Origin of the sequence: Promicromonospora vindobonensis (assembly GCF_042685865.1) — a bacterium.
In the GTDB taxonomy this organism is placed as follows: domain Bacteria; phylum Actinomycetota; class Actinomycetes; order Actinomycetales; family Cellulomonadaceae; genus Promicromonospora; species Promicromonospora vindobonensis.
In genome coordinates, this window is the sequence record NZ_JBHUOG010000002.1 from 170357 (window position 1) to 228027 (window position 57671).

The 57671-nt window shown below is 69.7% G+C and carries 52 protein-coding genes (1 of these 52 cut by a window edge); 30 read left to right on the top strand and 22 right to left on the bottom strand.

From position 1 onward, the window contains the following. The first annotated feature begins 130 nt into the window (after positions 1-130). Positions 131-607 carry a helix-turn-helix domain-containing protein gene (locus tag ACFS27_RS14015; protein WP_377183974.1) on the top strand — a complete coding sequence of 159 codons (477 nt, stop codon included), beginning with the start codon at positions 131-133 and terminating at the stop codon, positions 605-607. Here ACFS27_RS14015 and ACFS27_RS14020 read toward each other — a convergent pair. Continuing rightward, positions 588-1778 (bottom strand): hypothetical protein, encoded by a 1191-nt coding sequence (locus ACFS27_RS14020; RefSeq protein ID WP_377183976.1) that lies wholly within the window; start codon positions 1776-1778, stop codon positions 588-590. The two genes, ACFS27_RS14015 and ACFS27_RS14020, sit on opposite strands and share 20 nt — an antisense overlap. Before the next feature lie 349 nt (positions 1779-2127). On the opposite strand from ACFS27_RS14020, the gene ACFS27_RS14025 reads away from it, so the two are divergent. Then, the gene (locus tag ACFS27_RS14025) at positions 2128-2589 is read left to right on the top strand and encodes a hypothetical protein (protein ID WP_377183979.1); all 462 of its coding nucleotides are present in this window, start codon (positions 2128-2130) and stop codon (positions 2587-2589) included. A 542-nt stretch (positions 2590-3131) separates the two neighbouring features. On the opposite strand, the gene ACFS27_RS14030 is transcribed toward ACFS27_RS14025, so the two are convergent. After that, positions 3132-5048, bottom strand: a complete 1917-nt coding sequence (locus tag ACFS27_RS14030) for an AAA family ATPase (RefSeq protein ID WP_377183981.1) — start codon at positions 5046-5048, stop codon at positions 3132-3134. Between the two features lie 430 nt (positions 5049-5478). On the opposite strand from ACFS27_RS14030, the gene ACFS27_RS14035 reads away from it, so the two are divergent. After that, entirely contained in the window at positions 5479-6318 is an 840-nt protein-coding gene (locus ACFS27_RS14035; RefSeq protein ID WP_377183983.1) for a hypothetical protein, read from the top strand. A 93-nt stretch (positions 6319-6411) separates the two neighbouring features. Here the strand turns inward: ACFS27_RS14035 and ACFS27_RS14040 are convergent, their stop codons facing one another. The 3 genes from ACFS27_RS14040 to ACFS27_RS14050 all read right to left on the bottom strand — a co-directional run bounded on the left by ACFS27_RS14040 (position 6412) and on the right by ACFS27_RS14050 (position 9347). Beyond that, positions 6412-8016 (bottom strand): recombinase family protein, encoded by a 1605-nt coding sequence (locus tag ACFS27_RS14040; protein ID WP_377183986.1) that lies wholly within the window; start codon positions 8014-8016, stop codon positions 6412-6414. 168 nt (positions 8017-8184) lie between these two features. Continuing rightward, positions 8185-8349, bottom strand: a complete 165-nt coding sequence (locus ACFS27_RS14045) for a hypothetical protein (RefSeq protein ID WP_377183989.1) — start codon at positions 8347-8349, stop codon at positions 8185-8187. A 293-nt stretch (positions 8350-8642) separates the two neighbouring features. Continuing rightward, on the bottom strand, positions 8643-9347 hold the full coding sequence (locus tag ACFS27_RS14050) for a class I SAM-dependent methyltransferase (RefSeq protein ID WP_377183992.1): 705 nt from the start codon (positions 9345-9347) through the stop codon (positions 8643-8645). 620 nt (positions 9348-9967) lie between these two features. On the opposite strand from ACFS27_RS14050, the gene ACFS27_RS14055 reads away from it, so the two are divergent. Both ACFS27_RS14055 and ACFS27_RS14060 read left to right on the top strand, forming a co-directional pair. Continuing rightward, positions 9968-11233: an AAA family ATPase gene (locus tag ACFS27_RS14055; RefSeq protein ID WP_377183994.1), complete on the top strand. Its 1266-nt coding sequence runs from the start codon at positions 9968-9970 to the stop codon at positions 11231-11233. Between the two features lie 7 nt (positions 11234-11240). Further along, positions 11241-11879 (top strand): RloB family protein, encoded by a 639-nt coding sequence (locus ACFS27_RS14060; protein WP_377183997.1) that lies wholly within the window; start codon positions 11241-11243, stop codon positions 11877-11879. 150 nt (positions 11880-12029) lie between these two features. On the opposite strand, the gene ACFS27_RS14065 is transcribed toward ACFS27_RS14060, so the two are convergent. The 3 genes from ACFS27_RS14065 to ACFS27_RS14075 form a co-directional block, all read right to left on the bottom strand. Next, positions 12030-12605 carry an alpha/beta fold hydrolase gene (locus ACFS27_RS14065; protein ID WP_377183999.1) on the bottom strand — a complete coding sequence of 192 codons (576 nt, stop codon included), beginning with the start codon at positions 12603-12605 and terminating at the stop codon, positions 12030-12032. A 299-nt stretch (positions 12606-12904) separates the two neighbouring features. Beyond that, on the bottom strand, positions 12905-13729 hold the full coding sequence (locus tag ACFS27_RS14070; protein ID WP_377184001.1) for an alpha/beta fold hydrolase: 825 nt from the start codon (positions 13727-13729) through the stop codon (positions 12905-12907). 98 nt (positions 13730-13827) lie between these two features. Then, positions 13828-16590, bottom strand: a complete 2763-nt coding sequence (locus ACFS27_RS14075; RefSeq protein WP_377184004.1) for a helix-turn-helix transcriptional regulator — start codon at positions 16588-16590, stop codon at positions 13828-13830. 110 nt (positions 16591-16700) lie between these two features. On the opposite strand from ACFS27_RS14075, the gene ACFS27_RS14080 reads away from it, so the two are divergent. Beyond that, complete coding sequence (locus ACFS27_RS14080) at positions 16701-17543, top strand: alpha/beta fold hydrolase (protein ID WP_377184006.1); 843 nt, start codon at positions 16701-16703, stop codon at positions 17541-17543. 16 nt (positions 17544-17559) lie between these two features. On the opposite strand, the gene ACFS27_RS14085 is transcribed toward ACFS27_RS14080, so the two are convergent. The 4 genes from ACFS27_RS14085 to ACFS27_RS14100 all read right to left on the bottom strand — a co-directional run bounded on the left by ACFS27_RS14085 (position 17560) and on the right by ACFS27_RS14100 (position 22530). Then, on the bottom strand, positions 17560-19059 hold the full coding sequence (locus tag ACFS27_RS14085; protein ID WP_377184008.1) for an SDR family NAD(P)-dependent oxidoreductase: 1500 nt from the start codon (positions 19057-19059) through the stop codon (positions 17560-17562). 166 nt (positions 19060-19225) lie between these two features. Next, a complete protein-coding gene (locus ACFS27_RS14090; RefSeq protein ID WP_377184010.1) occupies positions 19226-20767 on the bottom strand; it encodes an alpha/beta hydrolase in 1542 nt (513 codons plus the stop codon). Between the two features lie 201 nt (positions 20768-20968). Continuing rightward, complete coding sequence (locus ACFS27_RS14095; RefSeq protein ID WP_377184012.1) at positions 20969-21667, bottom strand: hypothetical protein; 699 nt, start codon at positions 21665-21667, stop codon at positions 20969-20971. Next, a complete protein-coding gene (locus ACFS27_RS14100; protein ID WP_377184014.1) occupies positions 21667-22530 on the bottom strand; it encodes a hypothetical protein in 864 nt (287 codons plus the stop codon). Before ACFS27_RS14100 ends, ACFS27_RS14095 begins: the two co-directional genes overlap by 1 nt. Positions 22531-22598: 68 nt before the next feature. Between ACFS27_RS14100 and hrpB the strand changes: the two genes are divergently transcribed. From hrpB to ACFS27_RS14120, 4 genes are all read left to right on the top strand, one after another. Next, positions 22599-25124, top strand: a complete 2526-nt coding sequence (hrpB, locus tag ACFS27_RS14105; RefSeq protein WP_377184017.1) for an ATP-dependent helicase HrpB — start codon at positions 22599-22601, stop codon at positions 25122-25124. Positions 25125-25174: 50 nt separating this feature from the next. Next, a complete protein-coding gene (locus ACFS27_RS14110) occupies positions 25175-25804 on the top strand; it encodes a hypothetical protein (RefSeq protein ID WP_377184019.1) in 630 nt (209 codons plus the stop codon). A 171-nt stretch (positions 25805-25975) separates the two neighbouring features. Further along, complete coding sequence (locus ACFS27_RS14115; RefSeq protein ID WP_377184021.1) at positions 25976-28384, top strand: ABC transporter permease; 2409 nt, start codon at positions 25976-25978, stop codon at positions 28382-28384. 11 nt (positions 28385-28395) lie between these two features. Beyond that, a complete protein-coding gene (locus tag ACFS27_RS14120) occupies positions 28396-29166 on the top strand; it encodes an ABC transporter ATP-binding protein (protein ID WP_377184023.1) in 771 nt (256 codons plus the stop codon). Positions 29167-29190: 24 nt separating this feature from the next. On the opposite strand, the gene ACFS27_RS14125 is transcribed toward ACFS27_RS14120, so the two are convergent. Beyond that, the gene (locus tag ACFS27_RS14125; RefSeq protein ID WP_377184026.1) at positions 29191-30105 is read right to left on the bottom strand and encodes an NADP-dependent oxidoreductase; all 915 of its coding nucleotides are present in this window, start codon (positions 30103-30105) and stop codon (positions 29191-29193) included. Between the two features lie 77 nt (positions 30106-30182). Next, complete coding sequence (locus ACFS27_RS14130; RefSeq protein WP_377184028.1) at positions 30183-31082, bottom strand: sigma-70 family RNA polymerase sigma factor; 900 nt, start codon at positions 31080-31082, stop codon at positions 30183-30185. A 42-nt stretch (positions 31083-31124) separates the two neighbouring features. On the opposite strand from ACFS27_RS14130, the gene ACFS27_RS14135 reads away from it, so the two are divergent. The 15 genes from ACFS27_RS14135 to ACFS27_RS14205 all read left to right on the top strand — a co-directional run bounded on the left by ACFS27_RS14135 (position 31125) and on the right by ACFS27_RS14205 (position 45342). After that, entirely contained in the window at positions 31125-31667 is a 543-nt protein-coding gene (locus ACFS27_RS14135; protein ID WP_377184031.1) for an NUDIX hydrolase, read from the top strand. Between the two features lie 366 nt (positions 31668-32033). Further along, positions 32034-32570 (top strand): alternate-type signal peptide domain-containing protein, encoded by a 537-nt coding sequence (locus ACFS27_RS14140; RefSeq protein WP_377184033.1) that lies wholly within the window; start codon positions 32034-32036, stop codon positions 32568-32570. Between the two features lie 16 nt (positions 32571-32586). After that, positions 32587-33276 carry a signal peptidase I gene (locus ACFS27_RS14145; protein ID WP_377184035.1) on the top strand — a complete coding sequence of 230 codons (690 nt, stop codon included), beginning with the start codon at positions 32587-32589 and terminating at the stop codon, positions 33274-33276. Next, positions 33273-33944: a hypothetical protein gene (locus tag ACFS27_RS14150; RefSeq protein WP_377184037.1), complete on the top strand. Its 672-nt coding sequence runs from the start codon at positions 33273-33275 to the stop codon at positions 33942-33944. Before ACFS27_RS14145 ends, ACFS27_RS14150 begins: the two co-directional genes overlap by 4 nt. Continuing rightward, entirely contained in the window at positions 33937-34446 is a 510-nt protein-coding gene (locus ACFS27_RS14155; RefSeq protein ID WP_377184039.1) for a hypothetical protein, read from the top strand. The genes ACFS27_RS14150 and ACFS27_RS14155 overlap by 8 nt, the downstream gene beginning before the upstream one ends. Positions 34447-34478: 32 nt before the next feature. Further along, positions 34479-35156 carry a pyridoxal 5'-phosphate synthase glutaminase subunit PdxT gene (pdxT, locus tag ACFS27_RS14160; RefSeq protein ID WP_377184041.1) on the top strand — a complete coding sequence of 226 codons (678 nt, stop codon included), beginning with the start codon at positions 34479-34481 and terminating at the stop codon, positions 35154-35156. A 68-nt stretch (positions 35157-35224) separates the two neighbouring features. Continuing rightward, complete coding sequence (locus tag ACFS27_RS14165; RefSeq protein ID WP_377184043.1) at positions 35225-35986, top strand: YebC/PmpR family DNA-binding transcriptional regulator; 762 nt, start codon at positions 35225-35227, stop codon at positions 35984-35986. Positions 35987-36042: 56 nt separating this feature from the next. Further along, positions 36043-36609, top strand: coding sequence for a crossover junction endodeoxyribonuclease RuvC (gene ruvC, locus ACFS27_RS14170; RefSeq protein WP_377184045.1), 567 nt, complete (start codon positions 36043-36045; stop codon positions 36607-36609). 396 nt (positions 36610-37005) lie between these two features. Further along, positions 37006-37635, top strand: coding sequence for a Holliday junction branch migration protein RuvA (gene ruvA / locus ACFS27_RS14175; RefSeq protein ID WP_377184048.1), 630 nt, complete (start codon positions 37006-37008; stop codon positions 37633-37635). Then, positions 37628-38710: a Holliday junction branch migration DNA helicase RuvB gene (gene ruvB, locus ACFS27_RS14180; protein ID WP_377184051.1), complete on the top strand. Its 1083-nt coding sequence runs from the start codon at positions 37628-37630 to the stop codon at positions 38708-38710. The genes ruvA and ruvB overlap by 8 nt, the downstream gene beginning before the upstream one ends. A 140-nt stretch (positions 38711-38850) precedes the next feature. Beyond that, positions 38851-39294 carry a preprotein translocase subunit YajC gene (gene yajC, locus ACFS27_RS14185; protein WP_377184053.1) on the top strand — a complete coding sequence of 148 codons (444 nt, stop codon included), beginning with the start codon at positions 38851-38853 and terminating at the stop codon, positions 39292-39294. 81 nt (positions 39295-39375) lie between these two features. Continuing rightward, on the top strand, positions 39376-41241 hold the full coding sequence (gene secD / locus ACFS27_RS14190) for a protein translocase subunit SecD (protein ID WP_377184056.1): 1866 nt from the start codon (positions 39376-39378) through the stop codon (positions 41239-41241). Continuing rightward, complete coding sequence (secF, locus tag ACFS27_RS14195) at positions 41241-42332, top strand: protein translocase subunit SecF (RefSeq protein ID WP_377184058.1); 1092 nt, start codon at positions 41241-41243, stop codon at positions 42330-42332. Before secD ends, secF begins: the two co-directional genes overlap by 1 nt. 10 nt (positions 42333-42342) lie before the next feature. Further along, on the top strand, positions 42343-42927 hold the full coding sequence (locus ACFS27_RS14200) for an adenine phosphoribosyltransferase (protein WP_377184061.1): 585 nt from the start codon (positions 42343-42345) through the stop codon (positions 42925-42927). A gap of 75 nt (positions 42928-43002) precedes the next feature. After that, a complete protein-coding gene (locus ACFS27_RS14205) occupies positions 43003-45342 on the top strand; it encodes a RelA/SpoT family protein (protein ID WP_377184063.1) in 2340 nt (779 codons plus the stop codon). A 75-nt stretch (positions 45343-45417) separates the two neighbouring features. On the opposite strand, the gene ACFS27_RS14210 is transcribed toward ACFS27_RS14205, so the two are convergent. Beyond that, positions 45418-46575 (bottom strand): ATP-dependent DNA ligase, encoded by a 1158-nt coding sequence (locus tag ACFS27_RS14210; RefSeq protein ID WP_377184065.1) that lies wholly within the window; start codon positions 46573-46575, stop codon positions 45418-45420. A gap of 15 nt (positions 46576-46590) precedes the next feature. Continuing rightward, positions 46591-47154 (bottom strand): dihydrofolate reductase family protein, encoded by a 564-nt coding sequence (locus ACFS27_RS14215; protein WP_377184067.1) that lies wholly within the window; start codon positions 47152-47154, stop codon positions 46591-46593. 109 nt (positions 47155-47263) lie between these two features. Between ACFS27_RS14215 and ACFS27_RS14220 the strand changes: the two genes are divergently transcribed. After that, complete coding sequence (locus tag ACFS27_RS14220; protein WP_377184069.1) at positions 47264-47533, top strand: DUF7218 family protein; 270 nt, start codon at positions 47264-47266, stop codon at positions 47531-47533. 12 nt (positions 47534-47545) lie between these two features. Here ACFS27_RS14220 and ACFS27_RS14225 read toward each other — a convergent pair whose 3' ends face one another. From ACFS27_RS14225 to ACFS27_RS14240, 4 genes are all read right to left on the bottom strand, one after another. After that, positions 47546-48637 (bottom strand): DNA polymerase domain-containing protein, encoded by a 1092-nt coding sequence (locus ACFS27_RS14225; RefSeq protein WP_377184071.1) that lies wholly within the window; start codon positions 48635-48637, stop codon positions 47546-47548. Between the two features lie 9 nt (positions 48638-48646). Further along, positions 48647-49267 (bottom strand): hypothetical protein, encoded by a 621-nt coding sequence (locus ACFS27_RS14230; protein WP_377184073.1) that lies wholly within the window; start codon positions 49265-49267, stop codon positions 48647-48649. 72 nt (positions 49268-49339) lie between these two features. Then, positions 49340-51361, bottom strand: coding sequence for a DUF349 domain-containing protein (locus ACFS27_RS14235; RefSeq protein WP_377184075.1), 2022 nt, complete (start codon positions 51359-51361; stop codon positions 49340-49342). After that, positions 51358-52137, bottom strand: a complete 780-nt coding sequence (locus tag ACFS27_RS14240; RefSeq protein WP_377184077.1) for a peptidylprolyl isomerase — start codon at positions 52135-52137, stop codon at positions 51358-51360. The genes ACFS27_RS14235 and ACFS27_RS14240 overlap by 4 nt, the downstream gene beginning before the upstream one ends. Positions 52138-52341: 204 nt before the next feature. On the opposite strand from ACFS27_RS14240, the gene ACFS27_RS14245 reads away from it, so the two are divergent. From ACFS27_RS14245 to ACFS27_RS14260, 4 genes are all read left to right on the top strand, one after another. Continuing rightward, positions 52342-53004 carry an MBL fold metallo-hydrolase gene (locus ACFS27_RS14245; RefSeq protein WP_377184079.1) on the top strand — a complete coding sequence of 221 codons (663 nt, stop codon included), beginning with the start codon at positions 52342-52344 and terminating at the stop codon, positions 53002-53004. A gap of 77 nt (positions 53005-53081) precedes the next feature. After that, the gene (gene hisS, locus ACFS27_RS14250; protein WP_377184081.1) at positions 53082-54461 is read left to right on the top strand and encodes a histidine--tRNA ligase; all 1380 of its coding nucleotides are present in this window, start codon (positions 53082-53084) and stop codon (positions 54459-54461) included. A gap of 68 nt (positions 54462-54529) precedes the next feature. Beyond that, positions 54530-55651 (top strand): Rv2578c family radical SAM protein, encoded by a 1122-nt coding sequence (locus tag ACFS27_RS14255; protein ID WP_377184083.1) that lies wholly within the window; start codon positions 54530-54532, stop codon positions 55649-55651. An 88-nt stretch (positions 55652-55739) separates the two neighbouring features. Beyond that, positions 55740-56084 (top strand): GNAT family N-acetyltransferase, encoded by a 345-nt coding sequence (locus tag ACFS27_RS14260; RefSeq protein ID WP_377184085.1) that lies wholly within the window; start codon positions 55740-55742, stop codon positions 56082-56084. A gap of 193 nt (positions 56085-56277) precedes the next feature. Here ACFS27_RS14260 and ACFS27_RS14265 read toward each other — a convergent pair whose 3' ends face one another. Together ACFS27_RS14265 and ACFS27_RS14270 are read right to left on the bottom strand one after the other, a co-directional pair. Further along, positions 56278-57492, bottom strand: coding sequence for a pyridoxal phosphate-dependent aminotransferase (locus ACFS27_RS14265; RefSeq protein WP_377184087.1), 1215 nt, complete (start codon positions 57490-57492; stop codon positions 56278-56280). Positions 57493-57535: 43 nt separating this feature from the next. Then, positions 57536-57671, bottom strand: the end of a protein-coding gene (locus tag ACFS27_RS14270) for a PPOX class F420-dependent oxidoreductase (protein ID WP_377184089.1). 332 nt of this gene lie beyond the right edge of the window; only the last 136 of its 468 coding nucleotides appear in the window; the start codon falls outside the window, past its right edge; it ends in the stop codon at positions 57536-57538.

Below are 57671 nucleotides of genomic sequence, written 5' to 3' on the forward strand. Positions count from 1 at the left end.
CGCACAGCGGCCCTGTGGAATCCGCAGGTCGATCTGTGTAATGTGCTGTTCCAGCACTGCTGTGGCAGGGTCTGCTCCGACAGATGCAAGGCCCGCATGTCCGCTCACCTGACCAGGAGCAACGACCCGCATGAACCCACTGCCCGGAGACCTCTTTGCGCGACGCCTGCGACAGGAGCGGGCGCGTCTCGGCATCAGCCAGGCCGAGCTCGCCCGGCGCATGGCGCGGCTGCTCGGTGAGAACGTCGAGTCCACCAGGATCACCCGCATCGAGCAGATGACCCGCGCGGTCCGACTCGACGAGGCGGTCGCCGCGGCCGATTCCCTCGGCGTGCCGCTGATCGTGCTCGTGAGCGACGATGCCGCCCGCGAGAACGAGGCCGAGATCCAGGAGCGCCTCGCCGAGCTCGCAGCGGCCGAGCAGCTGTGGGAGAAGCAGCGTCACGAGGTCGCTCGGATCACCCGGGAGATCCAGCTACTGTCCGCAGAACGGGAGCAGCTTCGCAAGCACGCCAGGGATGCGGATCCAAAGACCCGTGTCGACTACAAGCTAGATCCGGAGCACCAGGCCGCGATCGACGCGCGGGTCACAGACCCAGACGCATGACGCTGTTGCGGGCGGCCGGGTTGAACTCCCGGTCGTAGACGTTCACCGTCTCGGCCTTCTGCCACCGGCCCGCGCGCATGATCTCTTCGGTGCTCGCGCCGTTGCGCCTCGCCTGCGTGACGTGCCCGGCGCGCAGGCTGTGAAAGCCGTACGCCGAGGGATTCATCCCGGCTTCTGTCATACGTCTGCGCAGCATCGTGTGCAGCGCGTCGCCGCTGACGCCGGCCTCGTGGATCCGTGCGTCCTTCCGGTTGCGGTACGTCGCGCGCAGCAGGGGAGCGGACGATGCCAGATCCGTACCGTCGATGAGCTGACCGCCGCCGTCGGCGCCACAGACATGCGTGTCGAGCTGGTAGCCGTACAGCTGGCTCATGAGCGACTGCCGGCGAGTCCGGGGGTCGACAGTCGCCGACTCTCGTAGCAGTGCGACCCACCGGTGCACCGCACACGGCGGGCAAGTCCGTGGCGTACCGCCGAAGGGGAGGACGACGACGTCGGGCTGGGAGTTGTCCTGATCGGCCTTCGACCGGCCCACGTGCACATGGATGCCGTCGCCCGGGTGCAGCTCGAGGCTGTTGAGCCGCAGACCTGCCGCTTCGCTGCGCCTCAGAGCCCCGGCGAAGCCGAGCCACAGCGCGGTCGCGTCCCTCGTGGCCGAGACACCTGCGGGATAGACGTCGTGGGTCATCGAATCGACGATCCGTACCACCTTGTCGAGCACCAAGGGCCTCTTGCGCACGGGCCTCGCGGCGCGCAGCTTCGCCAGGCCGCGGACCAGGTCGCTCACCGCGCGGTGACCGGTCGGGTCGAGGTAACCGTCACGCAGGTGGCGCTCGGCGACGCCCGCGAGATGCTGGCGGATGGTGGCCAGTGCGAACCGGGGCTCGCCCCAGTCGTCGACCTGGGTCGACATCCACGCCACGTACCACCGCACCACCTGCGGGTGAGCGGGCAGCGCCTCGAGGCCCAGGTCGACACAGAAGCCGCCGAACGAGCGCCACGCCTTCTCGTAGGCCCGCCGCGTATTGATCGACAGGGTGTGAGTCTCGAGGTCCCGGGAGACAGCCTCGAGCTCGTGCAGCTCTTCGGCGATGTCAGCGTCGAGGATCACCGGCGGCGCGTCGACCGCCGCGAGGTGCACCCTGCGCTCCAGCGCGTTCACCATCACCATCGCTCCAGTGTCGTTCACGCCCCGCCCGGAATTGGGGGGCAAACGACGTCGAGTTCCTGAAGCGTCGGGCAACGAACAAATCGAGTTTGATGGGTGGCGATAGCGCGCTGCGGGAGTTGCCGACTACGGTCGTCACCATGGCTAGGTACGAAGCGTGTACAGCGCTCGGAGGTGGTGGTCGACTAGGTGCCGGGCGTGCGGACCTCGACGACATAGGCGATCCTCGCGAGATGACGGATGGATCCTCGCGCGCGAATGAGCGGGACTATGAGCGCAGCACGCCGCGCGGTTCAAGGTGGATGCACGAGACGGGTAACGCAGGTTGCTGCAGGGTCGGGCAGTAGACCCCATGGCGACCATTTTCGCGGAAGGGTTTGAGACCAAAGAGATCGTCTACGTCGTCCTCGGCGGCGTGATCCCGGCAGCTGTCCTTGCGGTGTTCAGGTGGATCATCAAACCCCTGGCGGCCGCCTGGCGTACGGGCCTTGCAGGTTCCAAGTCACAACTCAAGGCGGACGCTGCGGACGACGCTGAGGAACGCCTTGTCGTCCTACGCGACCAAGTGCGGGACGTCGCAGAGGAGCAGGGCCTGAGGGAGCCTGACCATGCGACCGGTCACAACCCGACGATCGTCACCTATACCGACGGCCACGTGACCACATACTTCTCCGACCACGCCGCCTATAGACGGGCAATGACAAATCGGACGACGGATCCACGGCGATCCTTCGTCGGCGCGCCACCGCAGCCTGTCTCCGAGTGGGACGAAGAAACCCTTCAGGACTGGCTAGCCGAGCACACCACGCAATAAGCGGTTCACCAATAGATGAGACCTGGCCAGAGATCTGTATCGACCCGAAGGAAGCATGATGAGGTGGAACCCCACGCACCTGCCCGAGATGCGCTAGGACCTCGCTTACGGCGCTCTCGTCGCGATGCTCGTCGGTGCGTGGACTCTCATGCAAGCAATCGACGGCCGCCAGCACACGCCGGGTACAGCCGGGCAGAAAGGCCGCAAGGCGTCGGGCAGGCACCAACCCGGGTGTGACTGTGGTCGACCTGCGTCGTATGAAGCACGTCGACACAACTCTCGGCGCCGGCGGGCGCACGTACCGTCACCGGTGGATCGTGCGCGGCCACTGGCGCCAGCAACCCCACGGACCTCGTCAGACACTGCGCCGGCCGACGTGGGTTCCGTCCTACACCAAAGGTCCTGAGGGAGCCCCATTCAAGACGAGCGAATACGTACACGTCTGGCACCGATAGTGGCAACGGCGAAGCAGGGTGACAGATCGTCTGTCCACCGCACCAACGCGACGATCCCGGGTTAGCTTCCGAACATGCATCGACACATCATGCATGGGTGACGTTGATCTTGCGTGCCAGCGCTTCGAAGTTGTTCAGCGTGGTCTGTGAGAGCTTCTCGACCTTCGTCGGGTCACGGAGCAGCACCTCGGCCGGGCGCCAGTGGTCGAACTTGCCGTCTAGCGCCTCAAGCCGCAGGAGTAGGCGGTCGGGATGATCTGGCAAGTCTCCGACCTTGTGCTTCTTTGCGAACGCGGCGTTGTACAACGAGAGGTAGTCACCAACGCCGAACAGGTCCTCGATGTCGCTGTGCTTTTGGTCCAGGACCGCACCTACGAACACGACTCGTCCACCGTCGATCTTGTTTGCCTTGATCGCGGCCTCGACCTTGCCGCCGCCTTCGGTGCCCGAGTCGAGCAGAACAGTGACGGACACCTTGCGCCCGAGGAGCGAGACGAACGCGGGAACGTTCGAGGCACCTCCCGCGGGGAGGATGCGCCACCGGTCGTCAAGCCCCTCGCGACCCTGGTCACGGAGGTATCGGCTGATCACGTCGAAGTAGGCGAGGTCCGAGGGGCCCTCGACGAGCAGGTTCCGTTCCCCGATGAAGAGGTTCTGCGAGAGGTCGTAGCCGAGAGCAGCCTGTAACGGAAAGGCGCTGTCCTCACCGACCTCCAGTGCGTCCGACGAAGTGACAGAACCAATGTCCTCGCCGCGGTCCTCCACGACCCGCACCCGCTCGATCTGCTCGACCATGAACGGCGAGTGCGTTGTATAGATCACTTGCCCTATTGGTGCGAGGCGGTCGTTGATGAAGCGCAGAAAATCCCGCTGAGCCTTCGCGTGGAGAGTGAGCGCGGGCTCGTCGAGCAGGATCACAACGTCGTCCTCTCGTTCCTCGAACTCGCTGAACGCCGCGAGGAAGGAGAAGAACCACTGGTAGCCCGACGAGCGGAGTGCGAAGTTGTTTGTGAAGTCGTGCTTACGGTCCTCGACGCGGAAGTTGAGGTAACGCGCCACGATCGTCTGACCCTGCGGCTGCGGCACAGTCTCCGCCTCGATCTCCACCCTGATCCTGAGTTCAGGGTTGGTGCTCCAGTATTCGGCCATCTCGCGTGAGAGATCGCTGGAGACGGCCTCGAGCTCGGCGGTGCGCGACTCGAATTCGGCGTCGGTCACCGAGTCGATGTCGGTCTCGGCCAAGCGCAGGAGCGCACGGGCAGTCTGCTTGGGTGACGCTCCGGGTTCCTCGTCCTCCTGCGTACGCAGCGTGGCGACATCGACACGGCCCTCAAGGTTCTGATACCCCGCGAACCGGAAGAACTGAGGCATCCGAGCCGCGACGACTTCCCTCGCGATCATGTTCAGATCGTCGTTGCGTCCAACGAGCGACTTGATCCTCTCCAGCGCGGCAGCATTGGCGACGGGGCTGTCGTCCTCCGGATCGTCCAGCTCAGCTTCGTCAGATACGGCGGCGGCCGGGACGGGGGCAAGGGCTTCCCTGAGCTCGGTGACGGTGGCATGCGTCCTCAGAAGCTTGTCCAGATCCGGGTGGCCTTCGAGGACGTTGCGCATGAAGCGGTCGATGTCGATGTCGATGTCGACCCAGAGCGCGTCGTCGTATTGGCGGCCGACAGTCACCGTCTTTGGCGCAGCGACACCTGTGCCCAGCGCGTCACTGAGCGCAGCCAGATCATCCTGGTCCAGGTCGAACGTCGCCTCGATCGGCGAGACCTCCGAGAGGTTTTCGCTCCGGCCGTCGCGCTTCCAACGCCACCGCGGGTAGTCGTCCCGCTCGACGAACGTGTCTCCGTAGACCGGGTTCAGCCGATAGAGAGCGTCGAGCATCGCTGACTTGCCCGACTCGTTCATCCCGACGAGTGTCGTCACGTCACCTTCGACCGACACTTCTGTCGAGTCGAGCACGTTCCTGTACCGGCGAACCCGGAACGACGTCAGCCTCATTGAGCATCCTCCCCGAACGGTGGGCACTGCGAGGCGAGCGTACCGGGAGCCACCGACACGGCCGGGTAGGTCCCGTCGTGAGCCCTGATGTCCTCCGCCACTCAACTTGTCTCCGCCTGGCTCTCTGACCTGCAGTGGGACAACTTGAGTGGCGGACACGCCTGCCGGAACCGGTCGGTGAAGTTGTCGCCGCCGCGCCTTTGGATCTGATGGCCGCATCGCTCTGACCTGCGCCGATGACAAGTTAAGTGACCGAGAACCGCGTACGGACAAGTTAGGTGGCGGACGGGCCAACTTACCTGGCGGAGGACAGCGGAGGACACCTGAGAATTCACCTCGTTGGGGAGGGCGGGCATGGCGGGCTGGGTTCCTGGTAAGGGCTCTTATCGGGGCATGAAGACACCTGTGCGTCGCGTGACACGCTGGAGGGATGAGCAGCACCGCACCCGACCTCTGGCTCGACTGGTGCGCGGTCACCGGGACCCCGATCGACCGCCGCGACCAGACGACACTCGACCAGTTCGTCCGGCAGGCCAGCCCTTCTCGTGCCTTGCTCGACGCGCTGCTGCCCGTGGCCGAAGACCTCGCGGCGCCTGCGTGGCCGGCCGCTCTTCGAGGCGACGCGACCTCCCTCGAACGGCTCGTGCGACACGGGACTGCGCGAATCGCCGACCCGAATAGCCACTGGGTGGCGCGACTCAGGCTGCGCCGGCTGCTGTTCGCCGCCGTCCTGCTCGCACCGACCGGCCACGGAGGACTGGGACTCACGCGGACCCGTGCGCTCGGCCTCACGCCACGGGCGCTGCAGGACCTGCGACCTCGGATCCGCAGGACAGAAGATGAAGCCTCATGCCCGGCGTGCGCCGTGTGGTCGTGGCTCGACGTGATCGGCACGAACAGCAGCTGGACACACAGGGCCGTCCGGGCGCTGGGCCACCGCCGCGACGACCCAGACGACCAGACCCACCGGCATCAGCGCGACGACCCGAGCCCCGGCTGGCTCGACTGGCCCGACCACCCGGGCCTCCTGCCGGCGACCGACCAGTGGGGTTACGTCGACCGGTACGCCTCGATGCACTCGTCGTCCCTCTCGGTCGTCGTCCGGACGATGACCACGATGATCGACGCACCCACCGTCCTGGACCACCCGGTCGACCCCGGGTCGAAGAAGCCAGTGCGGCGGATCACGCCGGAAGAGGAAGCCGCGATCCTCGCGCGAGCCGACGAGCTCAACACCCGGATCGCGAGGATCCTCTCGGAGTACCAATAGGATCGTGGCCATGGGATTCGACTGGGAGAGCATCTTCGACAGGAGCGGCCCGGGCGTCGCTGTCGCCTATGACGACGCCGTGTCCGACGTCATCTACGAACGTCGGTCGGCATCGGAGATCGACGCAGACGAGGGTGCGCCCATGGCGCCGACCTGGCTTTCCGAGGTCTGATACGGATCGTCAGCCCAGAGGCCGATCACTTCCAGACGGCCCACGAGCCCAGCCTTCTGCTCACCCGCGCGGTGCACGTAGATCCGCTTCACCACCGACCGCAGAGCCTCATTCATCATGTTCACGTCGGCATCGGGCCAAATCGCGACAAGCCCTTCGAAGGCCTCGATCGACGGGACCTTCGCAACTGAGTTCTCGCTCCGTAGGAACTGTGCCCTCGCCGTGAGTCCCTCGATCTGAGCCGTGATCTCGTCGCGCTTGTCCCGGAACTCGGCCTTCAAGTCCTCGGCATCGCCATCTGCATCGAGGAACACGTCAAGAAGGCGCTTCCTTCTAGACTTCAACCGCACGACCTCGGAATCAATTGCTTCGGCGTCGGCCAATGCTTGTTCTCTTTGGTGCTGACGCTCAAGCGCGGCGGCGAAGTCATCCTCGCCACGTGCGTTACGTTCCAGCCATTCTAAGACGCTAGCCTCTGCCATGCTCTGCCGGATCGCGACCGGTGAGGGGCAGAGGATTGTTGTCTGATTGCTGTACTTGTCGCGACCGCACTCATAGCCACGATGTCTACTGTTTCTGCCGCTTTTTGTCGACCAATATACACGCAGCTTGCGCTGGCATGATGCGCAGTAGAGGTGCCCAGAGAGTTTAGTGGGGGCGGAAACTTCTCGAGGTGGCGCCTTGCGTGCGCGACGCTCGACGTAAGCGTCCCACGTTTCCGTATCGATCACTGGTTCCTGTGCGCCCGGATAGTAGTTAACGAGACTGGGTTTGTCGGTGTTCGGATTGGCGCCCCGACGGTCGATAACCAATCCGGCACCGAACCCCGAGTCCAGGATTTTGAGCAACGTTCGATAAGTGAAGCGCCCGCCTCGAGTGGTGGTGATGCCGTTTTCGTTTAGGTCTAGTACAAGCTTGCTGACTCCTTTGCCCGCGACAAAGTTTTCGTAACACCTTCGAAGCCAGGGTCCTGTGTGTGGGTCAATCGTGTAGACGAGACTAGGGTGATCATCTCGACCGACGTCATCGTTCTTAATATAGCCGAAACGTGGACCGCCATTGTGGGGCAGCCCTCGTTGACGCCGATAGTCATGGATGTTCTCCCATGTCTCACCGATCTGGTCCGACTGCAGTTGTGCAATTGCGAGCATCTGGGTCAACGAAAAGCGCCCCATCGGGGTTTCGACGTCGTCCAGGTTCTCTGTGGCCGATGCGATAAACCCGCCAGCCTCCTGCAGTTCGTTGACGTTGAGCATGGAGTCGATGAGGTTGCGGCCCCAGCGTGAAACTTTCCATACGACGATTCCGTCGGCCTCGCCGCGTCGCACTCGTTCGATGCTGTGCGAGATCTGCCGCTTGGTCATCTCGCGACCCGTCTTGTCCAGATCGGTAACAGGTTCGCCGACGACTACCAGCCCCTCTCTGCTGGCCCATTTGCGGCAAACGTCCTCCTGCACGTCGTCGGAGATGAGGGTGTCGTGCCGATCACCGATCTTCGAGACTCGGATGTAGAGGAGGACGCGCATGCCGGGCCGCCACTGCTTCCGCCCGCTCGTGCGCCTGGACCGCCTCACGTGTCAACCTCGGCTTGAATCTCTGACTCAGGGACCCGGAATCGGGCCTTGACTAGGCTCAATGGCATGGCCTTCCCCTATGCGACGCTCGCTCCGATGCCCTCACCGGATCGAACAATCTTAGACCACGGCATCAACGTCGAGGAGGAGCCGGCGCCGGTGCGGCTGGCGGAGCGCGGCTGGTAACACCTGTCTGACCAGGGCGGACGCCGAGGCAACGGCCGTACCCGTCAGCTGGGCCACCGTGCAGCCGACCGCGTCGGCGATCAAGATGATCTCGGTCATCTTCGCCGGGCGCTTGTCAGAGAAGTGCGACTCAGTAGGTGCCAGGGCCGGTGACGCTCGCGACGAGCCGGTGCCGGCTCGGCTGGCTGAGCGCGGCTGGTGAGCCAGCGGTTGTCGGAGGGCCCCGCGGACGTCGAGTCCGCGGGGCCCTTCTGCTCTGGGCCAGCAGGCCCACGGGACCGTTGGCTGATTCACGTTCAGCAGGCTCTGCGGAGCGGTAACTCGTCCGATGACGGCTGCCTGCCGCCTGCTGAATCAAGGTCAGGAGTCGGCCTTGCGGCCGAGCCTCTCCGTCACGCGCAGATGCAGAGCTGGACCGTTGCATCGGCGGTGAACGGGCGACCGGACCAGTCGCCGAAGCGCTCGACGAGCTCGATGCCGCCGAGCGAGAGGAGCAGCGGCAGCTCCTGCGGAAAGATGCTCCTGATCTCGAGCGGTGCGACGACGAAGTCGGGCTCGGAGCTGGTCGAGAGGTACCACGTCCCGCGTGTTACCTGCGCGGATGCATCGTAGGTTTCTGCGACGTCGACGCTGACGTCGCCCAGGTCAGGGTCCATGAACGACAACGACTTCCGGGTGCGGCGCACTCCATCGGCTTCGGCAAGCATCTTTGTGCTCGGGTTGAAGACATTGAAGACGAACCGTGCTCCGGGCGCCAGGTGTCGTCGAACCGACCGGAAGCAGCTCACCAGGTCCTCGGCCTCATGCAGATGCAGCAGTGAATTGGCAGCGATGAACACGTAGTCGAAGGTGCGGCCCAGATCGAAGTCCCGCATGTCGCCCTGGATCCACTCCACCGCGACACCGCGCTCGTCCGCCTTGCGCTGAGCCTCGGCCAGCATGTCCGCCGAGAGGTCCAGGCCGACACACCGTTGCCCGCCGGAAGCGATGGGGATCAGCTTGTTCCCGGTGCCGCACCCGAGTTCCAGCACGCGCCCGCCCTTCCGGTTGGCGTCGGCCCGGTAGAAGTCGACTGAAGGCCCGCCGCCCGGGAACATCAGGTCGTACAGCCTCGCGTTCGCGTAGAACGCTTCGCTCTGGTTCGAGGGCTGTCGTCGGCGACTCACGCCGAGAGCCTACTGACCTCCTCTTCAGGGGACCGCTCTTTTTCGCCCTCGGCGGCCGTCCTTCCGTCGACTGCGGCCCGCATCGTGCGGAATCAGCGACTTGAGCGTTGCAGAACAGCGACTTCGTTCCTGCAGAACGGCGACCTGCGGAGTGGGTCGTGGTCGGAAGACGCCGGGAAGCCCTCGTTCCCCGGCGTCCGCCCTGTCACCACGCCTCCAGCGTGGTCGGACGCAAGCGGCCAGGTCGGGGCGACCGGTTCGTCTGGGCACAGCGTCCACGTTGCTCGACGACGAGTCGCTCCGTGCAGTCGCGGCATCGGACGGTCAGGTAGTCCAGCGGCAGCACGACCAAGTGTCATGCGGCAAAGCAGCCAGCAACACGGTGGCAGAACGACGGCCGGTACGTCGCCGACATGATCAACGTGGAGGAGGTCCCTGGACCAGTGGAGGCTGCCTCCAGCGGGCTCATCTAGTGCATGCAGATTGCCTCTTGAGTATGTGATTGGCGAAATCCGCTTCGAGCTTGTGTCAGATCAGCTAGCATCAAGGGCATGCTAGCGCGCTTCGAGGTCAGCAACTTCCGCTCGATCGCCGATCCGGTCGAGATCTCGCTCGTCGCAATCGACATCGAACGGGAAGCCGCCCGTGGGGTGTCGAGCCTCGGTGAGCACCTGCTCACCCGTGCCGCTGTCTATGGATCGAATGCGTCCGGGAAGTCCAACGTCCTGGCGGCGTTGGTCTGGCTGGTCGATGCAGTCCAGAACTCCCTGAGAGCCTGGGACGACGAGATCCCCCTTGAACCGTTCGCCTTCGACCATCGAAAGGACGAGCCGACGGAGTTCACGGTCGACTTCGTCGTTGACGGCGTCCGGTTCGAGTACTTGCTCGAGGCCAAACGTGACGGCGTCGTGCGTGAGGAGCTGCACCACTACCCCGAGGGGCGCGCGCGCCGGGTCTTCGAGCGGACCGGCGACGACGTCACCTTCCACCGGAGCCTGGGCAGCGGCGGCCCATTCGTAGAGCTGCTCACGCCGACTACGCTCCTGCTCTCGCTGGCGCGCCGATTCGACTTGCCGGACGCCGCACGATTCGCCAATGTCTTCGTCCGGACGCAGGCGTTTGGCAAGCTCCCCAGTAGGAGCAACATCAGCAGCCCGATGAGCAACGTGCCGACCACGAAGATCTTCGACGATCCGACCAATCGCGACGATCAGCCGTCACTGTTCGGTGACGACCTGCCAGATCGCCGCACGCAGGCCCTCGACCTTCTTCGGCTCGCAGACCTTGGTATCGCAGACGTCGTAGTGGAGGAGAAAGAGATCCTGATGGGCCGGGAGCGGCGCGCTGGAGTCAGGCGCCGGCCCGTTCTGCTGCACGAGACGGCTCAAGGAGCCATGCCGCTTGACCTGTCACAGGAATCCGAAGGCACCAGGACGTGGTTCGCCCTCATCGCGCCCGTCCTCGAAGCTTTGAACACCGGAGCACCAGTCGTCTTCGACGAGCTCGATGCGAGCCTGCATCCGGTCCTGTCGGCCGAGCTGATCAAGATCTTCCACGACCAGCGCACCAACCCTCGCGGTGCCCAACTGATCTTCTCCACTCATGACACGAGCCTGCTGACCCACCTCAATCGCGACGAGGTCTGGCTGACTCAGAAGCGTCCCGACGGCTCGACCGAACTCGGAGCCCTCGCGGACTTCGCCGGCGAGCGTGTCCGCAAGTCGGCGAATCTGGAGTCTGCATACCTGCATGGCCGGTACGGAGCGATCCCTGAGATCGACCCGACCCGGTTGCGCTCGCTCGGGCTTTCGGGCTGAGCCGGCGATGGGGCGAAAGCAGTCGCTGTCGCGCGCCAGCGCAAGGAAGCAGCCACGCCGCGTCTTGGTCGTGTGGACCGAAGGCGAGATTACTGAACCGGCATACGTCAATGCCCTCAAGAAGTTGGAGCACGTGCGCGCGAACACTGCTCTCTCCATCAGGATCGCGCCTTCGCACACCGTGCCCTACCCGCTTGTCGACGGAGCGATCGAGCAGGCGCGTGACGGTGATGTCGACGAGATCTGGTGCCTCATGGACGTCGAGGCGCCTCGACCGCATCCCCGGCTGTCCGAGACAGTCGCGTTGGCCGCACCGCACTCTAAGGTCCACCTTGCGTTCTCGAACCCGTGCTTCGAAGCCTGGTTGCTGCTCCACGACCGCGACCTCGGTGCTTTCCTCACCACCGCCGACGCAGTGAGGGCCGCACAGGCGTTGGACGGAGTCAACGGCAAGCATGTCGACGCGGGACAGTTCGTTGCGCGACGCGCCGACGCGTCCATGCGAGCGCAGAAACTGAGGCGGCGGCGCGAGAAGGATGGCGCCGTATTTCCCGATGACAACCCGTCGAGTGACGTGGACCTGTTCCTCGCAGCCGTCGAAGCGCCTCCTGACAATGTGCGCGTAGAGACTCGACCTGAGAGGTAGCTGGCGAGCCGTGTCAATCGTGGAACTCGGCATCAACGTCGAGGAGGAGCCGGCGCCGGTGCGGCTGGCTGAGCGCTAGACCGTCGGAGGGCCCCGCGGACATCGTGTCTGCGGGGCCCCTCCGTTTCCCGGGAGGTGGACCGATGCCGGTCAGACGGCCGTGTCGCTGGCCTTGGTGTGCGCCAGGGCCCAGGTGAGGGCGTGGTCCGCCACGGCTTCCCAGCCGGGTGCGGCGCAGGTCCAGTGGTCGCGGCCCTCGAACTCGTAGTACTCGGTGATCGCGGGCGACTTGTCGTAGTGCTTGGCGTTGGACTTGTTGACCGAGGTGGGCATGATGTGGTCCTCGCTGCCGCCGATGAACAGCAGCGGGGCCCGGTCGGCGGCGTAGTCCACCCAGGTCTCCTGCGGTCCGGGCTTGAAGTTCGCGAAGAGGCCGTACTCCCACACCCAGTGGCCCGGCGCGGCGATGGCGTACCGCTCCCAGACCCGTCGGGACTCCTCGGCCGAGAGGGTGTTGGTGAACGCGTAGTGGAACTCGTCCGGCGTGAACCCGACTGCGCGGTGCCGGTTGGCGGGGTTCTTCAGGGCGGGAAACAGGGACCTCGCCTGTGACAGCGGGTTGACCCGCACGCCCTCTGTCGGTGCGGAGTCGACCACGACGGCAGCGGCACCCAGGCCCCGGGCGAGCAGGAGCTGCGTGAGGGTGCCACCGAACGAGTGCCCCATGATGATCGGTGGGCTGTCCAGTGCCTCGATGACGCCGGCGAGGTGGTCGACGGTCTCGGGACGGTCAGGTCAGCGATGATCTCGGGCTTGTCCCGCAGGGCCTCGACCTCGATCTCGAACCCCGGATAGCCCGGGGCCAGGACCTTGAGGCCCTTGGCCTCGTAGTGGGAGATCCAGCCCTCCCAGCTGCGCGGGGTCATCCACAGGCCGTGGACCAGGACGACGGTGTCAGGCTGTGCTGCGTTCATGCTGATGCTCCTTGTGTGAAGAGTCCGGCGTGGTGATGGGTCCGGCGCCGGTCAGGCGTCGATGAACGCCAGCAGGTCGGCGTGGAGGCGGTCACGTTCGGTGTCGGGCAGGGCGTGGCTGCTGCCTTCGTAGACGGTCAGGGTGGCTCCGTCGATGAGCGCGGCAGATCGCTTGCCGCCGACGTCGAACGGCACGATCTGGTCGTCGTCGCCGTGGATGACCAGGGTCGGGACGTCGATCTTTGCCAGGTCGGGCCGGAAGTCGGTCGCGGAGAAAGCGGCGATGCACTCGTAGGCGCCGCGGTGTCCGGAGGCGAGGCTCTGCAGCCAGAACGCGTCGCGGAACCCCTGGTCGACGTCCTGGCGCCGGTTGTGGCCGAAGAACGGGCCGTCGGCGAGATCCCGGTACAGCTGGGACCGGTCCGCCTTCTCACCCGCCCGGATCCCGTCGAACACCCCGATCGGCAGCCCGCCCGGGTTGTCCTCGGTCTGCAGCATCAGGGGCGGGACTGCTGAGACCAGGACGAGCCTGGCCACGCGAGCTGTCCCGTGGCGGCCGACGTAGCGAGTGATCTCGCCGCCGCCCGTGGAGTGGCCGACCAGCGTCAGGTCACGCAGGTCGAGCGCGTCGATCAGGCACGCGAGGTCGTCGGCGTAGGTGTCCATCTCGTTGCCTTGCCAGGTCTGGCTGGAGCGGCCGTGGCCGCGCCGGTCGTGCGCGATGGCCCGGTGGCCGTGCTCGGCGAGAAACAGCGCCGCAGCCTCCCAGGCGTCGGAGTTGAGCGGCCAGCCGTGGCTGAGCAGGACGGGTGTGCCGTCGGTTCCCCAGTCCTTGTAGAAGATCTGGGCACCGTCGTCGGTGGTGATGTAAGGCATGGTGGGCCTCCCCGGTTCTCGGTCGAGTTCTGGCACTTCGACCTTGCCGCCGGGCCCACCAGGATCGGACCACGTGAACCTCGTAGTCCGCCATTCTCTTACGGCGTCGTGGTGCCTTCGTCGTCCGACGCCGGCGTAAGGCGGTCGGCCAGCTGGCGCCGGGACGACACACCCAGCTTCTGAAAGACCTTGCGCAGGTGGTAGTCGACCGTGTTCGGACTGATGAACAGGTTCGCGGCGATCTCGGAGTTCGTGCGGCCGGACGCGGCGAGCTGCGCGATCGTGTGCTCCTGTGTGGTCAGGTCGAACTGCCGTGGCACGCTGTCGTTGTCATCGGTGCCGGCAAGGGGCGCCAACTCGGCGGTCGCGCGTGCGACGAACAGGTCGGCGCCGCTGTGCCGGAAGTGCCGCAGGGCGAGCCGGAGTTGCTCGCCGGCCTCGCGACGGCGTCGGGCCCGCCGCAGCCATTCCCCGTAGACGAGGTGGGACCTGGCCAGGTCCATCTCGGCTCCGGTCTTGCCCAGCGCGTCGATGGAGGCTCTGTAGTGGGGCTCGGCACCGGCCGCGCCCCGCGTGCCGACGAGAGCCAGCGCGCGCTCGGCGAGCCCGTCGCACCAGGGCGAGCCGTTCGCGTCGGCCAGCTGCTTGAGCAGCGTCGCGACCGGTTCGGCATCGCCGTGGTGCCCGCTGCGCATAGCAGCCTCGACATAGTCGGGGTAATAGGTGGGCGTGGTGTGCAGGAAAGCGTCAGTGACGAGCGGGGTCAGCTGCTCGTATGCCTCCTGGTACTTCCCGGCCGCGAGGTGGCGCACCGCGACCGATGCGCGCGCGGACGAGCTGACACCGCCGAACCCGGTCTCGTCCGCACCGTCAGCGATCGCCGCCACCACCTCGAGCGGTGACCCGGTCCAGGCCATGACGGCAGCGTTGATGACGTTCTCCGCGTCGTAGCCCATGGCGCGGCGCACCTCGCGGACCAGCTCGTCGAACGTGACGGCGCGGCGCAGGGTGCCGCCCCAGAGCTCGGACAGCGCCATGACCCAGAGCAGGGTGTCGACGAGCTGCAGGGCTCCGGCATCGCGGGCCGCGCCTGCCGCGCGGGTCAGGGCGGCCGTGCGGCCGTCGTTGTCCCAGAGGAACGCTCCCAGGGCCGCCGTCACCGAAGCCATCTGCATCATCTCGTGGTCGGGTTGCGCGAGGATCGTGTCCAGAGCTGCGCGGGCGGGCGGGACTGCGAGCGGGTACGGCTCGAGCATCAGCGCACCGAGACCATGGAGGATGACCGACAGCGGACCGTCGGCCACGCCCGCGCCTGCGAGCAGCCGTCGTCCGAGCGCGTCGTGGGTCGTGCCAAGGACCATGCGTTCCGCGTTGCACATCCTGTCGAACGCTGTGAGCAGCGCCCTCTGCTCCCGGGCGGCGTCGTGCCCGTGGAACTCGTCGGCTGCCCGCAGGCTCGCTGCGGTGGCCCCGCGCACACCGGCAGCGTCACCCGCGAAGATGCCCAGCGCGCTGCGTACGGAGACGGCACGGCCTCGGGTGACGGCGTCGACCGTGGCGGGGTCGATCTCATCGACGAGCCGGTGGGCGACGTGGATCGCCCCGGCCGCCAGAGCCGCCTCTGCCGCACTGATCTGGCGCGCATCGCGCACCGGTCCGGGCGGGCTGAGCTCGGCCGCGCGGGTCAGGATGGTCGCCTGCGAGGCCAGGCCACCACGCCGAGCCGCCAGGTCCGCGGAGTGCGCCAGCCGGTCGGCGACCTCCGGGTCGGTCCCAAGGACCGCACGGGCGGCATGCCAGGCCTCGGTCTGCACCAGCCCGAGCTGCTCGGCAGCACGTGCGAGAGCGCCGTGCATGCGGCGTCGCTCGGCGCCTGGTGCGGCGTTGTAGACCGCGGACCGTACCAGCGGGTGCCGGAACCGTACGACCGGTTCCAGCTCCACCAGGCCGGCGATCTCCGCCCGGTCGCCGCCGTCGGGGCTGAGCCCCAGGACCGCCGCCGCCACGGTCAGGAGATCGACGTTTCCCGTCGAGTCTGCGGCAGCCAGCAGCATCCAGGGCTGAACCCCGGGGTCGGTCTGCCGCACCCGGCGAACGTAGTGCGCCTCGAGATGTTGACCGACCGGCACCGGAGCGCCGTCCAGTCCCAGGTCGGGCAGCTCGTGCACGAGCGCATCGCCCGCCAGGTCGATCAGCGCGAGCGGGTTGCCACCGGTCGCTCGTGCGATGGCCGCTGCCGCCGATGGGGCGAACGGCTTCGTCGCCGAGCGGTTCAGCAGTCGCACCGATGCATCGACGTCGAGGCCGGTCAGAGCGAGCTGTGGCACGCCACCGATCCGATCCGCGAAGCCCTCCTCGTCGCGGGCCGCGAACACGACCGCGACGTGCTCGACCGCGAGCCGGCGTGCCACGAACGCGAGGGCGTCCAGGCTCTCGGAGTCGATCAGGTGCGCGTCGTCGATCAAGCACGCCACCGGCTGCTCGGTGCCCGCCGCGGCCAGCAGGCCGAGCATGCCCAGGCCGACAAGGAAACGGTCCGGTACGGGTCCGTCGACCGCGCCGGACGCGACCTGGACTGCCTGTCGCTGCCGCTCCGGAAGCACGGCGTGGTGCCCCTGCAGCATGGTCACGAGTCGCTGCACCGCGGCGAACGGCATCGCCGACTCCGACTCGTACCCGTCCAGCCTGAGCACGCCAAGGCCTGCTTGCCGCGCCGTCTCGGTCAGGAGGTAGCTCTTGCCGATACCCGGCTCTCCCAAGATCAGCAGGGAGCCGCCGCGTGCGTTGCGTGCTGCGCCCAGGAGCGCGGCCAGCCGGTGCTGCTCTTCGTCACGGCCCAGGAGCGCGCCGGCTTTTTCCATGTGCTCCACGGTAGGTCCGGCGGTGTGGGACTACGCGGTTCACGTGGTCCAGTTCACCCGGCCGGCTGCGGATGATCTTTTGTGTACGCACCCCGACAGGAGGCCCCCTGATGACCAGAAGACGCATCACCCGCCCCACCGCACTGATCGCCGCGCTCGCCACGGCACTGCTCGCCTTCTCACCCGTTGCAGGCTCTACCTCGCCCGCCAGCACGCACGGCGGCCAGAGCGGTTACCCGGGCGCTGGCCCGAAGCCCACCATCGTGCTCGTGCACGGCGCGTTCGCCGACTCCAGCGGCTGGGAAGCCGTCGCCGACCGGCTGACCGACCGCGGCTACCCCGTCCTGGCGTTCTCCAACCCGCTGCGCGGCCCCGTGTCCGACGGCGAGTACCTCCGCCAGTTCATCGACACCATCCCGGGCCCGATCGTCCTCGTCGGGCACTCCTACGGCGGCGCGGTCATCACCAACGCGGCAACCGGAGACTCCGACGTCAAGGCACTCGTCTACGTCGCCGCCTACGCACCCGCCAAAGGCGAGAGCGTGGCCGCCGCCAACCAGCTCGGGGGCGGCCACACGGTCGTCACCGACCACCTCGTGACCCGCCCGTACCCCGGCGCGTCCGCCAACGACGCTGATGCCTACATCGACCCGGCCTGGTTCCACCGGCTCTTCGCCCAGGACCTGCCCCGCGACCAGGCCCGCTTCATGGCCGCCAGCCAGCGCCCCGGCGCCCTCGGTGCGCTGCTCATCCCGTCCGGCGCACCGGCCTGGACCGAGATCCCAAGCTGGTCCATTGTCGCCAACCAGGACCGGATCATCCCGCCCGAAGCCGAACGCGCGATGGCCGAACGAGCCGGAGCCACCACGGTCCGGGTCAACAGCTCACACGTCGTCATGATGACCCAGCCCGGCACCGTCACCAGGGTCATCCTCGACGCCGCCCGCAACTGACGGCTCATCTCCGGATCTACCAGGGCGACGGCTCGTAGTCCTTGAGGAAGCTGCCGTACAGGTCGGTCCCGGCCTCGCCCTGGACGATCGGGTCATAGACGCGGGCGGCGCCGTCGACCAGGTCGAGGGGCGCGTGCCAGCCCTCGGCCGCGATGCGCAGCTTCTCCTGGTGCGGACGCTCGTCCGTGATCCACCCGGTGTCCACCGCGGTCATCAGGATCCGGTCCTTCTCGAACATCTCCGCCGCGGAGGTCCGGGTCAGCATGTTGAGGGCGGCCTTGGCCATGTTGGTGTGCGGGTGTCCCGCGGACTTGTACCGGCGGGAGAACTGTCCCTCCATCGCCGAGACGTTCACGACGTACCCCCGCCGCGCCGTGGACGTCGCGGCCCGCATCGCGGGCCGCAGCCGGGAGATGAGCAGGAACGGCGCGATCGCGTTGCAGAGCTGGACCTCCAGGAGCTCCAGCGGGTCGACCTCGTCCACGACCTGGGTCCACGAGTTGGTCGTCTGCAGGTCGGGGAGAAGCCCGCCGGCATCGACGGCCGTGCCGGCCAGGTGGGCGTCCAGGGAGGCGGAACCCGCCCGGAGCGCCAGCGCCGTGAGGGACGCAGCGCTGTGCATCGCGACGGCGTCGTCCTGCGACTGCCCCTCGTGGTGGGCGACCGACAAGGCGGTCAGCGCCCCCGCGATGGCAGCAGGGTGCGCCTCCGAGATGTGGTCGAACGTGACCATCTCCGGCGCCACCAGCCCGTGGGGCAGCGGGGCGACCGGCGACGACTCGCCCGTGACGAGCTGCGAGTAGGACCCCGGGGACCGGCGGACCGTCTGGCAGGCGTTGTTGACCAGGATGTCGAGCGGGCCTGCCGCGGCGACGTCGTCGGCGAGGGCGATCACCTGGGTGGGATCACGCAGGTCGATCCCGACGATCTTGAGCCGGTGCAGCCAGTCGGCGGCGTCGGGCATCGCCGAGAAGCGGCGCACCGCGTCCTTCGGGAAGCGGGTGGTGATGGTGAGGTGAGCGCCGTCGCGCAGCAGGCGCAACGCGATGTACATGCCGATCTTCGCGCGGCCCCCGGTGAGCAGGGCGCGGCGGCCGGTCAGGTCCGTGCGCTGGTCGCGCCGCGTGTGGCTCTTCGCGGCACAGGCCGGGCACAGCCAGTGGTAGAACGAGTCGACCAGCGTGTAGTCCGTCTTGCAGATGTAGCAGCCGCGGGCGGTGCGCAGCTCCCCGGCGAACGCTCCCGGCGCGGTCGAGACCAGCGGGATGCCGGCGGTCTCGTCGTCGATCCGCGCCGCCGAACCAGTCGCCGTCCGCTCGATGACGCTCCGGTCGTGCGCCTGAATCTCGTCGCGGACCGCGGCCTTGCGGGACTTCTTGAGCAGCTTCCACATGTAACCGGTCGCCCGTTTGACCGTCTGGACGTCGGGATGGTTGGGATCGAGGTCCTTGAGCCGGCCCAGCACCCGAAGGGTGGTGGCGAGCTCGTCCGGGTCGATCCCCGCGTTCGTTGGCACGTCGTAGGGTAACTGTCGCCGGGGCCCGAGGCCCGGCTCGGTCCATCACCCGCCGACGTGTTCAGGCTCAGCACCGAGGCACCGGAACTCCTGGTGAAACGGCAGCTGGTCAGCGGCCGAGCCACCAGGAGTCCCGTCTACGGACCCTTGCCGTCAGTAACCAGCGTCACTGCGGGGCGACGTCCGTGCAGTAGACCTTCTTGCCTGGCAGCCGGCCGGTGGTCAGGAACGTCACCGTTGCCTCGTCCACGCACGTGGAGCCCTGGTCGTAGACGTAGTGCCCGCCGTTGTCCGCGCCGACGAAGGCCGCGCGCTTGCCGAGGACCTTGGACAGCCCGAGGCCGTCCTCCCACGGTGTGGCGTTGTCCCTGCGGTTCTGCAGGATCAGCGTGTTGCGCGGTCCCTTGCCGGTCACGCGGACGGGCTCTTCGATCGGCTCCGGCCAGAACGCGCACGCCCAGATGTTGGCGGGCATCCCTGCGCTGAGCGGCCAGGCTGCGCGGTCCTCGGCGGTCCGGCGGGCGTACTCGTCGACGTCGTCGGACCACCGGGCGTCACCACAGGTCAGTGCCAGGAACATGGTGGCCTGGTTGTCGGTCGGCACGCCAGGGGTCGGCGGCGGCGCGGCGAACACCTGCTGCAGCACCTGGCCGTCCGCCTCGGTGAGCGTGCCGTCGGCCAGCCCGGCGGCGGCTTTCCAGAACTGGGTGAGCACCGGAAGGGTGTCGTTGCTCAGCAGGAGGCTGTAGGTGACGGTGCGCAGCATCGAACCCGTCAGGGCAAGCTCGGTGCCGGAGACGGGCGCGGGGGCGCGGTCGAGGCGGTCGGCGAGTGTGAGGTACGTCTGGGTCACCTCCTCGACGGTGCCGCCCAGTCCGAGCGTGCTGTGCCGCGCTGCCGCCATCCGTGCCGCGTCGGGGAAGCGTTCCGACATGGCCTTGCCCCAGTTGTCCTTCGCGTTGGCCCAGACCTTCGTGGGGTCGACGTTGCCCTCGAGGACCACCCGGTCGGCGCGCTCCGGGAACAGTGACTGGTAGACGGCGCCGAGGTACGTGCCGTAGGACTGGCCCCAGTAGGAGATCTTCCTTTCACCGAGCGCCGCGCGGATGCGGTCCATGTCACGTGCCGCGTTGGCGGTGGTGAAGTACCGGAGCTTCTTGCCGGCGTTCGTCGCGCACCGTTCGGCGTCGGTGCGGGCGTGGTCGACATTCGCGGTGATCGAGCCGTCCGCCGCCGGGTACGGGAAGAGTCCGGCGAGGGACGGGTCGTCGAGGCCACAGCTCTGCGGGGTGCTGTGCCCCACGCCACGGGGGTCGAAGCCGATCAGGTCGTAGGCGGCCAACACCGACGGTGGCAAGGTCGGCGCCACGACACGCGGTGTGTCCAGCCCGGGCAGCGCCGGGCCGCCCGGGTTCAGGAGCAGGACACCGCGGCGGTCACGGGACTTCGCTGCCGGCAGCTTCGAGACCGCCACCTCGATCTGCTCGCCGGCGGGGTTCCGGTAGTCGAGCGGAACCTCGACGGTTCCGCAGGTGAGCCGGGGGTCGCGACCGGCGTCCTCGGGCAGCGCGGGGCACGGGCCCCAGGTGATGCGCGGCGTGGTGGCCGCGTCGGCGACCAGTGGTGCGGCCCCGTCCGCCGCGCCCGCATCCGGGGTCGCGGCACAGGCCGCCACCGTCGCGACGGTGAGCGCCGCCGCGATCACCACCCTGGTGAGCCTCGGGGGGATACCGGTTCTCGCTGACCGTTGGATCGTCTTCAACGTCGTGCCTCCAGTTCTCGGTGTGTCACGACGCGCTGACGCCGTTACCAGAGAACCTATGGAAGACCGCGGCGTCACGAATCCCCCTGGTGTGGACACTTTCCATAGCCCGTACGGGGGACAGCTCAAGGCCGCCGAGCGAGGGAGTCAGTCCAGCGGAACGATTCCCGTCCGCCCCTCCCAGGTGCCGTGCTCGGAGAGCGGGCGGAAGCGGAACGTCGCGAACTCGTGGTGGAAGTCACGGCGCCGGCGTTCGACCATGGCGTCCGCGTGCCGTCGGTCCGCGGGGACACCGGAGCGACCGTGCACCATCTCTTCCATCTCGCGCACGGTGCGCCACACGGAGAACGTGGAGATCGTGTGCGGCGGCCGGAGGGCGGCCAGGGCGAGCGTGGTGCCGGGGTGGTCGCGCACCTGGCGTTCGACAGGTCTGCCCCACCGCAGGAACCGGGGGACCTCGAGCAGACGCATCCGCGCGACGGTCACCGCGACCACGGGTTCGTCCTGGTCCCAGCCGCCCGCCCGGGCGGGGAGACCGGGGAGGGCCGCCAGCCGGGACCAGCGGCGCAGGTACTCCAGGCGGACGTGCCAGCCGGTCGCCAGGTGGCGGCCGAGGGCGTCGTCGGACAGGAAGTGGTCCACGGCGTTCTCGTCGCGCCACTGCGCGAAGACCGCTATCCGTCGTAGCTGCAGCCGGTCCGGGGTGACGGTGGGCGCCCCCAGGCGCATCAGCGCCAGGCACTCGGCGTGGTCCAGTCCCGGTGTGGTGGCGCCCGACGGCGGTCGCAGCAGCGCGCGTGCCGTCACGGCGGCCGGAATCTCGGCGAGGTGAAAGGTGTGGATCATCAGGCGTGCTCCATCTTGTAGTGCAGGCGCATCATCCAGGTGCGTCGCACCCGCAGCTCGTGGTCGGTGCGGAGCACCCCGTACGGGTCGCAGTACAGCCGGAAGGTCTCGTGCAGCGGGATGCGCGCCGCGAAGTCCCGCCCGCCGTCGTGGACGACGACGTACGCGCCGTCCTGCCCGAACCGTCCCGGGGGCGACTCCAGGACGAGCCCGCCCTCGTCACTGACGACCGGGCGCAGGAACACCTGGACGTTGCCGGACTCGAGCGGGAACGCGACGTGGACGCTCGGCTGTGCCGCGCCGGGAAGGCGGCGTGCCGAGTAGCAGCCGCTGAACACGTAGCGGCCCGACGGCCGGAGGGTCCGCAGCCACGCAGCGCCCACCTGCTCGCCGTCCCGGTCGCGGATCACGCGGACCCGGCTGTCCATCCCGTGCGCGACGTCGAGCGGGCGCATCGGGAGCGACAGCTGCTCGACCCGGCGGGCGAACAACCGCGCGATCAGCTCACCGGCCGGCCAGAACAGGGGTGACCATCCGGTCCACACCTCCATGTGCCAGGCGGCGGTGTGCTCGTAGAAGTCGCGGATCCGCGGATCCAGTCGGGAGGCGTCGAACCCGGGACCGTCGAGGATCGTCATCGCCGGAAGGAGGCCGGGTGCTCGGTCCGCTGACGGGTCCGTGGTCGCGGCATCGTCGTCGACCGTGCCGCCGTGGTGCGCGGCCTCGGCGGCGAGCCAGCCGTCCCCGACCGTGGAGGAACGGCTCATCGGGGCGCGCAACCAGGAGTGGCGCATGGCGAGGTCGACAGGCTTGCCGACCAGCCGCCAGAACTTCCGGGACCCGAGGTCCAGCAGATGGTTCACGATGACGCATTCTTGCAGCCTGCGGGCGGATGACAGGTTCCGCGGTGGTGGTCGGTTACCGTCGGGTCGTGCTGCTGCCTGAGTTGTCTGTGCCGGGGGCGGATCTGCCTGTCCGGGCGGTGCTGCCTGCCACGGTCGATGCGGTGCGGTCGCGCGGCACCGCTGTGCTGGTCGCGCCGCCGGGTTCGGGGAAGACCTCGCTGTTGCCGCTCGCGCTGGCCGACGCGCTCGGGGGCACGATCATCGTCGCCGAGCCGCGCAGGATGGCGACCCGCGCGGCGGCGACGCGGCTGGCGATGCTGGCCGGTGAACCGCTCGGGCAGCGGATCGGCTACGCGATGCGCGGCGAACGCAGCGGCGGCAAAGGGCTCCGTGTCGAGGTGGTGACGACAGGACTCCTCGTGCGGCGTCTGCAGCAGGACCCGGAGCTGCCGGGCGTGGCCGCGATCGTGATCGACGAGTGCCACGAGCGGCACCTCGATGCCGATCTGCTGCTCGCGCTCTGCGTCGACATCCGGGCGAATCTTCGGGACGACCTGGCGATCGTCGCGACCTCGGCCACTGCGGACACGGTCCGGCTGAGCCGCGCACTGGGCACGGACGTCCCGGCGCCTGTGATCACCGCGTCCGCTGCGCTGTTCGAGGTCGCGGTCGAGTGGGCCCCACCACCGGTCCCCGTGCCGCTGCTCCCCGGTGGGCGGGTCGACCCGCGCCTGCTGGATCACGTCGCGGCCGTCGTCCGGCGTGCACTGGCCGAGAACGAGGGCGACATCCTGGTGTTCGTGCCGGGGGAGGCCGAGATCAACGGTGTGACCCGCCGGCTGGCCGGGCAGAACGTCCTCCCGTTGTTCGGCCGCCAGTCACGGGCTGAACAGGACCGCGCGTTGGCGCCGGCCGCTACCCGACGGATCGTGGTCACGACGTCGGTCGCTGAGAGCTCGCTGACCGTGCCAGGGGTCAGGGTCGTGGTCGACGCGGGTCTTGCCCGGGAGCCGCGGACCGATCAGTCCCGTGGCCTCGGTGCGCTGGTCACCTGCCGGGTCTCGAGGTCGTCGGCCGACCAGCGTGCCGGCCGCGCCGGGCGGGAGGCGCCAGGCCGCGTCTATCGGTGCTGGTCGGCCACCGACCACGCGCGCCTCGACGAGCACGCGGCACCGGAGATCGCGATCGCCGACCTGGCAGCCTTTGCCCTCGACCTCGCGGCGTGGGGTGCGCCTGCGGGTGCCGGTCTGACCCTGCTCGACGCGCCGCCGGCGCCGGCGATGACCGCGGCCACAGAGCTGTTGCGCCGCATCGATGCCACCGACGACGACGGCCGGATCACCGAGCGAGGCCGGCGGATGACGGCGATCGGGGCACATCCTCGCCTTGCTCGTGCGCTGCTGGACGGGGCACCACGGGTCGGCGCCGACCGGGCGCGCGAGATCGTCGCGATGCTTTCGGACGACTCCGGCCGTGGCGCCGGTGACGATCTACCGGCCCGCTGGCGGGCCCTTCGCCGTGGCGAGGACCGCGGAGCCACGGCCCGCTGGCGAGAAGAAGCGAAGCGCCTCGGTCGAAGCGCTGCGACCGGCCACGCGTCGGGCGGGCCGGCTGGTCCGGAGGCGCGCGGGGGACCGGACGATCTTGCGGTAGGGATCGTCGTGGGGCTGGCGTACCCGGACCGCATCGCGCGGGCCCGGGGAGCCGGCTCGGCGACGTACCAGATGTCTGGTGGCACGGGCGCCGCGCTGGATCCGCAGTCACCCTTGCGGAGCACGACCTGGCTGGCGATCGCGGTCGCTGACAGGGCTCCCGGTCGCGCCGACGCGAGGATCCGATCCGCGGCACCGATCGATGAGCAGACCGCGCGAGACATCGCAGGGGACCTCCTCTCGACCACCGACCAGATCCGCTGGGACGACGGCCGGGTCGTGACGCGGCGCGTCGAGGCGCTCGGCGCGATCGTGCTGGGCGACGTGCCGCTGGCGAAGCCCGACCCGCTGCTCGTCCAGGCGGCCGTGCGCGACGGCATCCGGCGCAGCGGTCTGTCCGTGCTGCGCTGGTCGGAGGCCGCGCTCGCCCTGCGGGAACGGCTCGCGTTCTGTCACGCCCACCTCGGCGCCCCGTGGCCTGCGGTCGACGACGAAGCACTGCTGGCCCAGCTCGACGAATGGCTGGGCACCGAGCTCGCCTCGGTGCGAGGCTCACGCGATCTTGCGCACATCGACGTGGCTTCGGCGCTCCGGCGACTGCTGCCGTGGCCCGCAGCGGCCCGGTTCGGCGAGCTCGCACCGGAGCGGCTCCAGGTCCCGTCGGGCTCCGAGGTCCGCCTTGTGTACGACGGCGTCGAGCCGCCGGTCCTCGCCGTGAAGCTGCAGGAGGTGTTCGGCTGGACCGCGACCCCGGCTGTCGCGGACGGGCGTGTCCCGGTCGTCCTGCACCTGTTGTCGCCCGCCCGCCGCCCGGTCGCGATCACCAGTGACCTCGCCTCGTTCTGGAAGCAGGGCTATCCCCAGGTCCGCGCCGACCTGCGAGCCCGCTACCCCCGCCATCCGTGGCCGGAGGACCCGCTGAGCGCTCTCCCGACCAGACGGGTGAAGCCTCGCCAGTGAAGCGAGCTGCCCGGACCATGATGTCTGCGTGGACAGCGGTCGTGTCCTGGATGCGCGGATCCAGAGCCGTACGCACCGCAGGCTGGGTCCTTGCGGTGCCGTTCCTGCTGTTCATCGTGCTGCCGATCGCTGTTCTCAGCGCGCCGGTGGTTCTGGTGCTTTCCATCGTCGTCTCCGTGGTGCACCTGCTGCAGGCGCGACGGCACGCACGGCTGCTGCTGCCGGTGTGCCGGGTACCGGGCGTCGTTCCTTCGTCCGAGTCCAGCATGGGCATGACCTATGAGGCCGCCGCGCTCGCGGACCGTCCGGTGATCCTGGCCGCGGTCTCTGCGGGACCGGCCCAGCTGGGTGAGCCGTGGGCGGACGACCGCACCGTGCAGGTCCACGGCATCACCTGGGACGGCTTGCTCCGGGCGCTCTCGATCGATGTCTACGTCCTGGCGAACGGCGCACTGTCCTGGGGCGTCTCCGTCGACGACGAGGGGTTTCCGGTGACCGACCATGATCAGGAGGGTGAGACTCTCGCTGCCGTCCCGGGCGTGCGCGACGTCGTCCGGCAGGACCGCGAGGTGTTCGACTGGGTCACCGACGAGGCGCGCCCGGTCGACGAGATGCTCGCTGACTTCCTGCGCGCGGTGTCGGCGCCGTCAAGCCCTTCCGGCGAAACCGGCGACAGGTGACTTCCCGTCCGACAGGCGGGGACCCGGTCAGGGTTCGCGATGCCTGCTGCTCAGGGGCCGGCGCTCGGGAGCCAGGGTCGCTTCAGGGGAAGAACCGATACTTTCCGGGCGGCGACCGGGACAGGATGAGGGCGTCCTGATCACAAGTCCCCAAGGATGCGGAGCATCACGGTGGATAACGGGGAGCGGCTCTACCGCCGGTACGCCTTCAACGACCTGGCCAAGAACAAGGGGATCAACGCGGCCATCGTCGTCACCCTGGTCCTGAGTGCGTTCCTCATGGCGACGGGTTCCATGGTCCTGGAACGGCTGGCCGGCTCCATCAGCAGGCTGTCCGAGCAGGGCCGGCCCCCGGACTTCCTCCAGATGCACAAGGGGGCGTACGACCGAGCGGCGCTGACACAGTTCGCGGTGGACCACGAGCCGGAGATCGACGAATGGCTCGTCGAGGACATGCTCGGTTACGACAGTGCCTCCCTGTCCTGGTCGCGCCCGGACACCGGCGAGACCGGCGACCTGGCCGCCAGCCGGATCGACAACCTCTTCGTCACGCAGAACACGGAGTTCGACTTTCTGGTCGACGGGACCGGTGACGTCGTCGAGCCGGCTCCCGGCGAGGTGTACGTCCCGGTCCTCTACCAGCAGCAGTACGGCCTGGCGGCCGGGGACGTCCTCACGGTCCGGACCGACGACGGGCCCCACCGGCTCAAGGTGCAGGGAGAGGTCAAGGACTCCCAGATGGCGGCCTCGTTGTCGCCGTCGTCCCGGTTCCTGATCCACCCCGACGACTTCGAGACGCTGAGACAGGCCGGAGGAGCAACGCCGGAGATCATCGTGGAGTACCGGCTGGCGGCCGGCGGTGCCGCGAACGCGATCCAGACCGCGTACGAGGGCACCGGCGGTCTACCGACGAACGGCCAGGTGGTCACCGGCCAGCAGCTCCGGATCATCAGCATGCTCAGCGACGGCCTCGTCGCGTTCGCCCTGGTGTTCGTCAGCCTGGTCCTCATCGCGATCGCGCTGCTCAACCTGCGCTTCGTCATCCGGGGAACGCTGGAGGACGAGGTCCACGAGATCGGCGCGATGAAGGCGATCGGCATCCCCGACCGTGAGATCTCGGGGCTCTACCTCACGAAGTACCGCATCCTGGCGCTGGTCGGCTGCGTCGTCGGCGGGCTGCTCGCGATCCTCGCGGCGAACGCGCTCACCCAAGACGTCCAGACGAGCTACGCGCAGGCGCCGGTGGGGATCTGGACGTTCCTGGTGCCGCTGGTCGCGCTCGCCGCCGTCTACGTGATCGTGGTCGGGATCTGTCGCAGCGTCCTGCGTGGGGTGCGGAGGATCGAGGTCGTGAACGCCCTGGTGCACGGCAGCACGCTCGACGAGAAGCAGACCGCCCGCCGTGCGCGGCGGCAGGCGCGATGGGTCCGCCGGACCGGGCTGGCGTCGTCGTCCGGTGCGGGCGTCAACGGGCGCCTGGCCCTGCTCGACCTGCGCGCAGAGGGCCGGGCGTGGGCGCTGCTGCCGGTGGTGTTCGGCCTGACCGCGGTGCTGATCACGCTGCCGGCCAACCTGGTCAGCACGTTCGAGAGCCCGCGGTTCGTCACCTACCTGGGTGGCCCGGAGCGCGACCTGCGCGCGGACGTGCAGTTCCAGGAGGACGTCGACGGCGTCACGGGCCGGCTGGTCGCCGCGATGGAGGACGACGACCGCCTCACGGACGTGGAGGCCCTTGCCTACGTCGACTACGGCGCCGACAGCGCGGACGGGCGGACGAGACTGCGCGTCGCGGTCGGGGACCACGCCGACGGCGCCGTCCGGTTCAGCCAGGGCGGTATGCCGGGGGACGGCCAGATCGCGCTGTCGGTCCTCAACGCGGACAGGTATCGGGTGGGCGTCGGGGACGACCTGACGGTCTACGACGGCGAACAGCCGATCACCGTGCAGGTCAGCGGGATCTACCAGGACATCACCGACGGCGGGCAGACCGCCAAGATGCCGGGCGACGTGACCGAGGGTGCCTCGGCCTACACCGTCTACGCGGACCTGGCGGACGAAGGGGCGGACCCCGCCGCGACGGCCGACGAGTACGACGCGCAGTTCCCGACGGCGGGGGTGAACCCGACCCAGGAATACGTCCGGGAGACCATGGGGGTCCTGATCGACTCGATGCGGGGCGCGGCCTGGGTCGCGCTCGTGTTCGGCCTCGGGGTGGCCGGGCTCATCACGAGCCTGTTCCTCAAGCTCCGGGTCACCCGCGACCGGCCCACGATGGGCGTGCTGTCCGCGATCGGGTTCTCGTCGAGGGAGCTCGTGGGACAGGTGCGGACCAAGGCGCTGCTGCTGGTGGCCGCAGGGACGGCGGCGGGCCTGGTGTTCGCGGCGACCGCCGGGCAGGCGCTGGCGAGCGCCGGGCTGGCCGCCGTCCAGCTCGGGATCACGGATCTGACCTTCATCCCGAACCCGTGGCTCGTGTACGCGCTGTACCCGCTGCTGCTGCTCGGGGCGGGCTGGATCGGTGTCGCCGTGCTCACGGCAGGTATCCGGCGCACCGACAAGAGCGAATGGATCCGAGGATGAGGGGACAACTCATGAACGAAGCAACGGTGACCCTGGAGTCGCGCGAGCTGAGCAAGACGTACTTCTCCTCCGAACCGCCGACGGAGGTGCTGCGCGGCATCGACCTGTCCGTCCGCGCCGGCGAGTTCCTCGTCATCATGGGCGCGTCCGGCTCCGGCAAGTCCACGCTGTTGTACAGCATCAGTGGCATGGACCGGCCCACCAGCGGGAACGTCACGCTGGAGGGCCGGGAGCTGACGTCGCTCGGCGACGCGGAGATGAGCAAGGTCCGTCTGACGCGGATGGGTTTCGTGTTCCAGCAGCCGCACTTCCTGGGCAACCTGGATGTGCGGGACAACATCCTGCTGCCCGCCCTCAGGGCGGCGCCCAGGCAGGGCCGGAAGGCCGCGATCTCGCGGGTGGACGCGCTGATGGAGCGGTTCGGCATCGCGCACCTCAAGAAGCACGGCATCACCCAGGTCTCCGGTGGTCAGCTGCAGCGCGCCTCGATCTGCCGGGCGCTCGCCGGCGAACCGTCCGTGCTGTTCGCGGACGAGCCGACGGGCGCTCTGAACAGCAGCATGAGCGCTGAGGTCATGGACGTGTTCACCGACGTGCACCGCGGCGGCACCACGATCGTCATGGTGACGCACGACCCCGGCGTCGCCGTCCGCGGCGAACGTGTCATCTACCTGCGTGACGGCGTGATCGTGGATGCACAGGAGATCGGGTCCTGGCAGCCCGGCACGGCACACCAGCGCGAGGACGACCTGCTGGCCTGGCTCAGGAGCCTGGGCTTCTGAGCCGGACAGGCAGGGGCGGCCGCTCTACGCGACGGTGATGATGGTCTTTCCGGCCACCCGCTCGGTCGGGTTGAACGCGTCGACCGCCTCGGCGAGCGGTCGCGCGGCCGCGATGTTGGTCCGCAGCCGACCGTCCCGGACACGCTGGGCGATCTCGGTGAGCTGATGGCGGCTGGCCTCGACGATGAAGAAGACGGAGCGTCCGGTGTCCGGCTGCCGCGCCGGCGGCTCGGCGATGGTGACGAGGGTGCCTCCCGGCCGGACCAGGTCCGTCGAGCGATCGCCGATCTGGCCGCCGATGACGTCGAAGACGAGGTTCACGGGCCCCACGGCACCGAGGTCGTCGTTGCCGAGATCGACGAAGTCGTGCACGCCGAGGTCGACGGCGGCCGCGCGGTCCGCCGTACGGCCCGTGCCGATCACGTACGCGCCCGCCTCGCGGGCAAGCTGGACGACGACGGATCCGACGCCGCCGGCCGCGCCGTGCACGAGCACGCTCTGGCCCGCTTCGAGACGTCCGTGCTCGAACAGGCCCTGCCATGCGGTGAGACCGGAGATGGGCAGGCTGGCGGCGGTGACGAAGTCGATGTCGGCCGGCAACGGCGCGAGGTTGCGGGCCTCGACCGCCACGTACTCGGCGAGAGTGCCGTTCCGGGTCCAGTCGGCGAGGCCGAACACGCGCTGTCCGACGCTGAGCCCGGTGGTCCCGTACCCGAGCTCGGCAACCACGCCGGCCACCTCGTGGCCGGGGATGCTCGGGGTGCGGTCGTGGCCTGCCCGGTCGGTCCACGTGCCCGGCCAGGTCAGCTCGCCCGGCGTGAAGCCGGACGCGTGCACCCGGACGGCGACGTCGTTCTCCGACGCGGTCGGTTCTGGCTCGTCGGTCAGCCGCATTCCAGCGGTGCCTGCGTCGCGGTCGGTGACGGTGATGGCCTTCATCTGGTGTTCTCCTGTTCGGTGGCCTCGTCACGCGGACGAGGGGTCTCACCGGGTAGACGAGACAGCGGCCCCGGATGTCAGGTCACTGCGTGCCAGAGCCGGAGCTTGCGCGGGTTCCACTGGATCAGGACGTCGATGACGGCGCCGTCGCGGACCACGAGCTCGAGCACGCCGCTGACCGACCCGTCACGGTCGAAGGTCAGGACGGTGCCGGCGTCCGTGGAACGGCTCGTGAGCGTGGCGGGACGCTGTCGTGCGAGCACGCCGACCACGAACCTGGCCACCTTGTCCGGGCCGTGGACCGGGTTGAGCGCGGCCCGGGCGATGCCACCGCCGTCGGACCGGAGCGTCACGCCCGGGTGCAGCAGCTGCACGAGCGCCGCGACGTCGCCGGTGTTCGCCGCACGCTCGAACGCGGCGGCCAGGCGCGCGCCCGGCTCGCCCGCCGGTTCGTCCGGCCCGAGCGAGGCGACCCGCGAACGCGCCGACGACGCGAGCTGTCGGACGGCGCCCGGGGAGCGGTCGAGGACGTCGGCGATCTCGGCGACCGGGTAGTCGAACACGTCGCGGAGCACGAACGCGACCCGTTCGGCCGGCGTCATGGACTCCATGACGGTCACCAGCGCCATGCTCACGGACTCCGCCCGCGCGGCCCGGTCCGCAGGGTCGCCGACGTCGGTGGGCGCCGGCACGTGGTAACGGCTGTCCGGGACGGGCTCGGGGAGCCAGGGGCCGACGTACTGCTCGTGCCGCCGCGACGCGCTCTTCAGGATGTCGAGGCACACGCGGCTGGTCGTCCGCGCGAACCACCCCACCGGGTTCCGCACCGTTGCCCGTGCGCCGTCGTCGAGCCGGCTCCAGCGGACGAAGGCCTCCTGGACGGCGTCCTCCGCGTCCGCGACGGTTCCGAGCATTCGGAACGCGAGCCCCAGCAAGCGCCCGTACTCGAGGTCCGCGACCGGCCACACCTGCGTCATGCGCCCATCATGACCGAGCCGGGAGCGGATATCCTGGCCCGCATGTCCATCACCTCGGCCCTTGGCGACGACTGGGTCCCGGCGTCGGACGGTATGCGCGAGCGCTCGGCGGCCCGCGTCATCCTGGTCGACGACGCCGGCCGCGTGCTCGTGATGCGCGGGCACGACGTGAACCAGCCGGAACGGTCCTGGTGGTTCACGATCGGCGGCGGGATCGATCCGGGGGAGACCCCGGTCGAGGCCGCGCTGCGTGAGACCCGCGAGGAGGTGGGCATCGCGCTGGCCGCCGACGACCTGGTCGGCCCCGTGCTCACGCGGACGGGCATCTTCGAGTTCTTCGCCGAGACGTGCCGCCAGCACGAGGTGTTCTACCTCGCGAGGACGCCGGACGCCGTCGCGGTGACGTCCGACGGCTGGACCGCCGCCGAGCGGGAGCTGCTCGACGAGATGGCGTGGCTGACGCCGGCCGAGCTGCGTGAGCAGCCGTTGGAGGTCTTCCCGCCCGAGCTGCCGGACGTCGTCGACCACCTGCTGGCCGGCTGGGACGGCGAGGCACGACACCTGGGCGTACAGCTGGACGACTGAGCCGGAAGCCGTGGCGGCGCGGGAATTGATCGTTATGCATTCATGAGCCGATCTCGCCGGCTTTCTCGGCGCATTCCGGGGCGGTATCAGAGTGTTTCTCGGTGGGATCGCTGCTCGGCGATCCAGTCCACGGTGCTGCCGCCTATCTCGATGTGCCTCCGCGCGAGCCGCCCGAGGAATCGGGTCGTTGTATTCGTCTTCATGCGAGAGCACATCACTGTTTTCCGGGACGGGACGGGAATTTCCGGCGATTCATGAAGCGAATTCAGGGTGAAAACTTGAAATGCGCGGCGATGCACCGCGCACGCATTGTCGGGACCTGATTATGTGGTGGCGCGGGGGCAACCACCACGGAAGGTTCCAGTCATGGAAAGACTTACCAAGGCCGCGTTGGCGACTGGCGGCGCCGCGGCGCTGCTGCTCGGCGGTGCCGGCACGATGGCGTTCTGGACCGACGACGGTCTCGCAACGGGGACCGACGTCACGTCGGGCACCCTGACCGTGACCGACGGGGCCTGCGGGGACTGGGTGCTCGACGGCGGCGGTGCGGTGACCGAGGGCATCGTGCCGGGCGACACCGTCACCGCCGACTGCGCGCTGAGCGTCGGCGGCACGGGTGACCACCTCGCGCTCGGCGACATCACGGTGACCGCCCCGACCTGGGCGGAGACCAACCCGCTGACCGGGGCGCTGGACGTGACCGTGGACGGAGCCACGCTCGACGGGACGGAGCTCACCCTCCCGCTGGCAGATCCGGTGGCCGTGGAGGCCGCCTCCGACCTGGTGGTCACCGTCGCGGCGACCTTCCCGGAGGACTCCGGCAACGACACCCAGGCGCTCACCGCGACACTGGAGGACGTGACGGTCCAGGTGACGCAGGCGCACGTCGTCCCGGCACCCTGACCCGGGACGGCGACCCGTGCGAACAGGAGCCCGCTTCGCGGGGCGAGCCCTCGCGACCTTCGTCGTCGCCGTCTGCGGCGCGGCCCTCGTGATCGGGGTGATCGTGCCCCGGCTCGCGGGCGCGACGCCCTACGTGGTGCTGACCGACTCGATGGAGCCCGGGTTCCCTGCTGGCACGCTGATCGTGTCCCGGCCCGTGGAGCCGGAACGGATCAGCACCGGCACCGTGGTCACCTATCAGCTCCGTTCGGGTCAGGAGCAGCTCGTGACCCATCGGGTGGTGGGCATCGGGACGACGATCGGTGGCGAGCGGACGTACCTCACGCAGGGCGACGCGAACGACGTGCCCGACGCGCAGGCCGTGCGCGACGTCCAGGTGCGCGGGGCCGTCTGGTACCACGTGCCGTACCTCGGGCATGCCGCCGGAGTGTTCACGGGCCCGCGGGAGACGATCGGTACCGTCGCCGCGGTGCTGCTGCTCGGGTACGCAGGCTGGCAGGTGCTGCGTGCCGTGCGCGAACGGTCCACGCGGGCACAGGAGCTGCCCGTCGCCGTCGGCCCGGGGGTGGTCGCCGGCGACGGGTCCGGCCGCGAGGCCGTGCCCTCTGGCCGGCCGGGCACCGCCGACGGGACCGGCCAGGTGGAGGAGCGCGCCGTTCAGCACGAGGGCAGGGCCTGCCGGCTCGAGAACGGAGGACGCGGATGACGCCGGCACGATGCGCGGCCCTGATCGCACTGCTCGTCGCGTGCGTCGCGGGGGTGCTCCCGGCGCACTCCGCGGTACTCGTGGACGCCCCGGACGGCCCGGACCGGCTGGTCCTGAGCGTGGACGGCAGTACCTGGACGCCGGACGTCACCACGCCGCTGCTCGACCCGGACCTGGTCTGGGTGCCTGGTGACGTCGCGACTGGCACGCTGTACGCGCGCAACGTGTCGGGCGAGGACGCGACGGCCGCCGTGACGGTCCACCTCGATGGCGGGCCGGACGGCGCGGGCGACCCACTGGTCGACGAGCTGGACGTGCGGGTCCGAACGGGTTCCGGCCCCTGGACAGACGGTCCGACGGCGGCGATCACCGACCTGCCGCCCGGCGAGGAGCTCCCGATCGGCATCGAGGTGCGGTTCGACCCGGCGGCGACGAACGCGTCGCAGCTGCGCACGGCGCGCATCGGCGTAGCGGTGCTGCTCTCCGCCGTCGGGCCGGGCCCCGACGGCGGCGGGGCGGACTCCGACCGGGACCCGGGCGCGACGCCGGGCGAGGACGCGCCGGGCAGCCTGCCGCGGACCGGGGCGAACTTGCTGCTGGCGGCCCTGGTGGCCGTGGGAGCGGTCGCGCTGGGTGTCTTCCTACGCGGGGCGGCGCGACGTGGCTGACCCGCGCGGGCCCGTGCGGCAGGGGACGGTGCGGCGCACGGCGGCGGTGGTGGTGCTCGGTGCGCTCGCCTTGTGCCTGGGTGGTGGGGTCGCCTGGGCGCTGTGGGCAGACGGCGGTGTCGCGGCGGGCCCGACGACGCCGGTCACGGCCTGGTCGGTGCCGGTCACGACCACGACCTGCAGCGACACCGACGGGCCGCTGTTCGAGACGGCCGCGGTGACCTGGCCGGAGACCAGCACGCCCCGCGCGCTCGCCTACACCGCCACGATCAACGGCGTGGCGGCCTCGGTCACGGACAACGGCGCGACCCGGAGCGTGGCGATCAACCAGACGGTCCTGCAGCAGCTCTTCGGCGGCCTGTTCGGCAGCACCCTGACGGTCCGGGTGACGGCCGCGCTGCCGGGTACCGCCTGGACGGCGCCGGTCGCGACCGAGACGGTCCAGGCCGGGGTCACCGCGCTGCCGCCGGGGCTCACTCTGGAGTGCGCCTCGCCGCCGTAGCGCCGACGAGGGTATGGCCGGACGTAGAATTGATGGTTGTGACAACCCCGACCGTTGGAGTCCTCGCCCTGCAGGGCGACGTTCGTGAGCACTTGACCGCCCTGGAGTCTGTCGGCGCGCGCGCGGCGACCGTGCGCCGCCCTGCCGAGCTGGCGGCCGTGGACGGCCTCGTGATCCCCGGCGGGGAGTCCACGACGATCGACAAGCTGCTGCGCATCTTCGAGCTGGACGACCTGCTGCGCGCCAGGATCAAGGAAGGGCTCCCGGTCTACGGCTCGTGCGCAGGGATGATCCTGCTCGCCGACCGGATCCTCGACGGCACCGCCGACCAGCAGACCCTCGGCGGGATGGACGTGGTGGTGCGGCGCAACGCGTTCGGGCGACAGGTCGACTCGTTCGAGACCGACCTCGAGTTCGCAGGTATCTCGGACGTCGACGCCGAGGCCGGCGACGCTCCGACCGGTTCAGGGCGCCCGGGTGGCCCGGTGCGTACCGCGTTCATCCGCGCCCCCTGGATCGAGGAGGCCGGGCGCGACGTCGAGGTGCTGGCGCGCATACCGGCTGTGGATACGCAGGGACGCCCTGTGGCGGCCGCCGGTAGGATCGTCGCAGCACGGCAGGGTCCGCTGCTCGCCACCGCATTCCACCCTGAGATCACGGGGGACACGCGTGTGCACGGGTTGTTCGTCAGCATCGTTGCGGGCGGCTGAGCGGATTCCCCGCTACCGTTCGACGCCATTGAAAGTGCCATCGGAAATGCAAGGAGTCAGGTAGAGGTATGTCAGGTCACTCCAAGTGGGCCACGACCAAGCACAAGAAGGCCGCGATCGACGCCAAGCGCGGCAAGCTCTTCGCGAAGCTGATCAAGAACATCGAGGTCGCGGCGCGCACGGGCGGCGGCGACCTCGCCGGCAACCCGACGCTGTTCGACGCGGTGCAGAAGGCGAAGAAGTCGTCTGTGCCGAACGACAACATCGAGCGTGCGCTGAAGCGTGGTTCGGGCGAGGGCGCCGACGCCGTCGACTACCAGACCATCATGTACGAGGGCTACGGCACCAACGGCATCGCGGTCCTGGTGGAGTGCCTCACCGACAACAAGAACCGCGCGGCCTCCGAGGTGCGCCTGGCGTTCAGCCGCAACGGCGGCAACCTCGCCGACCCGGGTTCCGTGTCGTACCTGTTCTCCCGCAAGGGCCTCATCGTGGTGCCGAAGGCAGAGGGCGTGGGCGAGGACGAGGTCATGCTCGCCGCGCTGGACGCCGGTGCTGAGGACGTCACCGACCAGGGCGAGGTCATCGAGGTCCTGACCGAGGCCACCGACCTGGTGCCGGTGCGTACGGCCATCCAGGACGCCGGCATCGAGTACGACTCCGCCGACGTGATCTTCCACCCCTCCATGCAGGTGGAGGTGGACGTCGAGGGCGCTCGCAAGATCATGCGCCTCATCGACTCGCTCGAGGACAGCGACGACGTGCAGAACGTCTACGCGAACTTCGACGCGAGCGACGAGGTCATGGCAGCGCTCGACGAGGAGGAGTAGTCCCGGCCCCGCCGAGCCTGCGGGGGTACCGCGACCGCGCGTGAGAGGGTTCCTCCGTGCGCGTTCTCGGTGTTGATCCCGGCCTGACCAGGTGCGGCGTAGGCGTCGTCGACTCCCTGCCCGGACGCCGGGCGCGGATGGTCGCGGTCGGAGTGATCCGCTCGGACGCCGACCTGTCCACGGACCTGCGCCTGCTGAAGATCGCGGACGGCCTCGACGAGTGGCTCGACGAGCACGTACCCGACGTCGTCGCCGTGGAACGGGTCTTCGCGCAGCACAACGTCGGCACCGTGATGGGGACGGCCCAGGCGGCGGGCCTGGCCATGGTGGCTGCCGCCCGCCGGGGCGTGCCCGTCGCGCTGCACACGCCGTCGGAGGTGAAGGCGGCGGTGACCGGTTCAGGGCGGGCCGACAAGGCGCAGGTCACGACGATGATCACGCGCATCCTCGACCTCGACGAAGCGCCGAAGCCCGCCGACGCCGCCGACGCGCTGGCCCTCGCCGTCTGTCACCTGTGGCGTCCGGCCGGCGCCCTGCAGGGCGGCGACCGGCACGAGCTCACGCCGGCACAGCGGGCCTGGGCGGCGGCGGAGCAGGCGGCCAAGCAACGCCCGAGACGCTGACCTGCAGCGCTGACCTGCAGCGCTGACCTGCAGCGCTGACCTGCAGCGCTGACCTGCTGGTGGCGACCTGCTGGAGCTGACCTACTGACGCTGACCCGCCAGCGTTGGCCCGCCGGCATCTCACCGGTCCGGGCGCCGCCGCCGAGTGCAGACTTGGCTGCTGCCCCTTCCGCCGAGTGCAGTCTTGGTTGCGGTTAGAGGCCCCGCACCCGCAACCAACTCTGCAGTGGGTCACCGGCTCCGCAACCAAGTCTGCAGTCGGCGGGCTGGCGGCGTGGCCCGCTTCCGGGTGCGCCCGGCCTTGTTAGGCTCCTCGCACGAACGTTCGATCGGGTCTCGGCAGGTTCAGCTGCCGGAGGGCATCGACCGTGCCCGGACGCACAGAAGGGGGAGCCCGTGATCGCCTCGCTGACGGGAACCGTTGCCCACGTGAGCCTCGACCGAGCGGTGGTCGACGTCGGCGGCGTCGGCTACCTGGTGCACGCCACACCGACCACGCTGGCCGGGCTGCGCGTCGGCGAGACGGCCGGGGTAGCGACCAGCATGGTGGTTCGTGAGGACTCGATGACCCTGTACGGGTTCGGGGACCCCGACGAGCGTGACGTGTTCGAGGTGGTGCAGACCGTGTCCGGCGTCGGGCCGCGCCTGGCGCTGGCGATGCTCGCCGTGCACACACCGGACGCGCTGCGCCGTGCCGTCGCAGGCGAGGACCTCGCCGCGCTGACCCGTGTACCCGGCATCGGCAAGAAGGGTGCTCAGCGCATCGTCCTGGAGCTGGGCGACCGGCTCGGCCTCCCGTCCGGGGCGCCGGTCGCGGACGTCTCGGCGGGCCCTGCCCTCGGCGCTGCCGCCGACCACTCCGAGCGCGTGGTGGAGGCACTGGCCGGCCTGGGCTGGCCGGCCAAGCAGGCCGACGACGCCGTCGCGAAGGTCCTGGCAGAAGCCGGGACCGACGCAGTGGCCGCCGACGAGGTAGCCGGCACGCTCCGCTCGGCGCTGCGCCTGCTGGGAGGCCATCGTGGGTGAGGTCCCGGCCGGCTCGACCGGGGAGCGGGATCGGATCGTCGCACCGAGCGCCGACGAGATCGAGCGCGCCGCAGAGGCAGCGCTCCGCCCCAAGCGGCTCGACGACTTCGTCGGCCAGCGGGTCGTGCGCGACCAGCTCTCCCTCGTGCTGCAGGCGGCGGTCGCGCGCGGCAACCCGCCGGACCACGTGCTCCTGTCCGGTCCGCCCGGTCTCGGGAAGACCACCCTCGCCATGATCATCTCCGGCGAGCTGGACGCCCACATGCGGCTCACCAGCGGCCCCGCCATCCAGCACGCGGGAGACCTCGCCGCCGTCCTGTCCTCTCTCGAGGAGGGGGACGTGCTGTTCATCGACGAGATCCACCGCCTGGCCCGCCCGGCCGAGGAGCTGCTGTACGTCGCGATGGAGGACTTCCGGGTCGACGTCATCGTCGGAAAGGGCGCCGGCGCATCGGCGATCCCGCTCGCGCTCCCGCGGTTCACCGTCGTCGGCGCCACCACGCGCTCGGGCCTCCTGCCGGCCCCGCTGCGCGACCGCTTCGGGTTCACGGGCCACATGGACTACTACTCGCCCGAGGAGCTGGAGCGCGTGATCCTGCGCTCCTCCGGGCTGCTCGGCGTGCACCTCGAGCACACAGCGGCGCACGAGATCGCCGGCCGCTCACGCGGCACCCCCCGCATCGCCAACCGGCTGCTGCGCCGCGTGCGCGACTGGGCCCAGGTGCGCGGCGACGGCCGACTCGACCTGCACGCCGCGAAGTCGGCCCTCGAGGTCTACGAGGTCGATCCCATCGGACTCGACCGCCTCGACCGCGCAGTGCTCACCGCACTGTGCACGAGGTTCGGCGGCGGCCCCGTGGGGCTCAGCACGCTGGCCATGACCGTGGGCGAGGAGGCGGAGACCGTTGAGACGGTCGCAGAGCCCTACCTCGTCCGCGAGGGACTGGTCGGCCGCACCCCGCGCGGCCGCGTGGCGACCCCGGCGGCCTGGCAGCACCTGGGGCTCACCCCGCCAACGCAACCCGCTGGACGCGGCCCCGACATCCCCGACACGGGAACTTTGCCCGGCCCCTGACGTTGTTCCTGTGGCGCCCCTCGCCGGGGACGTCCGAGGATTCGACCCCGAGCACTACACTGGGTTGGATCCTCGTCGTACTTGCGCGACGCACGTGAGTGCAGCACATCCGACCCAGCAATCGAACAGGACCATCCACCGTGGACCCCACAATGCTCATCCTCATCGCGATCCTGCTCGCGGTGATGTTCTTCATGTCGTCCCGTACGCGCAAGCAGCAGCGTGAGGCGGCGGAGTTCCGCAACAACATCACCGTCGGGACCAAGGTCATGACGGCTTCCGGCATGATCGGCACCGTGATCGACGTCGACGAGTCCACCGACCAGGTGACCATCGAGTCCTTCCCGGGCAGCCCCACCACGTGGCTCCGTGCCGCCATCTCCAAGAAGGTCGAGGAGCCCGTCGCCGACGACGCGGACACCGACGACGCGGCCGATGAGTCCGACGTCACAGAGGAGAGCGAAACGGCAAGTACGATCAGCCCCGACGCGACGGACGTTCCCGACGACCTGTCAGACCTGGACACCGCCAAGCGCGAGTACCGGGAGCAGCAGCGACGGGACGCTGACGCGGACGGCAAGTGACGGCTGCGCCGTCCGGTGAACCCGGACGGCGCCGAACCCGCGTCGGACGTACCCCGGCGCGCACACGAGAAGAGACAGACGTTGGCGACTGACACCCGGCGCTCGCGGCCGGTTCGCACGATCGTGCTCCTGACGATCTTGACGATCCTGCTGCCCTTCGGCGCCCTCTTGGCTGGTTGGCAGCTCGACGGAAAGTCGAGCGATAATCCTGACGGCGCGAGCCTGGCCCCTGGCCTCGCACTCGACCTCCAGGGCGGCACCCAGATCATCCTGCAGGCCGTCACTTCCGACGGGTCCGAGGTGACCCCGGAGGCGATGGAAGAGGCCATCGGTGTCATCCGGCAGCGGGTGGACGCCAACGGCGTCACCGAAGCCGAGATCGCCAGCCAGGGCAGCAACCAGATCGTGGTCGAGATCCCGGGCGAGGTCGACGACGAGACCATCGCGCTGATCTCGAAGGCCGCGCAGATGAAGTTCCGCCCGGTCCTGACCGTGGGCAACCCGATCCCGACGGCGCAGCCGTCCGCTTCCCCCGAGGGTTCCGGCGACGACGCCGGTGCCAAGGGTGACGAGAACGCCGAGGGCGACCAGAGCAGGGCGGAGCTCGAGAAGAAGGCCGCAGAGGAAGCCAAGGACGTCGACCCGACGGACCCGAGCGACCTCGCCCAGGTCACGCCGGCGGTCCAGCAGCTCTTCGACCAGCTCGACTGCACCGACCCGAAGAACCTGCAGGGCGGTGGCGGCGACCACCCGGACCGGGTGCTGGTCACGTGTGACCAGACCGGTGCGGCCAAGTACATCCTCGGTCCCGTCGAGGTGGACGGCACCGACCTGACCTCGGCTGCCTCCGGCCTGGTGCCCGGCGCGAACGGTACGGTCTCGAACGAGTGGGGCGTCACCCTCGACTTCAACTCCGAGGGCACGACGAAGTTCCGCGAGACCACGGAGCGCCTGACGCCGCTCGAGCCGCCGCGCAACCAGTTCGCCATTGTGCTGGACGGCCTGATCGTCTCGGCGCCGAGCAGCAACGTGCCGATCACGAACGGGCAGGCGGTCATCTCCGGCTCGTTCACCCGCGACTCGGCGGCGACGCTGGCCAACCAGCTGAGCTTCGGTTCGCTGCCGCTGACGTTCGACGTGAACGGCCAGAACCAGATCTCGGCCACCCTGGGTGCCGAGCAGCTGCAGCGCGGCCTTTTCGCAGGCCTCATCGGCCTCGCGCTGGTCGTCGTCTACTCGCTGTTCCAGTACCGCACGCTCGGCCTGCTGACGGTGATGTCGCTGATCGTCGCCGGTGCGATGACCTACGTCGTCATCGCGCTCCTGAGCTGGGGCATGGGCTACCGCCTCTCCCTGCCCGGTATCGCAGGTCTGATCGTGGCTATCGGCTTCACTGCCGACTCGTTCATCGTGTACTTCGAACGTATCCGTGACGAGCTACGTGACGGACGGTCGCTCCGGCTCGCCGTCCAGCGTGGCTGGCTACGTGCGCGCCGCACCATCTATGCGGCCAAGGCAGTCAACCTGCTCTCCGCGGTGATCCTGTACTTCATGACGGTCGGCGGGGTGCGCGGCTTCGCGTTCACGCTCGGCCTGACCACGATCATCGACGTCATGGTGGTCATCTGGTTCACGCACCCGGTCATGGAGCTGCTGGCCAAGGTCCCGTTCTTCCGGGACGGCCACAAGTGGTCGGGTCTCTCGCCCGACCGCCTCGACGTCGAGCCGCGGTACCGGGGCGCCGGGCGGTTCGCCGGCTCGAAGGCCGCAGCCGTGGACACCCCCTCCGCTGGCACGCCGGACCGGGAGCGTGAGCTCGTCTCGGCGCAGTCCGTCGCCTCGGCGCCGCGCGTTGCCGACGACGGCCGCAGGATGACTATCGCGGAGCGGCGTGCCGCCGAGCGTAAGGCTGCCGCCGAAGCGGCTCAGAACGAGGAGAAGCACTGATGGCTAGCGGCGGCTTCGCCCAGTGGGGCAACGACCTCTACACGGGGCGCCGGTCCTACCCGATCATCCAGAAGAGGGGCGTCTGGTTCTCGATCGTCGGCCTCTTCTCGGCTGCGTCGATTCTCGTGATCCTGCTCCAGGGGCTGAACCTCGGGATCGACTTCCGTGGCGGCTCCGAGTTCACCGTCTCCGGCGTGTCCAGCACGGACGAGGACATCGCTCTCGACGCCGTCGGTGAGGTCGCCCCTGGCGAGGAACCGCTCGTCAGCCAGGTGGGCCCGGACGCGGTCCGCGTCCAGGTCTCGCAGCTCGACTCCGAGGGCACCGACCAGGTGCAGGAAGCACTGGCGCAGGCCTACGGGGTCGAGACGACCGAGGTCACGTCGAACTTCATCGGTCCGACGTGGGGCGAGTCGGTCAGCATGCGGGCCCTCTGGGGCACCGTCGTGTTCGTCATCGCGGCGGCGGTCTTCATGGCCGCCTACTTCCGGGCGTGGCGCATGTCGGTGGCCGCCATCGTGGCGATGCTCGCGGACGTGCTGGTCTCGGCCGGTGTCTACGCCCTGATCGGCTGGGAGGTCACGCCGTCGACGATCATCGGCTTCCTGACCATCCTCGGCTTCTCGCTCTACGACAAGATGGTCGTCTTCGACAAGGTGCGTGAGAACACGGTCGCGTTGACCGAGCAGTCCCGCAGCACCTATGCCGAGCGGGCGAACCTCGCGGTGAACCAGACGCTGGTCCGGTCCATCAACACCTCCGTGGTGGCGCTGCTGCCGGTCGCGGGCATCCTCTTCGTGGGTGGCTTCCTCCTGGGTGCCGGCACGCTGAAGGACATCTCGCTGTCGCTGTTCGTCGGCATCGCGGTGGGTGCGACGTCGTCCATCTTCCTGGCGACGCCGCTGGACGTGGCCCTGCGCCAGGGCGAGCCCAAGATCGCCGCGCACACCAAGAAGGTCATGGACCTGCGTGCAGGCCTGGTCGCCGAGGGCGCGGACGAGAGCATGCTGGCCGCCGCGACGGCCGGTTCGGCGCAGCTCGTCCCTGGACATCACCAGGGACATGACGCTCAGCCCAAGCGCCGCCGGTAGGCTCCGCTTCGTGGCAGACGACATCACCGACGTCGCCCTCTCCGGCCTGCTGCCGGAGAGGGCGACGCGCGTTCGCGACCTGATCGTGGACGTCCCTGACTTTCCGTCCCCCGGCATCCTGTTCAAGGACATCACCCCGCTCCTGGCCGACGCCGAGGGACTGGCCGACGTCATCGAGGCCTTCACACGCCTCGCTCTCGCGGACGGCGTCGACGTCGTCGCGGGGATGGAGGCGCGCGGCTTCCTGCTCGGTACGCCCGTGGCCCACGCGCTGGGGCTGGGCTTCCTGCCCCTGCGCAAGGCGGGCAAGCTGCCGCCGCCCACGGAGAGCGTGTCGTACGACCTGGAGTACGGCTCGGCGGCCATCGAGCTGCGGTCGGGAACACTCACCCCCGGTGCGCGTGTTCTGATCATTGACGACGTCCTCGCCACGGGTGGTACCGCGGCGGCGGCCGCACAGCTGGTGGAGCAGTGCGGGGGAGTGGTAGCCGGGCTGGCTTTTCTGCTCGAGCTGGAGGCACTCCACGGTCGGGACAGGCTTCAGGGCCACAACGTCGATACTCTCCTGCGGGTAGGCACGCCGTCCGGCGACTGAGCCGGCCGGACGGGGAATAGAGGTCCAGGGCTAGACTGGCGACTCCGGGTTCGACCCGGGGAAGGAGGCGCGTACATGGCTGAGAACACGGTGTCACGCGCTCCTGTGCCCGAGAAGAATCCGCCGACGCCGCCCGGTGGCAACCGCATGCGGAACCGGCTGGTGCGCCTCGGGGTGCGCAGCGTGAGCGGCGGTACGCCCGCGGCGATCGAGCCGCTGCTGCAGGCGATCCGCAGCAACCACCCCAAGTCCGACGTGGCGCTGATCGAGCGCGCGTACGTGGTCGCGGAGAAGGCGCACCGCGGACAGATGCGCAAGAGCGGCGACCCCTACATCACGCACCCCGTCGCCGTCTCGACGATCCTGGCCGAGCTCGGCTTCGAGGGCACGACGATCGCCGCCGCTCTGCTGCACGACACGGTGGAGGACACCGACTACTCCCTGGACACGCTGCGTGGCGAGTTCGGCGACGACGTCGCGCTGCTGGTGGACGGTGTCACCAAGCTCGACAAGGTGAAGTACGGCGATGCCGCGCAGGCGGAGACCGTGCGCAAGATGGTCGTCGCGATGGCCAAGGACATCCGGGTGCTGGTCATCAAGCTGGCCGACCGCCTGCACAACGCCCGCACCTGGAAGTACGTGCCGAGCAAGTCCGCGGAGCGCAAAGCGCGCGAGACGGTCGAGATCTACGCGCCCCTGGCCCACCGGCTGGGTATGAACACGATCAAGTGGGAGCTGGAGGACCTGTCCTTCCAGGCCCTGTACCCCAAGGTGTACGACGAGATCGTGCACCTCGTGGCCGAGCGGGCCCCCGCGCGCGAGGAGTACCTCGGCGTGGTGAAGGGCCAGATCGAGTCCGACCTGCGCAGCTCCAAGATCAAGGCCACCGTGACGGGCCGGCCGAAGCACTACTACTCGATCTACCAGAAGATGATCGTCCGCGGTCACGACTTCGCGGAGATCTACGACCTGGTCGGCACCCGGGTCCTCGTGGACACGGTGCGCGACTGCTACGCGGCGCTCGGCGCCATGCACGCGCGGTGGAACCCGGTTCCCGGCCGGTTCAAGGACTACATCGCGATGCCGAAGTTCAACATGTACCAGTCGCTGCACACGACCGTGATCGGTCCGGGCGGCAAGCCGGTCGAGATCCAGATCCGTACGCACGACATGCACCGCCGGGCCGAGTACGGCGTCGCGGCACACTGGAAGTACAAGGAGAAGACGCCCGCCGGCGCGGGTGCCCACGACCCGAAGAACCAGGACATGGCGTGGCTGCGCCAGCTCGTGGACTGGCAGCGCGAGACCGCCGACCCCGCGGAGTTCCTCGACTCGCTGCGGTTCGAGATCGGCGGCGACGAGGTCTACGTCTTCACGCCGAAGGGCATGGCGATGGCTCTTCCCGGTGGGGCGACGCCGGTCGACTTCGCGTACGCCGTCCACACCGAGGTCGGCCACCGCACGATGGGTGCCCGGGTGAACGGCCGCCTCGTGCCGCTGGACTCGCCGCTGGAGAACGGCGACGTCATCGACATCCTCACCTCCAAGTCGGAGACGGCGGGGCCGAGCCGGGACTGGCTCGGGTTCGTGAAGTCGCCGCGGGCGCGGAACAAGATCCGCCAGTGGTTCACCAAGGAGCGCCGCGAGGAAGCCGTCGAGACCGGCAAGGACTCCATCGCCAAGTCCATGCGCAAGCAGGGCCTGCCGATCCAGCGCCTCATGTCGCACGAGACCCTGGTCGGGGTCGCGAACGAGATGAACTATCAGGACGTGTCCGCGCTGTACGCGGCCGTCGGCGAGGGACAGGTCTCGTCCGCCCACGTGGTGGAGAAGCTCGTCAAGGCGCTCGGCGGCGCCGACGGCGCGGAGGAGGACGTCGCCGAGGCGACCCGGCCAGGCGGCCTCACCGCCCGGCGGGTGCGGTCGGGCGACCCGGGCGTGATGCTCAAGGGCTCGGACTCCGCCGACGTGTGGGTCAAGCTCGCCAAGTGCTGTACCCCGGTGCCCGGCGACGACATCGTCGGGTTCGTCACCCGTGGTCAGGGCGTCAGCGTGCACCGCACGGACTGCGTGAACCTGGACGGGCTGCGGAAGCAGCCGGAGCGGCTGGTCGAGGTCGAGTGGACCCAGGGCGCCAACACGATGTTCCTGGTCCAGATCCAGGTCGAGGCGCTGGACCGGTCGCGGCTCCTGTCGGACGTGACGCGGGTGCTGTCCGAGAACCACGTGAACATCCTGTCGGCCTTCGTCTCGACGTCGGACGACCGGCTGGCGGTCTCCCGGTTCATCTTCGAGATGGCCGAGCCCGCGCACCTCGCGACGGTGCTCACCGCGGTCCGGAAGGTCGAGGGCGTGTTCGACGTGCACCGCATCACCGGCACCAAGCCGGTGGAGCGGACCCAGCTGCCGGTCTGACCGCCCCGGCGGGCTCGACCACCCGCTGGTCGAGCCCGCCGGTACCTGTGCTCGCTCGGCGGGGAGCGCCAGGGCTCAGGCCGTGCCGGGCGCGCCGGGGAGCAGCTCCCCCAGGTCGTAGCGGACCGGCTCCTCCAGCTGCGCATAGGTGCACGACTCCGGCTCCCGGTCCGGCCGCCAGCGCTTGAACTGAGCGGTGTGCCGGAACCTCGTGCCCTCCATGTGGTCGTAGCCGACCTCGAGCACGCGCTCGGGACGCAGGGGCGTGAACGACAGGTCCTTGCCGGAGCTCCAGCGCGACTGTGCCCCGGGCAGCCGGTCACCGGCCTCGGCCTTCGTCGGGTCGGTCCAGCCGTGCCAGGGATGCTCGTCGGCCGCCGGCGTGCCCGGCTCCACGACGAGGGGCGCCAGCTCGCCGACGAGCTCCGTGCGCCGGGTCGCCGAGAACGACGCGGCGACGCCGACGAACTGGAGCCGCGGCCCGTCGTCGGACTCGTCCCACAGGCCCAGCAGCAGTGAGCCCAGCACGGGCTGCTCGGGGGTCGACGTCTTGTGCAACCGGTAGCCCGCCAGCACGACGTCGGCCGTGCGGGTGTGCTTGATCTTCAGCATGGCGCGCTTGTTGGGCGCGTAGGGGCCGTCGGCGAGCTTGGCGACCACGCCGTCCAGGCCTGCGCCCTCGAACGAGCCGAACCACTCCTCGGCCACCGCTGCGTCCGCGGTGCGCGGTGTCGCGAACACGAGCGGACCGGTCAGCCCCAGCCCGTCCAGGGCCTCGAGCCGCTCCGCGAGGGGCCGGTCCATGAGGGACTCGTCTCCCAGCGCGAGGACGTCGAACACCACCAGCGCGGCGGGTGTCGTCTCGGCGAGCATGTTCACGCGCGATGCAGCGGGGTGGATGCGCTGGGACAGCAGCTCGAAGTTCAGGTGCGCAGGGCCGCCGCCCGGCGTCTGCGCGATGACGATCTCGCCGTCGACCACGCACCGTTCCGGGAGCGCCTCGAGGACGGCGGCGACGACGTCCGGGAAGTAGCGGTCCATCGGCTTCGCGTTGCGTGAGTCGATCCGCACCTCGGAGCCGTCGCGGTACACGATGGCGCGGAAGCCGTCCCACTTGGGTTCGTAGACGTAGGCGGCGCCCGCGTCGGCGGACGGCTGGGCAGGGACCGCCGCGACACTCTTGGCGAGCATCGGCCGGACCGGAGGCTGCACGGGTAGGTTGAGTGTGGTCACAGGTACGAGCCTGCCTCAGCGCGGCGCGTAGTGCAGGTAGACGCACCCGCTCGCGAACGTCCGGGTGTCGACGAGACGCAGGCTGAGCCGCGCATCGGACGGCAGCGCCGACAGACCACCGCCCAGGACCTCCGGGTAGACGAAGAACCGGAAGTCGTCGACGAGACCCGCTCGGATGGCGTCGGCGGCCACGGTGGGGCCGCCGACGGAGACGGCACCGGGTGCGCAGTCGGTGATCCGGCGCAGCTCGCCGAGCTGCAAGTCACGCACGATCCGGGTGCGGGCCGACGTGATGGCCTCCTCGGGGAGGGACGACGACGCGACGACCTTCTCCATGCCCCGCCAGATCTCCGCGTAGCGCGTCGAGTGCGGGTCCGGGTCGGGACCAGGTTCGTAGGTCTCCCAGTAGACCATCGTCTCGTACATGCGCCGGCCGTGGACGTAGACGGCGACGTCCGACTCGATCTCGTTGATGAACGCGAGCACCTCGTCGGTGGGATCGGTCCAGTCGAACCTCCCGTCGGTGTCGACGGTGTACCCGTCGGCGGACATGTTCGCGAAGTAGCTCAGGGTCCCCATGCCTCGTCCGACGGCGCGGCGGGCCGGAACTCATCGGTGCGCGAGGTGCGAGCCGCTCCGGGCCGGGCCATCGTGGGGGTGAACGGTCAGTCCGAGCGGAGGAGCAACCATGCCGAAGCGTGACCCAGGCCCGAGCGTCAAGGACAAGGAGCTGTACGAGAAGCTGCGCGACGACGGCAACTCCAAGGAGAAGGCGGCGCGGATCGCGAACGCCGCGGCAGGCTCGTCCCGCAAGAGCGTCGGTCACAAGGGTGGCAAGTCGCCCGAGTACGACGACTGGTCGGTCGAGGACCTGCGCAAGCGCGCGGCCGAGATCGGTATCGAGGGCCGGTCCAAGATGCGCAAGGGCGAGCTCATCAAGGCGCTGCGCAACCACTGACCCGTCGTGGTCTCAGTCCTTTGACCTGTCGCGGTCCTTGTCGCGGCTGGGCTGCACGCGCTTGGGCTCGCCCGGCATCTTCGGGTACTCCGGCGGGTAGGGCAGGTCCTCGAGGCCCTCGGCCTCGTCGCGGACCGCGAGCTCGAGAGCGGCGTCCAACGAGCAGTCCAGACCCGGGTCCCGGTCGGCCCGCAGCGCGGCGAACAGGTCGCCGCGCTCGGCGAACCGCGCCGGTGCGCTCAGGACGTCGAAGTCGTCCGGGTGCACCTCGGCGACCTCGTCCCAGTCCAGCGGCATGGAGACCGTGGCGTTCCCGTTGGCGCGGATCGAGTAGGCGGAGGCGATGGTCCGGTCGCGAGCCATCTGGTTGTAGTCGACGAAGATGGCCTCGCCCCGCTCCTCCTTCCACCACCGGGTGGTGACCTGGCCGGGCAGCCTGCGCTCCAGCTCCCGCCCGATGGCGATGGTGGCCCGCCGCCCTTCCGTGAACGTCCACCGCGGCTCCAGCGGCACGAAAACGTGCAGCCCTCGCCCGCCGGACGTCTTGGGATACCCGGTCAGGTTCAGCTCGCCCAGCAGCTCCCGCAGGTGCGGGGCCACGGCGGCCGCCTCGTCGAAGCTGGTGCCGGGCTGCGGGTCCAGGTCGATGCGGAGCTGGTCGACCGCCTCGACGTCGTCGCGCCGCACCGGCCACGGGTGGAACGTCAGCGTGCCCATGTTGGCGGCCCAGGCGACCACCGCAGGCTCCGTGGGGCACACCTCGTCGGCCGTCCGCCCCGACGGGAACGCGATGGTCGCCGTCTCGACGTAGTCCGGTGCGCCCTTCGGGACACGCTTCTGGTAGAAGCCGTCGCCCTTCGGGTCGTTCGGCTTCGGCATGCGCGTGGCGAGGTGCGCGCCCTCGTGCCAGCCCTTGGGCCAGCGCTCCAGCGTCGTCGGGCGGTGCAGGAGGGCACCGGTGATGCCGTCCGACACGGCGACGAAGTACTCGACGACCTGGAGCTTGGTGATTCCACGGGGGAAGACGACGCGGTCGGGGCTCGTGACGCGCACCGTGCGGCCTGCGACGTCGAGCTCCACTGCGGGTGTCTTGGATCCGGCCATGCCAAGAACCTAGACCCCCAGCAGCTTCTGCGCTGCCGCGAGCGCCCGGTGTGCCGCGGGTCGGCCGATCACGCGTGCCCGCCGGTCGAGCTGCCGCGCCGCGTGCCGTAGGTCCACACCACGCCCCGCCAGGGCGACGAGCACGGGCACCGCCGCCTCCGGCGGCGCCGTGCACGCGACGTCGACGGCGGTGCGAACCATCCCGGTGACCGCCACGCCGGCGAGCAGGACCGTGTCCCGCGTGAGCCCTGGTGCGCGCCGCGTGACCCGTCCGGGGCGGGCCGCCGGGTAGTGGGTGTCGGGGGCGTAGGCGAGCTCGACCGGCGCGTCGGCCGGCCAGGCAGGTGCCGCACCGCCGTCGTACAGCCCCGTGTGCACCCAGGCGGCCGTCGAGGCGGCCAGGACACACCGTGCGGGCACGTCGCCCGCCAGCGCCAGGGCCCGGTGCGGGGACTCGACGACCGAGCCGGACGCGACCGCCACGCCGTCGTGCAGAACCGCCAGGGCACCGGAACGCCGCAGGTCGGACCAGGCCACCGGGCCGCCGACGTGCGCGGGTGTCACCACGAGCGGCGCGGGCGCCGGCCGGGGGTCAAGGAGCGCGGCGAGGGAGGTGCACGGTGACGACATGCGCAGAAACCTATGCGCAGCGGGCCCGGTCGCGCAGTGCGACCGGGCCCGCTGTGGACAACTCGGGAGGGGTCAGCCCCGTGAGTCCTCCGCGGCCTTGACTACCTGCTCGAGCCACGAGCGACGGGCCGCGACCGCGGCCTCCAGCTCGGCGACCTTGCGCTTGTCACCCTTGGCCTGGGCGGCCGCGAGCTCCTCCTCGAGACCGGCGATCGCAGACTCGAGCTGCGCGGCAGCACCCTCGGCACGCGCACGCGTCTCCGGGTTGCTGCGCTTCCACTGCGCCTGGTCGGCGTCACGGACAGCGGTCTCGACCGCCCGCAGCCGGCCCTCGACGCGCTGGATGTCGCCGCGCGGGACCTTGCCGGCCTCTTCCCAACGCTCCTGGATGGCGCGCAGCGCGGCCTTGGCCTTGTTCAGGTCCTTGACCGGGACCAGCGCCTCAGCCTCGGCGAGCAGCTCCTCCTTGACCTTCAGGTTCTCGCCGTACTCCGCGTCGATGACCGCGTTCTCCGCGTCCCGAGCCTGGAAGAAGCGGTCCTGAGCAGCCCGGAAACGGGCCCAGAGGGCGTCGTCGTCCTTGCGGGACGCACGGCCCGCCGCCTTCCACCGCGTCATGAGGTCGCGGTAGGCGCCGGCGGTGTAACCCCAGTCGGTGCTGGTGGACAGCGACTCCGCCTCGGAGACCAGCTTCTCCTTCTCGATCTTGGCGGCGCTGTTGCGCTGCTCCAGGTCGGCGAAGAAGTGCCGGCGCTCGCGGTCGAACGCGGTGCGGGCGTGGCTGAACCGCTTCCAGAGCGACTCCTCCGTGGGGCGGTCGATGCGTGGACCGGAGCGCTGAGCGTCCTTCCAGCGGTCCAGCAGGGTACGCAGCTCCTCGCCCGCGGGACGCCACTGCATCTTGCTCGGGTCGGTCGCCGCGATCTTCTCGGCGGCCTCCACGATCGAGGTGCGGGCGGCGACGGCCTCGGCCTTCGCGGCGGAGCGCGCCTCCTCGAGCGCCGCCCGGCGCTCGGTAGCACGGCCGCGCAGCGCCTCGACCTGGCCACGCAGGGCGTCCAGGTCGCCGACGGCGGCAGGCTCAGCAGTCTCCTCGCCGAGCTTCTGGAGCGTCTGGTCGATCTCGCGCACCGACAGGTCGGCGCTCTCCAGACGGGCCTCGAACAGGCCGACCTTCGCGGCCAGGTCGAGGTACCGGCGCACGTACAGCGCCAGCGCCTCCTCGGTGGTGACACCAGGGAACTGCCCGACGATGCGCTCGCCCGCTGCCTCGCGGACGTACACGTTGCCGTCGTCGTCCACCCGGCCGAACTTCTCCGCCTCGGCATGCGCGGCGGCGTCGGCCGCCACCGGTACCACCGGGGCCGGTGCGGCGGCGGGAGCAGCCTGCGCAGCGGGAGCCGACGGCACGCCCGGCTTGGGCGGACGCGGCCTCGCGAGCGCTGCCGGCGTCGGGATCGTCGACGGCTTCGCCGTCGCAGGCTCGGGAGCCGGAGCGGGCGCCTCCTCGGCAGGCGTCGCGGCGTCGGTCGCCGGTGCCTCCTCGGGAGTAGCCGTCTCGGTCTCGGTCTCGGCCTCTGCCGTCGGAGCTTCCTCGGCAGGAGCTTCCTCGGTCACGGTCTCTGCCGTCGGAGCCTCTTCAGCGGTCGGCTCTGCAGCGGTCGGCTCCTCGGTGGGGGCCTCCTCCGTCGGAGCCTCCTCCTGCACGGGCGCCTCAGCGGCAGGAGCCTCGTCAGCGGCCGCGGGCGCGGCTGCCTCGTGCGTAGGAGCCTCGGCCACGGCGGCTTCCTCCGCGGGAGCCTCCTGCGCCGGAGCATCCTGTGCAGGGGCCTCAGGAGCTTCCTCCGTCGAAGCCTCCTGTGCGGGGGCCTCTGCGGCGGCCGGCTCCTGGACGGGGGCCTCAGGAGCCGCCTCCACGGTCTCCTCCGGTGCCTCCACCTCAGCTGCCTCGGCCGCCTCGGCCGTCTCAGGTGCCTCGGCTGCCTCACTCACCGCCTCGGCGGGAGATTCGGCTGCGGTCGGAGTCTCGGCCACTGGCTCGGCGGGCGCGTCCTGCTGGACGGGCTCGGACGAGCGAGAAGTGGGTTCGCTCACTGGGTCTCAACTCCTTCGATGGTGACCGGGGTGGCGGGCGCAACAGATGCGCCGCCCGCCGTTCCCGCGTCAGCGACTGCCCGGACGAAGTCCAGGCCGGATGTGATCGTGCCGAAGACCGTGTACCCGCCGGCGGCGTCGGAGGGGATGGTCGATTCCTCGTAGACGAGGAAGAACTGGGAGCCCATGGACTCTGCGTCGCCGCCGCGGCGCGCCATCGCGACCGTGCCGGCGGGGTAGACGTCGTTCTCCGGGGCGTTCTCGATCGGCCCGAAGTTGTAGCCAGGGCCGCCCGAGCCGGTGAAGGTCGGGTCGCCGCACTGGAGCACGTGGATACCCTCCGTGACGAGGCGGTGGCAGCCGGTGCCGTCGAAGTAGCCGCCCTGGGCGAGCGTGACGAAGCTGGCGACCGCCTGCGGGGCGCCCTTGCCGTCGAGCTCCAGGACGATGTCGGCCTCGGTGTCGCCGGAGCAGGCCTGCAGCGTGACGGTCCAGGTGCGGTCCTCGGCGACCGACGGGTCGGCCAGCTCGTAGTCGTCCCGCGCCTCCTCGACACCCGCCGGGCAAGCCCCGGCGGCGTCATCGGACGCGGCGCCCCCGCCGTTGTCGTCGACCAGGGCAGCGATCACGAAGGCGCCGACGAGCGCGAGCACCGTGACCAGCGCGATCAGTGCCCACAGGCGCTGCTTGCGGGCACGCTTGGCTGCCAGCCGCTGTGCCTGCTTCTCCGCCTGCCTGGCCTGCTGCGCGCGCTGCCGCTGCTTGGTGGACGCCACCGCGTTCCCTTCTCCGTGCTCTCTCGTGCTCGCCTTGACCCGGGGCTTGGCCACGCTGGACCGATTCACTGCCGGATCCGGGGCGAATCACCCCGTGCGGGGACAGTGTAGGCATCGGATGCCAGGTCATACTGTTCGAGCGGTTTCGCCGACGGGTGAAGATGCGGTCTGCCAGCGAGAACATCTGCCGTTAACGTTGGCGCCGTGGAGCTCCGTGTGGTCGTCGCACCAGTGTTCGGGACCAACTGCTGCGTGGTGTCCTCCGGCACCGACTGCGTGGTGGTCGACGCGGGCGCAGGAGTGGCAGACGCCGTCGCGCGGCTCGTCGACTCCGACGGCCTCACGCCCCGCGCCGTCCTGGCCACGCACGGCCACGCCGACCACACGTGGGACGCCGGAGAGCTGTGCGCACGGTACGAGATCCCGATGCGCCTGCACGAGGCTGACGCCTATCGCCTCGCGGACCCCTTCGGCACCCTCAGTCCCGCGCTGGAGGCAGCGCTCGGCCTGCACCGCGACGACTACCGGGCGCCCGCCGTCGTCGAACCGTTCGCCACCCCCGGCGGCTCGGCAGTGCTCACCTTCGGCCAGGTCACCCTGCACGCCCTGCACGCGCCGGGCCACACAGAGGGCTCGACGCTCTACCGCTCCGACGGCGAGGTGATCCTCACCGGCGACGTCCTGTTCGCGGGTTCCGTCGGCCGCACCGACCTGCACGGCGGATCCGGCCAGGTGATGGGGGAGACGCTGCGTTCCGTCGTGCGCGGCCTGGACCCGGCGCTCGCCGTCGTGCCGGGGCACGGACCCGCCACGACCGTGGCGCGCGAGCTGGAGACCAACCCGTTCCTCGCCGCGGGACGTGCGTGAGGGTGTAGGTCGGCCGGCAGGTGCCGGCTGTGGAAAAGCCGGGCTGAGCGCTCCGTGATCGTGGGAAGATCTGTGGCATGGCAAAGCCCACTCCTCTCTCCGGTTTCCCCGAATGGCTCCCTGACGGTCGCATCGTCGAGCAGCACGTCCTCGACACCCTGCGGCACACCTTCGAGCTGCACGGGTTCGCCGGGATCGAGACGCGGGCCGTGGAGCCGCTGGACCAGCTTCTCCGGAAGGGCGAGACCTCCAAGGAGGTCTACGTGCTCTCTCGGCTGCAGGACGAGGACGGCGCAGGCCGTGCGAGCTCCGAGAAGCAGCTCGGGCTGCACTTCGACCTGACCGTGCCGTTCGCGCGCTACGTGCTGGAGAACGCGGGCAAGCTCGCGTTCCCCCTGAAGCGCTACCAGATCCAGAAGGTCTGGCGCGGCGAGCGCCCGCAGGAGGGCCGGTTCCGCGAGTTCATCCAGGCCGACATCGACGTCGTCGGTGCGGGGGAGCTGCCGTACCACTTCGAGGTCGAGGCGCCGCTGGTCATGGCGGAGGCGCTCGGCGCACTGGCCGAGATCGGCCTGCCGCCCGTGCGGATCCTGGTGAACAACCGCAGGGTCGCGGAAGGCTTCTACCGCGGCATCGGGCTGGACGACGTCGAAGGCGTGCTGCGCCAGATCGACAAGCTCGACAAGATCGGGCCCGACAAGGTGTCCGAGCTGCTGGTGACCGAGTGCGGCGCGACGGAGGACCAGGCCAAGGCCTGCCTGGCCCTGGCGTCCATCTCGGGATCCGACGTCGGGGTGATCGCCGAGGTGCGTGCGCTCGCCGAGTCGCACGGCGCGGTGACGGAGCTGCTGGAGACCGGTCTTGGCGAGCTGGAGGCGCTGATCGCTGCGGCCTCCCAGCGCGCACCGGGCGTGGTCGTGGCGGACCTGAAGATCGCGCGCGGTCTCGACTACTACACGGGCTCGGTGTACGAGACGGTGCTGGTCGGGCACGAGCAGCTCGGTTCGGTCTGCTCCGGCGGTCGCTACGACACGCTTGCCACCGACGGCAAGAACACCTACCCGGGTGTCGGGCTGTCGATCGGTGTCTCACGCCTGGTGTCGCGCCTGCTGTCCGCTGGGCTGGTGCGGGCGACGCGTTCGGTGCCGTCCGCTGTGCTCGTGGCGGTGTCGTCCGAGGAGCAGCGCGCGGTGTCCGACGCCGTGGCGACCGCCCTGCGGGCCCGCGACATCCCCGTCGAGGTGGCGCCGAGCGCTGCGAAGTTCGGCAAGCAGATCAAGTACGCCGACCGACGCGGCATCCCGTTCGTGTGGTTCCCCGGAACCGCGGGGGAGGACGGTGCCGTAGGCGCTGACCAGGTCAAGGACATCCGCTCCGGTGACCAGATGGATGCCGACGCCGCGACGTGGGAGCCGTCCGCCGAGGACCGCTGGCCGCGGGTGGTCCCGGCCTCCTGACCTGACCCGCGTTCGACGCCGCCGCCGTAGCGACTTGACGTCTGTTCGAACGGATGTTCGAATCAGGTATGCGATGGCATGGTCAGGCGATCAATCATGACGACGGTGCGCTGCCCGGGCTCGAGCTGCCCGGGCTGCGCACCGCCGGGCTGCTGCGCACGGTCCGGTCGCCCGAGTTCGCGGGTGTGACCTTTCACGAGGTGCTGGCCAAGAGCGCGCTGTCGAAGGTGCCGGCGGCGTCGCAGATGCCGTTCCGGTGGACGATCAACCCCTACCGTGGCTGCTCCCATGCCTGCAATTACTGTTTTGCTCGAATTACCCACGAATATTTGGATCTCGACGCCGGGAACGACTTCGACTCCCAGGTCGTCGTCAAGGTCAACGCCGACCAGGTGCTCCGCGCCGAGCTCGCCAAACCCTCCTGGAGCCACGAGGCCGTCGCGCTCGGCACCAACACCGACCCGTACCAGCGGGCAGAGGGCCGCTACCAGCTCATGCCCGGCATCATCTCGGCGCTCGCGGACTCGGGCACGCCGTTCTCGATCCTCACCAAGGGCACGCTCCTGCGACGTGACCTTCCGCTGCTGACGCAGGCCGCCGAGAAGGTCGACGTCGGGCTCGGGGTGTCCCTCGCCTTCGCCGACTCGCCTGCCGGCAGGGAGCTGCAGCAGGCCGTCGAGCCCGGCACGCCGTCGCCACGCGCCCGACTCGACCTGATCCGTGCGATCAGGGCCGCCGGCCTGCCCTGCGGCGTCATGGTCGCGCCGGTCCTGCCGTGGCTCACCGACTCGCTAGCCCACCTCGAACGGCTCCTCGACACCCTGGTCGACGCCGGCGCGACCGGCGTCACCGTCCTGCCCCTGCACCTGCGACCCGGCGCCAGAGAGTGGTACCTGGGCTGGCTCGAGCGGGAACATCCGCACCTGGTGGAGGGCTACGGCCGGGTCTACGCTCGCGGTGCCTACGCGCACAAGGGCTACCGGGACTGGCTCTGGGAGCGAGTACGGCCGCTGATCGACGAGCGCGGGCTGGGCAGCACCGCCATGCACCGCTCCCGGGCCGCCGGAGCGGACGAGGGCAACCAGCACGTGGAGGGCGACTACCCACGGGGTGCGTTCAGCGGGGTGCGGGCCGACGGGGCCGGCGCGGCGTCCGTGGGCGTCGATGTCGGGGGCGAGACGCTGTTCTGAGGCGCCTCCCGCCACCGCTCAGCGACCTACGCCCGGCCGCCGACGCGTGGGTCCCCGTGGCCGTGAACTGCGGCACCACCGTGGGGCCATGGCCGAACTCGTCTCGCACACCGTTGCGCCCGGCGCCCTCGCGGGGACGCCGCAGCCCACGTTCTCGCTGGAGAACGGCGTCGAGCTGCGCGCCGTGATGGCGGTGGGCCAGTGGGCATTCGGCGTGGGTTTCCGGCGTCTCGAGCTGCAGCACTCGACACTGAACCTGGCGTCCTGCCGTGTCGCGGAGAAGGCAGGCTTCGGCTTGGAGGGAAAGCGTCTCGGAGCGGCGCTGCACGCGGACGGGCACCACGACATGCACACCCACGCGCGGTTGGCTGACGCCGACCATCCACCCCTACGCAGTGCGCGCGACACGCCGACGACGGCGTGCAGTACGTAGGGGTCGCCAGGCGCCCGGTGCGCGGTCGAACTTTTGTTGTGCCCCCGGAGTGGACTGTTTCACTCGACGCCATGATCTTGCGTTCGACGGCGTCGCGCCGAGCACGCGCGGCCGATGGTGGGCGCCGGACGCTGACTCCCGTTGGTCGAGCGTGTCGAAACCGGTCTCGACACGCTCGGCCAGCGGGCGGGGCTCAGCCGCGCAGAGTCTCCAGGTGCTCGGCGATGCGGCCGATCGCCTCGGTGAGCACGTCGACGTCGGGCAGCGTCACCAGGCGGAAGTGGTCCGGCTCCGGCCAGTTGAACCCGGTGCCGTGCGTCACCAGGATCTTCTTGGCGCGGAGCAGGCCGATCACGAACGCCTCGTCGTCCTTGATCGGGTACACCTCGGGGTCCAGGCGGGGGAAGCAGTACAGCGCCCCGCGGGGACGGACGGACGTGACGCCCGGGATGTCGTTGAGCAGCTTGTCGGCGAGCATCGACTGCTCGTAGAAGCGCCCGCCGGGCTGGACCAGCTGGTCGATCGACTGGTGGCCGCCCAGTGCCGTCTGGATGGCGTGCTGTGCCGGGACGTTCGCGCACATGCGCATGTTCGCCACGAGGGTGAGGCCCTCGATGAAGTCGGCCGCGCGGTGCTTGGGTCCCGAGATCATGGCCCAGCCCGACCGGTAGCCGCAGATCCGGTACGCCTTGGACAGCCCGCTGAACGTGATGCACAGGACGTCGTCGGCGGCGTAGGTGGCGGTGTGGTGGTGCGTGGCGCCGTCGAACAGGATCTTCTCGTAGATCTCGTCGCTCAGGAGCACCAGGTCGTGCTTGCGCGCCAGCTCCGCGAGGCCCTTGACGGTGGACTCGCTGTACACGGCCCCCGTGGGGTTGTTCGGGTTGATGATCACCAGTGCCTTGGTGGCGGGGGTGATCAGCGACTCGATGTCCTCGAGGTCCGGGTTCCAGCCGTTGGCCTCGTCGCAGCGGTAGTGCACGGGCGTTCCGCCCTGCAGGCTCACGGCCCCGGTCCACAGCGGGTAGTCCGGCGCAGGAACCAGCACCTCGTCGCCGTCGTCGACCAGGGCCTGGAGCACCAGGCTGATCATCTCGGAGACGCCGTTGCCGATGTAGACGTCGTCCACGTGGGTGTCGAGGCCGTGCGACTGGTAGTAGTGCGCCACGGCGGTACGTGCCGAGTAGATGCCACGGCTGTCGCTGTAGCCCTGCGCCTCGGGCAGGTGGTGGATCATGTCCGCGAGGATCGCCTCGGGCGCCTCGAACCCGAACGGGGCGGGGTTGCCGATGTTCAGCTTGAGGATCTTGTGACCCTCGGCCTCCAGTCGGTACGCCTCCTCGAGGATGGGACCCCGGACGTCGTAGCGGACTGACTTCAGCTTGCGGCTCTGCCTGATCTCTCGCACCGGCACATGTTCTCAGACCGTGCGGCCGGCTCGGGCTACGTCGTCACTGCGCGAGCCGCGCGGGGAACCCGCCCGTCGCGATCGGGCCCCAGCGCTCGATGGTGACCCGCACGATCGACTTGCCCTGCTCGACCATGGCAGCGCGGTACTCGTCCCAGTCGGGGTGCTCCTTGCCTGCG

Bases quoted from the DNA above. Each gene is read 5' to 3' on its own strand.
- ACFS27_RS14060 (WP_377183997.1), top strand. From the start codon at position 11,241: ATGGGGCGAAAGCAGTCGCTGTCGCGCGCCAGCGCAAGGAAGCAGCCA.
- ACFS27_RS14165 (WP_377184043.1), top strand. From the start codon at position 35,225: ATGTCAGGTCACTCCAAGTGGGCCACGACCAAGCACAAGAAGGCCGCG.
- ACFS27_RS14035 (WP_377183983.1), top strand. From the start codon at position 5,479: ATGAGCAGCACCGCACCCGACCTCTGGCTCGACTGGTGCGCGGTCACC.
- ACFS27_RS14125 (WP_377184026.1), bottom strand. From the start codon at position 30,105: ATGAAGGCCATCACCGTCACCGACCGCGACGCAGGCACCGCTGGAATG.
- ACFS27_RS14110 (WP_377184019.1), top strand. From the start codon at position 25,175: ATGCGCGGATCCAGAGCCGTACGCACCGCAGGCTGGGTCCTTGCGGTG.
- hisS (WP_377184081.1), top strand. From the start codon at position 53,082: ATGGCAAAGCCCACTCCTCTCTCCGGTTTCCCCGAATGGCTCCCTGAC.
- ACFS27_RS14065 (WP_377183999.1), bottom strand. From the start codon at position 12,605: ATGGGGCACTCGTTCGGTGGCACCCTCACGCAGCTCCTGCTCGCCCGG.
- ACFS27_RS14220 (WP_377184069.1), top strand. From the start codon at position 47,264: ATGCCGAAGCGTGACCCAGGCCCGAGCGTCAAGGACAAGGAGCTGTAC.
- pdxT (WP_377184041.1), top strand. From the start codon at position 34,479: ATGGTTGTGACAACCCCGACCGTTGGAGTCCTCGCCCTGCAGGGCGAC.
- secF (WP_377184058.1), top strand. From the start codon at position 41,241: ATGGCTAGCGGCGGCTTCGCCCAGTGGGGCAACGACCTCTACACGGGG.
- ACFS27_RS14020 (WP_377183976.1), bottom strand. From the start codon at position 1,778: ATGGTGATGGTGAACGCGCTGGAGCGCAGGGTGCACCTCGCGGCGGTC.
- ACFS27_RS14040 (WP_377183986.1), bottom strand. From the start codon at position 8,016: ATGCGCGTCCTCCTCTACATCCGAGTCTCGAAGATCGGTGATCGGCAC.
- ACFS27_RS14055 (WP_377183994.1), top strand. From the start codon at position 9,968: ATGCTAGCGCGCTTCGAGGTCAGCAACTTCCGCTCGATCGCCGATCCG.
- ACFS27_RS14135 (WP_377184031.1), top strand. From the start codon at position 31,125: ATGTCCATCACCTCGGCCCTTGGCGACGACTGGGTCCCGGCGTCGGAC.
- ACFS27_RS14215 (WP_377184067.1), bottom strand. From the start codon at position 47,154: ATGGGGACCCTGAGCTACTTCGCGAACATGTCCGCCGACGGGTACACC.
- ACFS27_RS14015 (WP_377183974.1), top strand. From the start codon at position 131: ATGAACCCACTGCCCGGAGACCTCTTTGCGCGACGCCTGCGACAGGAG.
- ACFS27_RS14205 (WP_377184063.1), top strand. From the start codon at position 43,003: ATGGCTGAGAACACGGTGTCACGCGCTCCTGTGCCCGAGAAGAATCCG.
- ACFS27_RS14080 (WP_377184006.1), top strand. From the start codon at position 16,701: ATGACCAGAAGACGCATCACCCGCCCCACCGCACTGATCGCCGCGCTC.
- ACFS27_RS14025 (WP_377183979.1), top strand. From the start codon at position 2,128: ATGGCGACCATTTTCGCGGAAGGGTTTGAGACCAAAGAGATCGTCTAC.
- ACFS27_RS14140 (WP_377184033.1), top strand. From the start codon at position 32,034: ATGGAAAGACTTACCAAGGCCGCGTTGGCGACTGGCGGCGCCGCGGCG.
- ACFS27_RS14230 (WP_377184073.1), bottom strand. From the start codon at position 49,267: ATGTCGTCACCGTGCACCTCCCTCGCCGCGCTCCTTGACCCCCGGCCG.
- ACFS27_RS14225 (WP_377184071.1), bottom strand. From the start codon at position 48,637: ATGGCCGGATCCAAGACACCCGCAGTGGAGCTCGACGTCGCAGGCCGC.
- ACFS27_RS14260 (WP_377184085.1), top strand. From the start codon at position 55,740: ATGGCCGAACTCGTCTCGCACACCGTTGCGCCCGGCGCCCTCGCGGGG.
- ACFS27_RS14130 (WP_377184028.1), bottom strand. From the start codon at position 31,082: ATGACGCAGGTGTGGCCGGTCGCGGACCTCGAGTACGGGCGCTTGCTG.
- ACFS27_RS14050 (WP_377183992.1), bottom strand. From the start codon at position 9,347: ATGTTCCCGGGCGGCGGGCCTTCAGTCGACTTCTACCGGGCCGACGCC.
- ACFS27_RS14075 (WP_377184004.1), bottom strand. From the start codon at position 16,590: ATGGAAAAAGCCGGCGCGCTCCTGGGCCGTGACGAAGAGCAGCACCGG.
- ACFS27_RS14255 (WP_377184083.1), top strand. From the start codon at position 54,530: ATGCGATGGCATGGTCAGGCGATCAATCATGACGACGGTGCGCTGCCC.
- ACFS27_RS14095 (WP_377184012.1), bottom strand. From the start codon at position 21,667: ATGATCCACACCTTTCACCTCGCCGAGATTCCGGCCGCCGTGACGGCA.
- ACFS27_RS14120 (WP_377184023.1), top strand. From the start codon at position 28,396: ATGAACGAAGCAACGGTGACCCTGGAGTCGCGCGAGCTGAGCAAGACG.
- ACFS27_RS14150 (WP_377184037.1), top strand. From the start codon at position 33,273: ATGACGCCGGCACGATGCGCGGCCCTGATCGCACTGCTCGTCGCGTGC.
- ACFS27_RS14045 (WP_377183989.1), bottom strand. From the start codon at position 8,349: ATGACCGAGATCATCTTGATCGCCGACGCGGTCGGCTGCACGGTGGCC.
- ACFS27_RS14030 (WP_377183981.1), bottom strand. From the start codon at position 5,048: ATGAGGCTGACGTCGTTCCGGGTTCGCCGGTACAGGAACGTGCTCGAC.
- ACFS27_RS14070 (WP_377184001.1), bottom strand. From the start codon at position 13,729: ATGCCTTACATCACCACCGACGACGGTGCCCAGATCTTCTACAAGGAC.